The following is a 57671-nucleotide window of genomic DNA, read 5'->3' as shown; positions in this document are numbered from 1 at the left end:
CGAAAGAAGTTTGGGGGAACGACATCTTCACCACCCGCGACTATCGGGAGGTGCTGGCCCGGAAAGACGTGGATGCCGTACTGATTTGCGTACCCGACCACTGGCATGACAAAATCTCGATTGCCGCTCTCCAGGCGGGCAAGCACGTCTACTGCGAAAAACCCATGGTTCACCATATCGACGAAGGAAAAGCCGTGATTGATGCCCACAAAAAATCGGGAAAAGTCTTCCAGGTGGGTAGCCAGCGGGCGAGCAGCGCGGCTGTGCTGGAAGCGAAAAAACGGTACGAAGCGGGGGATATTGGTGAACTGACATCCGTAGAAACGTTTCTGGACCGGACGGATGCGCTGGGTGCCTGGCAGTACACGCTGCCACCAAATCTAAACCCGAAAGACGTGGACTGGGATCGCTTCCTGGGCGACGCACCCAAGCGACCCTTTCAGGCCGAACGCTTTTTCCGCTGGCGCAACTACAAAGAGTACGGAACGGGTGTGGCCGGAGATTTATTTGTCCACCTGCTTACGGGCGTACACACCATTACGGGCTCGCAGGGACCAACGCGGATATTCGCCCTGGGTGATTTGAATTACTGGAAAGATGGCCGGGATGCCTACGACCTGGTTACGGCGATCATGGATTATCCAAAGACCGATAAAAATCCGTCGTTTCAGTTTACAACGCGGGTCAATCTGGCCACGGGTGCCGGGGGCGACATTCATACGCGTCTGGTCGGGACGGAAGGTGTCATTGATATTGGCTGGAATTCATTTGTGCTGAACCGGCTCAAACGGCCCAACGCGCCCATGTACAGTACCGGTTACGATGCGTTGTTCACCTATCCGCAAGCCATGCAGGCCGAGTTCATTCGTCAGTATGACCAGAAATATCCGGCGGGGCAATTTACGCGGCAAGTGCAGAACGAACCCGCTGTAACGTTCAATACACCGGCTGGCTACGACGACCGGCTGGATCACATGATTGTGTTCTTTAATGCTATTCGGGAAAACAACCCATTGCTGGTGAAAGAAGACGCCGAGTTTGGCTTGCGGGCGGCTGCGCCTTCGCTGGCAGCGAATCTGAGCGCTGAGCAGAAAAAAGTAATAAACTGGGACCCTGTAGGCATGAAACTGATTAAAACCACCTGATTATGCAACAAATTGCCATGCTCGGGGGCGGCTTCATTGGTCGCTTCTACGCCGAATCACTTCACGGGCAACGGAGCCGCGACCGGGTCATTGCCATTTATGCCCGTCGGGAAGAAACCGCCCAAAAATTTGCTGCCGACTACGGTTGTGCCATCTGGTCAACGGATATGGAAGCCGTCATTGCCCACCCCGACGTAACGATGGTGTGCATTGCCTTGCCCAATAATCTCCATGCGGCAGCCGTGTTGCTGTGCGCCAAGCATAAGAAGAACGTCGTTTGCACCAAGCCCCTCGGGCGAACCGCCGATGAAGCCCTGCACATGATGCAGGCCGTGGAAGAAGCCGGTATTTTCGGGGGCTATCTGGAAGACTTATGTTATTCGCCCAAGTTTCTGAAAGCACTGGAAAGCGTTAAAAGTGGAGCACTGGGCCGAATTCTTTGGGCTAAATCCCGCGAAGCACACCCCGGTCCGCACTCCAACTGGTTCTGGGACAAAGAGCAGGCGGGTGGCGGCTGTATGCTCGATCTGGGTTGCCATTGCGTGGAAATTGCCCGTAGTTTTATCGGAAAAGATGTTCGGCCCGTTGAGGTAATGTGCTGGGCCGCCACGCAGGTAAAGCCCATCGATGCCGAAGACCACGCCATTGCGCTGGTAAAATACGAAAACGGGGCCATCGGACAGTTCGAGGTGAGTTGGGTATTTCGGGGTGGTATGGATCTACGCGATGAGGTTATGGGTACCGAAGGCACCATCTGGATCAACAATTTTCTGCGTACCGGCTTCGAAATGTACACATCCGGCAAGGGGGCAGATTACGTAGCCGAGAAGGCTGAATCCAACTCCGGCTGGCTCTTTCCGGTTGGTGACGAGGTAAACGACTTAGGCTATAATCACATGTTTACCGACATGTTCAAATCCTGCGAGGAAGGGCGGCAACCCGCCGAAACCTTCTACGATGGCTACGTAGTAAATGCCGTTCTGGATGCCGCGTATCACTCGGCCGAGTCGAAGCAGTGGGAACAGGTTAACTTACCCGTCTGGCGCGGAAAGGAAGGTTTGTCGCAGGAGAAAACATTGACCGACTACGACGCGGATCATTACCTAATCAAAGAAGAAATCACCCACGACGGACGCCACAAGTTGATTCTGAAAGATAAAGTGAGCGGGAAAATCGTGGAGAAAGATTTGCCTTTAACTAAACCTGAAACCACATGAACTTCATAGGAAAAGCGAACCAGCAAAACACATACGACGCCATCGTCATTGGCTCGGGCATTAGTGGCGGATGGGCCGCTAAAGAGTTAACGCAGAAAGGATTACGGACGCTTGTGCTGGAGCGTGGGCGGCCGGTCGAACATGTGAAAGATTACCCAACTACGATGTCAAGCCCGTGGGAAATGGCTCACCGGGGGCGCTACCCGCTGGATGTGCTCGAAAAAAGCCCCACGCAGGCCAAAGTAGGGTATGCATTCAATGAATATTCCGGGCAGTTTTTCATCCGGGATACCGATCATCCGTATCAGCAAACCAAACCGTTTGACTGGATTCGAGGGTATCAGGTGGGTGGCAAATCGCTGTCTTGGGCTCGCTGGACGCAACGCTGGGCACCGTTCAATTTTGAGGACAATCAGAAAGACGGTCACGGTGTGGATTGGCCCATTCGGTACCCGGATTTAGCGCCCTGGTATAGTTACGTTGAAAAGTTCGCGGGAATCAGTGGCAATAAAGACGGACTGTCGACGCTGCCTGATGGCGAATTTCTGCCGCCTTTCGAGATGAACTGCATCGAAAAAAGCGTTCGCGATGCCTGGAAAACAGCCTATACAGATCGCCATCTGATCATCAGCCGCACGGCCAATCTAAGCAAAGCGCAACCCGTTCATCTGGCATTGGGCCGCGCCGATTGTCAGTCGCGCAACTGGTGTGGCCGGGGTTGTTTGTATGGCGCGTATTTCAGTAGCAACTCGGCTACGTTGCCCGCAGCCGCCAAAACCGGCAAGCTGACCATTCGCCCGTTTTCGGTGGTTCATTCGATCATTTACGATGAGTCAAAAAATAAAGCAATGGGCGTTCGGATAATCGACACCAACACGAAAGAGATGACCGAGTATTACGCCCGCATCGTTTTTGTGAATGCCGCTACGCTCAATTCCACCTTGGTTCTGCTCAATTCCACGTCAAACCGATTTCCGAATGGACTGGGAAATGACAGTGGTGCACTGGGCCATTACCTGATGGATCATAATTACCGGGGACGGGTCGCTGGCGTTTACGAAGGCAAAGATCTGGATGACAAGTACTATTACGGTCGTCGGCCAACCGGCACCTATGTTCCGCGATTCCGCAACGTACTAAATGACAGCCAAAAAGACTTTGTTCGTGGCTATGCCTACGCCTGTGGGGGAGGCCGGGCCGGTTGGGAACGGGGCAATTCGGTAGCAGATTTCGGGGCTGATTACAAGGAAGCCCTGACGCATCCGGGCGAATGGTCGTTCAGCATGACCGCCATGGGCGAAATGCTGCCTCGTTACGAAAACCATGTCAAATTGAATCAGGCCAACAAAGATCAGTGGGGTATGCCAACCCTCGATATTGATTGTGCCTGGGGAGAAAATGAAGATAAAATGACCCAGGATGCTATTGCGCAGGCTAAAGCGATGATGGAAGCCGCTGGCATTCGGGTAACAGCCACCATTGATAATCATCAGGCACCGGGTTTAGCCATTCACGAGATGGGCACGGCGCGCATGGGGCTTGACCCGAAAACGTCGGTGCTGAACAAATGGAATCAGGTACATGCTGTTAAAAACGTGTTTGTAACGGACGGTGCCAGCATGGTGTCATCAGCCTGCCAGAATCCATCGCTGACGTACATGGCGCTAACAGCGCGAGCAGCCGATTATGCCGTTCGGCAACTGAAAATGGGTAATTTGTAGTAAACTGAAATGGAATCAATCTGGTATTGAGCGGGTAAACATTGCCTAATCGTTCTGTTTCAAGCAGCGAGTAGCCTGAATGAGCCAATGGTGTTAGTAGTTCCTGAAGATTTATTTGCCGAAAAGGCGGGAAAAAGCGGAACCGGGTCTGTTTAACAAATACCCGATGATGCCTACTAACGCTTAATCATTGATAATCAATGAAATTCCTGTTCTTTTTGGCTGGCCTGGCTGGTTTGGGGCAACTCGTTGATAAAAATATAACCAGTGTTCCTGTTCGTCAGCGTGTTTCCCTGCAAACGCTTGCTGATGCTTCTCCGTTTCCCATCGGCTTTGCCATTAGTCCGGCTAGAATCCTGAGTAACGCACCATACCGGCAAACGGTCATTCAGGAAGCCACTAGCATTACCGCCGATGTAGCTATGAAACCCAGTCGGATTAGTCCGCAGAAAGGCGTTTATAATTTCGATGTGGCTGATCAGTTAATCGAGTTTGCCCGTTCGCAAAAGAAAAGAGTTCACGGTCATACGCTCGTGTGGTATATCGACACCAGCCCAAACTGGCTCAAGCAAATTCGCGATTCTACCGAGCTGGAAACGACGCTACAAACCTACATCCAAACTGTTGGTACCCATTTCAAAGGCAAGGTAGCTTCCTGGGATGTAGTCAATGAAGCGGTTGACAATCAGGGCATCATTCGAAAAGATTCGCTCAATATGGTTGGTAAAACACTGTTCAATGTCGGGAAGGTTCTGGGCCATGACTACGTGGCCCGGATGTTTCAGTATGCGCACAAGGCCGATCCTGATGCCCGGTTATTTTACAACGATTACGGACAGGAAACGCGTCCCGCTAAACTGGCCGCGATTGTGAACATGGCCGCCGATTTCAAACGGCGGGGTGTTCCGATTCATGGGCTGGGCCTCCAAATGCACATCAGTATCAACACACCCAATGAAGGCATTGAAAAAGCTATCCAAAAGCTGGCCGAAACAGGGCTGCTGATTCATATTTCGGAGCTGGACATTGCCGTGAATCCTGGGAAGAAGAAAGACTTTTTAATGACGCAAGAACTGCTGGAGAAACAGTATCATAAGTACAAATTCGTGGTGAGTACCTACAAAAAACTAGTTCCGGCCAGCCAGCAGTTTGGTATCACACTATGGGGCGTCGATGATGGTACGTCCTGGATTCCGAGCTTTTGTCAGTGTGAAGATGCTGCTTTACCATTCGATGCAAACTTTGGGAAAAAGCGGGCGTATCAGGGGTTTTTGGATGGACTCAGGTGAGTGAAGTGAATTGGGTAATCGTTCGAAAAACAGCACCTGAAATCATCAAAAGGCGGATCGGTCGGTTGCGGTGCCTATGAAGCTCAATAACCGGTTTGCGCCCTCATACTGTACAATCGTGCATATTTTTTATGAAAAATCACAACGTATTGATCCCGGTGGTTGCCTTTTTGTTTAGTTGCCAGGCCTTTGCCCAGACCTACGATATTCGTGATTTTAGGGTTAAAACCGACAGTACTTTTCTGAACACAAAAGCCATTCAAGCGGCTATTAACCAGTGTTACAGCAAAGGTGGAGGTGAGGTACTGGTGCCTGCCGGAACGTATTACACCGGCACGATCTTCCTGAAATCAAACGTGTATCTGCACCTGTCGGCAGGGGCGGTTTTACAGGGAAGCTACAACCCGGCCAATTATCCTGAGCACAATATATTGTCTGCTAAAAAATTCGGCACGATCACGCATAACGGCCTGTATCTGGACTATATGAAAGCGCTGGTCATTGCTGATGGGGCAAACCATACCGGAATTATTGGGCTGGGTACATTGAAAGGCCCCGGCGAAGGGAAGGCGTTTCAACTGGGTCTCAACAAAGACGGTAAGCCTAAAAACATCTTTTTTATCGGCTGCCAGGATGTGCTGCTGGAAGGCATCAGCATCCTCAACTCGGCCCAGGTAACGGTGTCCATATCGGGTTGTGAGCGAGTCACCATCAATAAAATCTACCTCCGAAGCTGGGTAAACTGGAATTGCGACGGACTGGACATTGATGGGAAAGACGTTATCATTTCCAACTGTCGCATCGACTCGGAAGATGACGCCCTCTGCTTTAAAAGCGAATACCTCGATAAATTCTGCGAAAACATAACGGTCACTAACTGTGTGCTGTCGAGCATCTGCAATGGGATTAAATTCGGTACCGGCTCGCGTACGGGCTTCCGGAATATTACTGTCAGCAATTGTGTGATTAAAAAAGGGTCGGTAAATGGGTATCGGCACTGGCCCATGCCGCCGAACATCGTGTATACCCCCGAAGAAACGAGTGTCAATACTGGTATTGTCATTCTGGGTGTCGATGGAGGAGTCGTGGAGAATATCAATATCTCAGACATCATCATGACGGATGTTTTGAGCCCGATTTTTATCCGGGTAGGCAAGCGGTTTCTGAATCCGGATAAAAAGCCGTCGGTGATGCGGCACATCAATATCCAGAACATCAGGGCCGAAACCCGGAGTGTTATCCCAACCATTATTGCCGGTTTGGAAGAAAGTCCGGCCGAAGATATCCGGCTCGCCAATATTCGGATTACGGTGCCCAAGGGCGTTTCTACTGATTCACTCAAGACGTTTCCGGCGATCATTCGCGAAGATGTAAAAGGGTATCCGGAGAACAGGCTGACATTCGGGACAAAGCTGCCTGCAAGTGCTTTTTACATCAGACATGTAAACGGGTTAGTCCTTGATGACGTGACAGTTACGTACAACGAATCCGATGCCCGCCCCGCTTTTTATGTGGACGATGCGCGGGGCATAAAACTAAAAAACGTGTTCATCGGCGATAAGAAGATGGCGAAAACAGACGCGATGCTTGTACAGAAGAACAGCGAGCGGATTGAGGTATTGAATTGATAAATCCTGTCAGAAAAGAAGTAACGAGAATCGCTATGCTCAGAAAGGGAGCCGTCTGTTTATTATTCTTATGTTGCTGGACGGGAAATGCGTTCGGACAAAACAGAAATACCCTTTCTGAAAAGTACTACCAACTGATTGAAGCACCCACGGCACCGGATAAATGGGATGCGTGGCGCTCCGAATTACGTGCCTGGAAAGATTCGACCCTTAAATCTCTACATTACAAAGGCGAGAACTATCGTCAACCCAACTACAAATGGTCGTCGAGTGCTTATGCTACGTTTTTCCTAATGGCCAACGAAACGACCCTTTATGATAAAAACGGGACGTATGCTATCCGAAATTGCCTGAAAAAATACGAGGCTAACTACGGTGGTGTCGACGTAGTGGTTTTGTGGCCGACCTACCCACAACTGGGCTTCGATAACCGGACCCAATACTCGTTTTATCGAAATCTGCCGGGAGGTGTTGCGGGACTCAAACAGGTATGCAATGAGCTGCATCAACTCGGAAAAAAACTGATGATCGCCTACAATCCCTGGGACAACATTGCCAGGAATCAGGGTAAAACGGATGAAGACGAACTGCTTGATCTGCTAACCGAAACGGGTGCCGACGGGGTGTATCTGGATACGATTTCAAACATTGATGGCTTTTTTCAGAAAATGCAGAAGGCCAATGCCGGGGCGGTTTTTCAATCGGAAATTCCAATCCGGCCGGAAGTACTAAACCAGGTCCATCAATCGTGGCTGGAAGTGGGCTGGAATGAGAAATACAAAAACCTTGAGTTTGGCGAAGTGCCGGTACTGGTACGCAATCGGTGGTTGGAACAGCGGCACATGATCTACCGGCTTTCGCGCTTCAGCCACGAACAGTCGACATTGCTCCAAAATGCCTGGATCAACGGCTGCGGAATCGTGATCTGGGAAAATGTTTTCGGCACCGTTAACGAAGTCAATCCGCGAGATCGGTCGCTGTTGCGAGCCATGTTACCCATTCAACGGCGCTATACCCAATTTTTTACAGAAGGCACCTGGACACCCCTGTTCCCGATTCAGCTAAACCGCGTGTTCGCGAGTCGCTGGCAGCTGGGTAAAAGCACATTATGGACAATCGTGAACCGCCAGGAGCAATGGACAACGGGCAAACTTTTTGAGCAGGACGATGTACCTGGCGTTCGCTATTTCGACCTGATGGCGGGGAAAGAACTAAAACCAAGCCGCGCCAATGGAAAGGTGAGTTTGTACGCCGAGTATGGCCCCAAAGCCATCGGATGCATTCTGGCCGTTGACGAGTCGGAGCTAACCGACGACTTAATGGCCTTTCTGAAAAAGCAGGCTGAGATCCACAAACAAGCCGATTATAGCACAACGTTTTACCTGCCCAAACTCCGCCTAAAGCCGGTTTCGGCTACCCAACCATACGCAAAAGGCAAATTGCCTAAAGGCATGGTAAATATTCCAGTTGCGCCGGATTCGGTACGTATGCTGTTCAGTTTCCGGCAGCGGGAGTGCGGCTTTTATCCGATTGGTAACTTTGTAGACTATTCCTACAGCCAGGCTCGCAACGAAATAACAACCGGCGTTGTGACCGTAAAACTCAAGCCGTTTGCCATGGATGAAACCGTTGTGACGAATGCACAATTCGCGCAGTTTCTACAAGCCAGTCACTATCAACCGAGGCACCCCGAAAACTTCCTCAGGCATTGGGTAAATAACACTTCGCCCGCTGGTCAGGAAAATTATCCGGTGGTCTGGGTGGCGCTGGACGATGCCCGTGCCTACGCCAAATGGGCCGGAAAGCGACTACCTACCGAAGCCGAATGGCAATGGGCTGCCCAGAACGGACCCGCTCAGAGTCGATACCCCTGGGGTAATGCCTTCGATTCGACCGTAGTGAATACGGGTCAGTGGGCAGGCGCAACGGCCGTCAATCGCTTCGACAAAGGCCGGACAAAACAAGGGTTGTACGACATGAGCGGCAACGTATGGCAACTGACCGAAAGCGAGCGAACCGACGGTTACAACCGATTCTGCATTTTACGCGGAGGGGCCTGGTACGTGAATCGAGCCTCGGAGTGGTACGCCGATCAGGGCGCACAGGATACCAGCTTTGGTGCCAAATACCTGCTAACCTGGCCGGGCCTGGATCGCTGTGCCACGGTGGGTTTTCGATGCGTGGTGGATAGTCAATAAACGAAGCTGAGAGTATGAAAATTTTACGTATCTATTTGTGTATCAGTATAGCTTTGGTTACGCTATTCTTCGGAAATCAGGTTTTGGCCAGGCAGTATTTTGTCAACAGTGTTTCCGGCAACGATGCTAACTCCGGAATCGAACCAGGCAAGCCTTGGAAATCCCTTGCCCCTGTTCACGCAAAAAACTTTATGCCCGGCGACACCGTCAACTTTATAGGCGGGTTGAGTTGGGACACCGGACTGGTCATCAACGATAGTGGAACTCCTCAAAAGCCCATCGTTTTTCGGGCGATGGGAGAGGGGGCAAAACCCGCGTTCAGTCATCCGGGCAATATGGCAAAAGCTATCAACGTCACCGCTGCCTGGGTAATAGTGGACGGTTTTTTTGCCAAAGATGCCCACCTCGCCGGGATCTATCTGGCCAAAGGAGCCGACCACAATATCATCCGAAACTGTGAAATCGAAAACTGCGGGGGCGGTATTATGGTGCACAGTAGCTATAACCTCATTAGCCAGAACTACGCCCACGACCTGATTATGGTCAAAAACACGCAGGGCGGTGATGATGACTATGATGCCGTAGCGTATTGGGTATTTGCTCCCCATAACGAAATCGCCTACAATCGGGTAGTGCGGTGCCGGGCGAAAAGTTATGATTATGGGGCCGATGGTGGCTTTTTTGAGGTCTATACCAATGGTGACAGTACCTATTTACACCACAACTATGCCGAAGACTGTAACGGCTTTTTGGAGATAGGCGGTGGGTCAGCGCGCGACATTCTTGTGGCACATAATGTCTCCATAGAGAATGGCGAATGGACCTTTCATCTCACCGGAAAGTTCCGGGCTGACATTCATAATTTTCGGATGGAACAAAACACGATCATCTCCAGAAAAGGCACCATATGGAATAATCTATTAGGGATAGGGAAAGGCGATGATGCGGCCAATTCGCTGATTTTTAGCGATAATCTTGTCGTTTTGGGTGGAGAAGCCACCGAAAAAGTAGCGCGACACGGCAACTTTATCCACCACGACAATACCTATTTCCTGCTCGATGGTGCCCAGCTCGGTTTTGCAGCGGCTGATGGAGAACAAATCAATGTGTCTCGCTAACGAAAAACCTACTAAGTCCGCTTAATCACCAATGGCGCATAAGTGTCATTCGATTACATATCAACCTGAATGATAAGCTCAATAAGTCGTTAATCGTCATGAAAACAAGCATTCTATTAATACTCATCTTCTCCATAAATACGTTCGTTTCTGCCGCTATCTGGCATGTTTCCGGTACGGGAAATGATGCAAGTGATGGCAAAACACCTGAAACCGCCTTTCGAAATCTGCAAAAAGCCGCCGACCTGGTCCAACCCGGCGATGTGGTGCTGATTGGCAACGGTACATACACCAATGCCGATAAAGGCAATGGTAGCGCTGTACTTAATATCACACGCTCCGGTACATCTGCCGCCTGGATTACATGGAAAGCCCGCCCGGGGCATCATCCCGAAATTAGACCGGGCGGTTGGGCAGGTATTCAAATTTCGGGGTCATACAACGTCATAGATGGATTGAGCGTCATTGGCAACAATGATTCCATTGTATTGCTGAAAGCGCAGGAAGATGGTAAAAAACCGACGCCCAACCCTTATTATAACACAAACGGGATTTTCTTCAATGGTCGGGGTAAGAAAGCAGATGAAAAACCGCACCACCTGGTTATTCGCAATTGCATAGTTGGTAAGTGCGCGGGCGGTGGCATTGTGGGTATCGAAATCGACTATTTCACCGTTGAGGATAGTAAGGTTTTTGAAAATGCCTGGTTTATGCGCTATGGCGGCTCTGGCATAACAACGCTGAACAATTGGGCCTACGATGATGAGCCGGGTTACCATATCGTGATCCAGCGCAATTTTGTCTGGAATAATAAAACGCTGGTTGCCTGGGAGAAAATTGGTAAACTGAGCGACGGGAATGGTATTATTCTCGACGTAACCGACCAGGAACAGGGGCAGGGAGCTACCAATCCCAACGCCGATGTGGTCGTGAAGCCAGCCACGAGTCAAACGGCTGTTGCGGCAACTACTGTTGGGGCGCCAACAGCAACAGAAAAACCAAAGCGGCCTGAGTGGAAAGGGCGGGCACTGATTGCCAATAATGTGAGTTGTTTCAATGGTGGCTCGGGGATTCACACCTTCCGTACAAAGCACGTCGATATTATCAATAATACGACCTATTGGAATGGCGGGATTGTAGGGTATCAGGAACTGTTCCCAAATCGATCAGACGATGTGGTTATTCTGAATAACATCATTGTGCCCCGGCCGGGGGGCGCCGTAACCTCCAACAACCACAACACCAGCATTCGGTGGGATTATAATATGTATCCGACCGCTCAGACTGTTTTTGCCGGGGCTAACGATATTGTGGCTGACCCCAGCTTTATCAATATTGGACCGGATCCAACAAAAGGGAATTTCCGACTGGCTAAAAGTAGCCGTGCCGTCAATTCAGGAAGTAGTAATGTTCCACTGTCCACTGATATTCTGGGTAAGGTCCGCCCCAAAAATGCCGGACGGGATCGGGGGGCGTTTGAACAGTAAAAACAGATCAACTCATTCCGTACCTAAATTACTTATCGCTCGTGAAAAAAAACCTCCTTGCTTTCGTTATCCTCCTCAGCTTTGGTGTTGCCCAGGCGCAGAAAAAGGTTTTCCCGCAAACGCCCGGCATGGTGTCGTACACCTACCGGAACAGCTTTGCTAAAAACGTACCGGCCACGCTCGATACCATCAAGGCGTTGGAAATTACCGATATAGAGTTTTCCAACCTTTTTGGCAAAACAGCCGCCGAATTGCGTAAACTCCTTGATGAACGCGGCATGAAATGCTCCTCGTTTGGCGTGGGTTATCCTGATTTGCAAAACAAGCTGGGCGAGGTTGGTCAGAATGCCAAAACGCTGGGTGCGCAGTTTGTTCGGGTGGCATGGGTGCCGCACAAAGGGCCGTTTACGCTCGATCTGGCCAGGCAAACGGTGGCAGACTTTAACAACTTTGGGAAGCAGTTGAAAGACCAGTTTGGCCTTACATTCTGCTACCATAACCACGGATACGAGTTTGAGAAATACGAGGATGGCACGCTGTTCGATTACATCGTTCAACATACCGACCCGCAGTACGTTAGTTTCGAACTGGATATTCTCTGGACCTTTTTCCCCGGTGCCGACCCCGCTGCGCTGATCAAAAAATACCCCAAACGCTTTAAACTGATGCACCTAAAAGATCTGCGAAAAGGGGTTGTCGGCAATTTGTCGGGAGGAACGCCGGTAGAGAACGACGTAGCGCTGGGAACTGGTCAGCTCGATCTGCCCGCTATTTTGAAAGCTGCCCAAAAGTCGTCCATTGCCCATTTTTATATTGAAGACGAAAGCCCAAGCTATGCCACGCAGGTGCCGCAAACGATAGGGTATCTGAAAAATCTGAACAACTAACGTTCGACGACAACCCGAAGGTACCCATGTCGATAAAACTTTATGCGCCCCATTGGGGAAATACGTTGCCGTTTGAGCTATTCTGCCAGAACGTGAAAGATGCTGGCTACGATGGGGTCGAAATGGCATTACCCCTCGAAGCCGATGAAAGCCAGGAAATCGTGGCTACGCTTAAAGACTACGACCTCGAATTGATTGGCCAATACTGGCAATCATTTGAGAGTAATCTGGATGAACACAGCCGGAACTACGAAAAATACCTCCGTCATCTGATTGCGGCCCAGCCCGTTTTTATCAATTGCCAGACCGGTAAGGATTTCTTTACCTTCGAGCAGAATAGACACCTTTTCGAGCTGGCTGCCCGGATTTCGGAAGAAACGGGCGTCCGAATCATCCACGAAACCCACCGGGGGAAGTCACTCTTTGCTGCTCATATCGCCGAGGATTATTTCACCAGAATTCCCGATCTCCGCATTTGCCTGGATATTTCGCACTGGTGCAACGTCCATGAATCGCTGCTCGAAAACCAGACCGAAGCGGTGAATCTAGCTATTTCCCGCGCTGACCATATTCATAGTCGGGTAGGGCATCCCGAAGGGCCGCAGGTCAATGACCCCCGTGCGCCGGAATGGGAGCTTACCCTTAACACGCATCTGGCGTGGTGGGACAAAATCGTGGAAACGCATCGGGCAAACGGAACGCAACTGACTATTAACACTGAATTTGGCCCGGCCACCTATATGCCTGCAATGCCGTACACCCTGTTGCCAATCGGTAATCAATGGGAAATCAATGTGTTTATGATGAATCTCTTAAAGCAGCGCTACGCCTGAATTTTCTGACGGGTTTATCCTGTCGAAAAATCTCGGCGAGTCAACCCGTGAACGAATCCTGCTCAATGAAACGAACCTTACTTTTTATTACGCTCCCATTTTGCCTGATTCTGTCGAGTCGGATAAACGCTCAATCGCTACAAAGCTGCCGGGCTAGCCTACGTAACGATACGTTGGTGCTCGAAAACGACTTAATTGCCCGGCGATTCCGTTGGAACAATGGTCAATTGATCACACTAAACCTGACTGATAAAAAACGGAAACAGACCTTGGAATGGGTCAGCAAGGACCCGGACTGTGCCTTTCCCGGCCATACAAGCCCATCAGGCAAAGGTGAGTTGGTAACTAGGCAGATCCAGCAGCAGCCAAATCAGGCCGATCACCTGGAAGTTAGCGTAACCACCCGGCTCGGTACATTGGAGGTTCGACGGGTATTCCGCATTTATCCTAGTATCGCCACGCTAAGCTGCACGTTTTATCTGCGCGGCAAAGCCTCGCCCGAGTGGCAACAGGCAGCAGGTCAGTCGGCGGCCGGGCTGGATTTCAGGAACATCGAGTCACAGGCCGACCTGAACAAACGGACAGGTGCCTTACCTTCCATGGATAAGCTGGCACTGGCGGGCAATCACTGGCGAGTGCGGGCCATAGAATTTGCCGACATGACCGACCGCAACAATACGCTGGTTACCGAAGTGCCCTATAACCTCTACCGCCAGCCGGGTTTTCTGAAGGGAAATGTGCTCTGGCTGACAGATGGACTTTCCGGTTCGTCGTTGTTTATCCTGAAAGAATCACCCGTTTCCGTTATTCAACTGGCTAGTCCGGGTTTCGATTTTCTGGTGAAGAATGGCAGTGTTCAAACCGTGGGCGCTGGTATCCTACCAACAGACATATCAGAAAAGGACTGGGTGCGGGGCTATGGCTACACACTTGGGTTAGGGGGTTCGTCGGAACTGGACGGGTTGCTTACCTTCCGTAGCTACCAGGATGCCAACCGCCCCCGCCGGGCTGACCGCGACGAGATGATCATGATGAACACCTGGGGCGACCGTAACAAAGACACGAAAATTAAGGAGCAGTTTATTATTACCGAATTGCAGAAAGCGGCCCAGTTGGGCGTTTCCCGTTTTCAGATCGACGACGGCTGGGAACTTGGCAAGTCGATGAATTCAGCGACGCCGGGTGGCAGCAGTGAGGCAATCTGGAAAAATCCGAAGTACTGGACACCCGATCCTGAACGGTTTCCCAATGGCCTGAAACCCGTGATCGACGCAGCTAAAAAATTGAACATTGAGTTGGGTTTGTGGTTCAGTCCCAGTGTCGACAGTAGTTTCAACCATTGGGCTAAAGACGCGAAAACGCTCATTGGGCTATATACCCAATACGGTATTCGCACCTTTAAAATCGATCTCGTTCAGATCAACGACAAAACGGCCGAAGTTAACTTCCGCAAATTTCTCGATACCGTGCTGGCGGCTACCAACTACGAGGTGATCTTCAACATGGACGTCACGGCGGGCCGACGTAATGGGTATCACTTTATGAATGAATACGGCAACCTGTTTCTGGAAAACCGCTACACCGACTGGACCAACTACTATCCCTATTGGACGCTCCGCAACCTCTGGAATCTGTCGAAATATGTACCGCCCCAGAATCTTCAAATCGAGTTTCTGAACAAGTGGCGAAACGCCGATAAGTACCCCGTCGGCGACCGGTTTGCTCCGGCCAATTATTCGTTCGATTACCTGTTTGCCATTACCATGATGGCGCAGCCATTAGCTTGGTTCGAGGCTACGGGTTTGCCTGACGAAGCCTTCCAGACAACTAAACTCATCCAGAAGTACCGAATAAACCAGACGCAGATGCATGCGGGGCAGATCCTCCCCATTGGCGACGAACCCAGCGGGAAAGGCTGGACAGGCTTTCAATCAATTGTTACGGACAGGGAAGGCTTTCTGCTGATTTTTCGGGAGGATACGCCCGATGGGCAACAGGCGATTCATACTTGGTTGCCCGCTGGTAAACGAGTGAGCTTACAACCAGTGGCCGGAGCTGGGAAAGCGGCTGAGGGCATGATATCGAAGGAAGGCCGACTATCCATTACATTGCCAACGGCTAACAGTTTTGGGTTGTATCGGTATAAGGTGTTGAACTAAATCCTTCGTTGAATACCTTCACTCTTCCTGTAGTCGGCGGGCGAAACCCCCATTTGTTTTTTGAATAACCTCGAAAAGTAGAATGGATCATCAATGCCTAATTGAGAGGCTACCTCATTAATGCGCAGATCGCTGAAATGAAGTAACTGGCAAGCTTTCTGGATACGCAGGTGGTTGAAGTACTCAATGGGGGCATAACCGGTATCCTGCTTGAATCTGCGGGAGAAAAAGGACGTGGATAGATTGATAGATTGGGCAATATTGTCCAGTGTGATGGCTTTTGTCAGGTTTGCCTGCATGTACAGAATGGCCTTGTTGGTTGGCGTAGTGGTTCCACTGGCAACGATTTCCTTCTGAAAGTTTTCGGGCAGAATGAACGAGGCTAGAAAAAACGGAAGGGTTAAGTTGGCAAACAACAGATTCGAAGTGCTGTAACCTTTTAAAAACGTATCGAACATCCGGTCAAACAGGGCAATCCGCTCCTCTGAATAAGGAACTCTAATGGCTTGTGTCCCACCACTTGGTTCATTCATAATGGCACTTATTGATTCATGGCAAAGGGTGCCGCTAAAGTGGAACCAGTGAATTGTCCAGGGGTTTTCGGCATCAGCACCGTAGGAATGTGGCGTTCCGGGAGCAATAGCGAAAACTTCCCCCGCCTGTATAGCGAGCCGGACTTTCCCCAGTTGTAGCCAGCCCTGTCCATCGGTGCAATACAGAAGAATGACCTGCGAAATCCCTGTTGGGCGCTGGTAATAGTGGTACAGCGCTTTCGGGTAAAAACCCATCCGGGTAATGAACAGACTGCTGATCAACGGCATCGACAAACATTTGTCAACGGTTTCTTTAGGAATCTCAATGATTCGCTCCCCGGCAAATCCGCGGCTTTTACGGGTTAATGGGCTCATCTGATTGTGCTTAATCGCTAAAACAGCCTAAAGATAGAATAATCCATGTTTAGGCTAAAATACTTCATCTGTGTCTTCTTGGAAAAACCGAATTTTGTTAGCGTTAAATGCAATTAGATACCTCGGCATTGTAGACTCTTGCCAGGCATTTAAAGCTCTCTTTTATGAAGAAAATTCTTTATCCGTTTTGGCAGAATTATTGGATGCTGGCTTTGGTGTTAGTGATGTCTATCGCTACTTCTAGGGGCCAAGGGCAGAAACCGCCCTTGGCCAAATGGACCGATTCAGAGCTTGTCCTGACTAACGGTATCGTTCAGCGAACCATCAAACTGCCTGGGTCGGAGGGTCATTTTCTGACGACCGAATACAAACCCGTTGTTGGCGAATTCAGGTATTTTCAGAAATCGAACCCCGATTTTCAGTTTGAGATAAATGACAACGTGTATAGCGGCTCTGGCGACTGGAAGCTGGTGAAAACGGAGAAAATTACCGATGCCAAACAGGGTGATGGAGCTGCTGTGACCCTACAGAGCAACGACGGGAAAATCGAACTTACGGTTAACTTTTTACTGTATCCCAACTTACCCGTTATCCGCAAAAGCTTAACTGTTAAAAACCTGACCAGCGAACCGGTTCGGCTGGAATCGGTTGATGTCGAGAAGTTTATTGCGACACCTTACAACGCCACTACGTTTAGCTGGATTTGTCACGATTATGGTCGACGAAGGTCCATTGGCCCTTATAATGGGAACTTTCAGGATGCCTTGCTCACGGTTCACAACAGCGACTGGCAGCAGGGCATTGTCATTGGAAATGAGGCTGCCGGTGTTGTTAAACATACATCGGTCTTTTGGGATGAACCCGCCATTCTCAGCGGACTAACACACAAGGATGCACGCTTCCCGTTTCGGAAATACATCCCGGCAGGCGAGTCGTTCACAACCCCGCAGGTATTCACGATGGTGTACAACAACCACAAAGACCCCGACGAAATACTGAACACGGCTGTTCCGGATTTTGTGCGTAAACATATGGGTATCCGCCTGTCTGAACTCTCGCAGAAACCCACGTTCGTTTACAATACCTGGGTGCCTTTTCGCAAGAATATTAACGAAAAGCTGATTATGGAGCTGGCCAAAGCGGCTGCCGATGCCGGGATGAAAGAGTTTATCATCGACGATGGCTGGGCAGACAATTATGGCGACTGGATTATCGATACCAAAAAATTCCCCAATGGCCTGAAACCCGTTTTCGACTACATCAAATCGTTGGGCATGAAGCCAGGTTTGTGGGTTAGCGTGGGCAGTGCCTCCCCGGATAGCAAAGTCTACAAAGCTCACCCGGACTGGTTCGTGCTGGACGCCAACCAGCAACCCGCCAACCTCCACGAAGATGACCTGAAAATGCGCACGGCCTGTTTTGGCACCCCATGGCGGGGCTATATCAAGGATATACTGCTGAAAATAGCCCTTGAGTATGGACTGGAATACTTGAAACTGGACTTTACGGTGGTCACCAGCACGTACCGGTTTGGTAACAAGGTGACGGGTTGCTACGCTACCAACCACAAAGGGCATACCGATCATCATGAATCCTTATCCACCAATTACGAGGCCGTTTGGAAGCTGTTCGACGAGTTGCATGCCGCCAAGCCCACGCTGTTTATCGACTGTACGTTCGAAACGATGGGCGGATTGCAGTTGATTGATTACGCCATGCTAAAACATGCCGAAGGCAACTGGCTGTCTAATTTCTACGGCCCACCCGATGCCAATGTCGATCTGCGCGTCAGGAATATGGCCTGGTGGCGTTCCCCCGCCATACCTGCTACGGCGCTGGTGATAGGTAATCCCGAAATGCAGGATGCCGGTTGGGAAATGCACATTAAATCACTAGCCGGTGCCTTACCCATCATGCTGGGTGACCCCCGGAAATTGTCAGCACCTGATCTGAAAAAATACAGAGCCTATGCCGATTGGCTGCAAGGGATGGAAAACAAACACCAGATCATGAGTTACCGCCAGGATCTTGCGGGATTTGGCGAGCCGATGGACGGTATGTGGGACGGCTTCCAGCGAATCAATACCGAAACGAAAGCGGGCGGAATCGTTGGTATATTCCGGCATGGCGCAACGGAAGGAAAGCGAATGGTCACCGTCCGGCAGCTTGACCCCGCCAAACGGTATCGGGTTAAAGCAATGGATGGAAAGGTAGTGGCCTCCCTGAGTGGTCAGGACCTGCAAACGACCGGATTTCCGGTAACCCTAACCGGGAAGTACGTTGGAGAGCTTTTTGAGATTAGCGCAAATTGAGGTATTTGTGAGGTCAGTTTTGAGAACCCGACACCACGGACAGAAAACAGATCAAACAAAACCTTCATAACTCAATCAACATGACAAACGACTCATTAACACCCGATCAGATCCGGCAGTATAATCAGGATGGCTACCTGATTATCAGCGGTTTTCTGAATGCCGCCGAAGTTGAAAAACTCTACCATGTAGCCATTGACGATAGTGCGATCAGCAAACATGCTATCAATGTCAACGACAGCTCGGGGAAACGGAGCATACTGTCGCTCTGGTACAAACCCGGTGACGATGTATATGGCCTGCTCACCCGTAGCCAGCAACTCGTGGAGTCAGTAGATGCCTTGCTGGATAATCCCGCTTCGGGGGTTTGCCATTTTCACTCGAAACTCATGCAGAAAGAGCCGCGCGTGGGTGGTGCCTGGGAGTGGCATCAGGATTATGGCTACTGGTATAAAAACGAATTTCTGCTGCCCGATCAGATGATGTCTGTCATGGTCGCCATTACGGATGCGAATCAGGAAAACGGCTGTTTGCAGGTGATCAAAGAGTCGCACAAAATGGGTCGGGTCGAACACGGTTTCGCGGGCGAACAGGTGGGTGCTTCACAACGCTACGTCGACCTGGCGCTGAAAACGATGGAACGCGTTTTTGTGGAGTTGAAAGCGGGCGATGTCCTGTTTTTTCACAGCAACATCCTCCACCGCTCCGAGGCCAATTTGTCTGATAAACCCCGCTGGTCGATGATTTCGTGCTACAACCGGCAGTCGAATATCGGCTATAATGAATCGTCGTCTTCGTCGGCGAGTATCACGCCCATTGATGTGGTTCCGAACGAAGCACTGCTCTCTTGGGATGCCGCCGGACTGGTTGAAGAGGGCGCTGGATTTTTGAGCAAGGAAGCTGATGTGTCGTTGAAATGAGAAGGGTTATGAGGAAGAAATGTTACACAGAGATTCACGGAGAAAAAAAGAGATACGCAGAGTTCTATTTTTTCTCAATTCTCTGTGAATCTCTCTTATCTCTGCGAATATCTGTGTCATAGTTTTTTAATTACCACCTCATGGCCGTTATTATTCAGACCAAACCCAAAATCAGCGGGATCGACGTAGCCGTCAACCGAAGTTACGTCTACCTCATCAGTGCCATTGCGGCCTTAGGGGGTGTTTTGTTCGGTTTCGATCTGGTCATCATTTCCGGCACCGTCCCATTTTTTACGAAGCACTTTCAACTGAATGAGTTTCAGACAGGCTGGGCAGTGGGTTGTATCAACCTGGGTGCCGCCATTGGGGCACTGATTGGTGGTAAACTGAGCGATACGTTAGGCCGAAAAAAGCTCCTGATGGGCTGCGCTATACTGTTTGCCCTGACCGGTGCGGGCACGGGCTGGGCTGGGAGCTTTCCGCTGTTCGTAATGTTTCGGATGTTGAGTGGCGTGGCGGTGGGGGCTGCGGCTTTGGTATGCCCGATGTACGTAGCCGAGATTTCGCCCGCGCCCATGCGGGGGCGTATGGTGTCCTTTTATCAGCTTTCTATCGTGATTGGCATTCTGCTGGCGTATTTGTCCAATTACCTGCTCCTGGATAGTGGGGTGAATAACTGGCGGTGGATGTTCTCTTCTCAATCGTTGCCTTCGTTGCTGTTCTTTTTTGGTCTGTTCTTCGTTGCCGAAAGCCCGCGCTGGCTCATCCGTAAAAAGCGGTTGCCCGAAGCCGAAACCATTCTGGCGCGAATAGGCGGGGAGACGTACGCTATTGCCGAAGCCTACCAGATCAAGGCGAGTTTCGCGCAGGAAACCAAAGAGTCTGTCCGCGATCTGTTCCGGAAAGACTTGTGGCCCATCGTCTTCATTGGTATTGTGGTGGCCGTTTTTTCGCAGGCCGTGGGTCAGAACTCCTTGTTTTCCTATGCGCCCGAGTTGTTCCGACAGGCGGGTATGGCGCAGGATTCGGCCTTTTTACAGTCGATCATTATTGGCGTCATCAACTTCATTTTTACATTCATTGCCATTGGTACGATTGATAAAATTGGTAGAAAGAAACTACTGCAATACGGGTCGATTTTGCTCTGTCTGGACGCACTGGCATTATCCGCTGCTTTTTACTGGCAGTTGCCAGGCGCGTGGGTGCTCTTTTTTGTGCTGGGGTTCATCGCCATTTATTCGGCAACGCTGGGTCCCGTTACCTGGGTGGCACTCTCCGAAATCTTTCCGAATCGTATCCGGGGTAATGCAATGGCGCTGGCAACGCTGGCCCTGTGGGTTACAAACTTCTTCACCACGGCTTCCTTCCCGGTCATGAAGCACTACTGGGGATTACCGGTAACCTTTGGCTTTCACGCCTTTTTGTGTTTTGCTTACTTTTTGTTCGTTCGAACACGTATGCCAGAAACGAAAGGAAAATCCCTGGAAGAAATAGAAGTCGAACTAACCCAATCCTAATCCGCGCGTATGTCTCCTCAACTCACCCCTGCCGAACATATTCGCCTGTGGAATGATTTTCGCGAAGGAAGTCAGGATGCTTTTTCGCAGTTGTATGAGCGCTTCTCTGCCGATCTGTACCGGTATGGCTACAACCTGATTCGCAACAAGCCGCTAGTAGAAGACTGCCTGCATGAGTTGTTTTTGCACCTGCATGAAAACCGGGCCCGGCTTGGCCCCACCGATAACATCCGGTTCTACCTCTACCGGGCGTTACGGCGTCGGTTGCTGGACACCGTGGGCCGATTGAATAAGCTGGATTCGGACGAGTATTTGTTCGATAGCGGGGAGTTTTTGATTCAGCCTTACGAGCAGAGTTTGGTCGAGGAGCAGCTCATCGAACAGCAAAAACTGCTGGTGATTGCTCAGTTGAATAAATTACCCAAGCGGCAGAAAGAGATTCTGTACCTGGTGTACATGAAAGGGCTGAGTTACCAGCAGGCGGCTGAAGTAATGGACATAACGATGAAGAGTGTTTATAACACGGTGAACGTAGCGCTAACGACCTTGCGGGCTTATGTGCGCACATCGTTTGAGCAGGGGGGCGCGTTGTGGAGCCTGCCAGGGGCCATTCTAATCTACTTCGTAAAGATTTTATTGGGATAAAGCCGGGAAAAAATAAATTGTGGTCTGTTTAACGAGTACGACCATGACGCCTATCTGATGCCAACTCCTGATTTTACTGTAGAAGACTTTTGCAAAGACCCCAATTTTATTCGCTGGGTACTTAGCCCAACTGACGAATCGAATCAGTTTTGGCAATCGTTTATGACCGATTATCCGCATAAAGTGGCCGACGTTCGGCTAGCTGTCGACTATGTCAAAACGATTCGCTTTCGTGAAATCGACCCTTCCGCACAAGATCTTGCCCAGCTTAAAAAGCGGATCTGGAACGATATTGAAAAACCGGACCACCAGATCGCCACAGTTCAGATTTTACTCTGGTATCAACGGCCCTATTGGGCTGCGGCCGCCGTTGTGTTGCTTGTTGCATCAATTGGTTTTGCCTGGTGGACCTATCAGGCCAATTCAACCCTGACGTATCAGACGGCCTACGGAAAAATTCAGGAGATCAGGCTGGCGGATGGATCGGTGGTCACGCTCAATGCCAATTCCAGGCTTAAAGTAGCTGATAAAATGGCTGATCGACCCGTTCGGGAGGTATGGCTGGAAGGTGAAGCTTATTTCGACATTGCTAAACGGAAGGGCGCCAAGTTCATCGTTCACACGCCGGAAGCGCAGATCGAAGTATTGGGTACCGAGTTCAACGTCAACACCCGACGCGACGAAACCCATGTCGTTTTAGAGGAAGGTAAGGTCCAGTTAAGCACAGATAATCAGTCCATGGTCGTCATGAAACCGGGTGATATGGCTACGGTATCCCCGAAAAACCGGCAGATTAAACTGAAACGCGTGCAACCTGAACTCTACGATGCTTGGAAGGAATCGTACCTTATTCTGGATGGTAAAAGCCTCCCGGAAATTATCCGTAATCTGGAAGATGCCTTTGGTGTGAAAATCAAACTCGAAGATGCCCAATTAGCGGATAAAAGACTTACCGGGAAACTACGTACCGAAGTCGCCGAAGATTGTATCGACAATTTGTCCATCATCCTGGATGCTAATGTGAAAAAAGAGGGGGATACGTACGTGTTTAAGTAATCAATTAGATGCTTAGGGAATAGTTTTAAATCGGGTGCTATATAGTCAGAGAGTTGTAGAAAACACGCGGTTTTAACGCGCAAGTCTAAGAAAATTTGTCGCATCTGTTCCTCAATACCGTGGTGTCGGGTTCTTAAACCCGACACTTTTTTATTTTAGCCAAAAGTCATGGTTCAGGTCTTCTTCTCTCGATCTCAACGATAAGAAGATTTAAAAATTAACAGAAAATAATCATAGAAAAAACGGGAAAAGCGTTACCCTCGTCTGTTTGACTACCAACACAGACCAGTTAATCACACGATCCGGTTTCATCTATGAAAAGACGTATCCTCTTTTATACAACCTTGTGGTTATCCTGCTTTTTTGGGATTCAGGAGGGAATAGCCCAATTGACATTTGCCTCCGTACACAAGCTACAGGAGGGTACTAAAGTGCAGGACACTAGCATCAGTCTTATTGCGGTGCTTAAAAAATTAGAACTGACTTACCGAACCAATTTTGTTTACCAGAAAGAACTCCTGGAAAATAAAACCTTTACGGGAGCGGTCAATGAAAACGACAAGCTGGAGCAGGTTCTTGATCGGGTACTGACGCCCTCTAATCTGCGCTTTCGTAAACTCAAAGGAGGAGGTTATACCATACTGCCTCGCAAAACAGCCAAAAACGCACCGCCCGAAACCGAGCCGTTAAAGACGTCGGCAAACCAGCTAGCTGAGTCAGAAGCCGATAAAGCGTTGGCGATGAATACGCTGGCGTCGCGAGTGGATATGCAGGCGTTTTCAACGACCAAACCCGCCGAGATTGTCATCAAGGGAAAAGTGACGGACACCGAAAAAGGTGAACCGATTCCGGGTGCCAGTATCGTGCTCAAAGGGGCAACGAAGGGGACAAATACCGATGCAAATGGCCTGTATACCATTGCCGTACCCGATCAGAATGCAGTCCTAGTGGTCAGCTTCGTAGGCTATGATAAACAGGAAGTTATCGTTGGCAACCGGACGCAGATCAACATTGCGTTGAAGCCTGATATGAAAGAGCTCAACGAAGTGGTCGTTGTAGGATTTGGCACGCAGAAGAAAGCTACGGTGACGGGTGCCATTGCGGCCATCGGCACCAAAGATTTACTCCAGTCGCCGGTGGCCAACATCAGTAACTCGCTGGTGGGTCGGATGCCGGGTCTTTTTGCGGTACAAACCAGTGGCGAACCGGGTAACAACGCATCTACCCTCCGCATTCGGGGGGTCAGTACGTTTTCGGGTGCTTCAGATCCGCTTATTCTGGTGAATGGGGTGGAGGTGAGCAACTACAACAACATCGACCCGAACGAAATTGAAAACCTGACCATCCTGAAAGATGCATCGGCCACCGCGATTTATGGGATACGGGGTGCCAATGGCGTTTTACTGATTACCACCAAGCGGGGAAAAGTAGGAAAGCCTCAGTTGAGTTATACGGCAAACGTGGCCGTAACCAGCTTTACGAACCTGCGCAAAGGCATGAACAGTTACGATTATGCCCGTTTGTATAACGAATCCTTAAAAAATGATGCCTACGTATCGGGAGCGGTTTATTTACCCAAGTTTACGGATGCCGATCTGGCCCTGTACAAATCGGGCGAAGACCCCATCTTTCACCCCAATACAGATTGGTACTCCATGGTGTTAAAACCACAGGCGCTCCAGACCCAGCATAATATCAGCATCAACGGCGGCACCGAAAAGGTTCGCTATTTCGTGTCAGCAGGGTTCTTTAGTCAGGGCGGCCAGTTCAATCACACGGATCTGATAAAAGATTACGATGCCAACCGCAAATACAAACGGTATAATTTCCGGTCGAGTTTTGATTTTGATGTGACCAAGCGACTGAAAGCTTCCATCGACCTATCCTCGCAAACCGAAAACCTCACCGGGAGCAACAACCTGAACGGTACGGCAAATAATAGTAACCGGATCATCGAAGGTATCGCCAGAGCGAATCCCTTGACATCCCCCGGCTTTATTGGTGATAAGTTTGTTAACCTGGTGGGTGTAGGAACGGCCAACAACCCACTGGCTGACCTGTTCACGGGCTATAACCGGCAATTTAAAAACTACCTGCAAGGCTCCGTTCGGTTGGATTATACCCTCGATTTTATAACCCAGGGGTTGATGGCTACAGGCATTGTCAACTACCAGAACAACAATACAGAAACGCTCGGGAGTAACCGTACCCTTGTTACGTATAATGCTGTCCGTTTGCCTGATAACAGCGTAAATTTAGTGCCCCAGGCTATTGATAATCCGTTTGGTTTCACCCAAAGCATCGGTAAAACCCGCCGGACGTATGCGCAGTTTGGCTTCGATTACAAACGGGCTTTCGGCGACCATTACGTAACGGGCTTAGTCAACTATAACCAGACCAAGTACTTTGATCCGACACTGGCCTTTCTGGTTCCCAATAGTTACCAGGGAGTTGTTGGTCGGGCGACCTATGGCTACAAAGGGCGGTATCTGGCTGAATTTACGTTTGGCTATAATGGAACGGAAAACTTCGCTCCCGGCAATCGCTTCGGCTTTTTCCCCGCTTATTCGCTGGGCTGGGTCGCTTCCGATGAACCCTTCTTTCCCAAAAATGATGTACTTACTTATTTGAAAATCAGAGGCTCGTATGGCGAGGTTGGAAATGATAAAATTGGGGGTGACCGCTTTCTGTACCGCCCGTCTGCTTACGTTATTACAACGGCATCGGGTACGGGTGGCTACTACTTCGGCGAGGTGGGCAGCACGTCTACCCGCTATAATTACTCGACAGAAGGCAAGTTAGGTAACCCGAATGTAACGTGGGAGCGGGCGATTAAGCAAAACCTGGGTGTTGAGATGTCGTTCTGGAAAAGTAAAATCAGCTTAACGGCCGATATATTCAGCGAACAGCGGAACAACATTTTAGGTAATCTGGGCACGGTTCCCGTAACGGTAGGTGCTACCCTGCCAGCCTATAACCTGGGCCGCATGAAAAACCACGGTTTCGATGCCGATATTACCTACAATGACCACGTCGGAAATGTTAATTTCTGGATCAAAGGAAACTTTACGTTTGCCCGCAACAAGATTGAGTTTCAGGACGAAATCAAACGGCCATTCTCCTACCAGTATCGTACGGGACAGCGGTTCGGTCAGTTTTACGGCTTGGTCGCCGAGGGGCTCTACAATACCTGGGCCGAAGTGAATGATGCCAACCGGCCGGTTTCGTCCTGGAACAATAACCGCCTGCAACCCGGCGATATCAAATACAAGGATACCAATGGCGATGGGATCATCAATGATGATGATCAGGTACCGATTGGCTACTCCAATTTTCCCGAAAAAATCTTTGGCATCTCGTTCGGGGGTAATTATAAAGGCTTCGACCTGTCGGTCCTGTTTCAGGGGGCTGGGAATGTATCGCTGGCCTACAACCGGCGGCAAATCCGGGGCTTCTTTGAGAATTCCGGCGCGGCTGATTACCTGATCAATAGCTGGTCGGCTGATCGGTATGAGAAAGGGTTGCCCATCCAGTTCCCCCGCCTGACGCAGGGCGATGAGAACAACCACAACAACCGGGTCTCGACCTACTGGGTACGTGATGCCAGCTATGTGCGCCTGAAAAACGTAGAAATTGGCTATAACATCCCGAAAACGTTTCTGGCCAAAATTGGGCTGAGTGGCACTCGTGTGTATGCCAATGCCAGCAACCTAATCACCTGGAGCAAGATGTTTCCGGGTGTCGACCCGGAGCTTTCGGGCACCGTACCGGGGAGTACCGCTGGCGGCATTACTAACGAAGAACCCTACCCATTGACCCGTACCATTAATTTCGGGCTTAACCTTAAATTTTAACTCACCATGAACACATTTTTCAGGGCTATACTTTGTGGTGTCCTGTGTCTGGCAGTATCCGCATGCGATAAACCAATCAGTGAATTTTTAGATAAAGCACCGGGCGTCGATGTTACGGAAAGCACTATTTTTTCTTCCAGGCCTCAGCTAGAGACGTTTATTGCAGGTACCTATCGGATTGGCCTGCACTCGATTTTTACGTACAATGATGCGAACCTGATCCCTACGTCCCGAACCTTTTGCATCAATGCGCCCATTACGGATGAGGCCGAGTGCGAAGCTACATTCATGCATCCTGAGCAGTGGAATGCAGGTAACGTTACGTCGGCAACAACCCTGGTAGCCAATGAAGATTACCGGTATTTCATTCGCTGGACGGCCATTCGGGATTGCAACATCATTCTGGAATGGCTTAATGACGTACCGAACCTCGATGAAACTTACAAAAATCAGGTTATTGGCGAGGTGAAATTCATTCGGGCGCTGAACTACTCGGAAATGCTCAAACGCTATGGCGGGGTACCCATTATCGACAAGCGGTTTCTGCTGACCGACAATTTTCGGGTGAAGCGCAATACGATTGAGGAAGTTGTGAATTTCATCGTAAAAGACTGTGATGACGCCGTAGCCAAATTACCCGCCACATATACCTCCAACTTCCGGGGGCGGGTAACCAAAACGGCTGCCCAGATGCTGAAATCCCGCACGTTGCTCTATGCTGCCAGTCCGTTGTTCAACACAGCTACGCCCTACCTGAGCTTAGGAGCCGACAACAAACTTATCTGCTATGGAAACCAGGACAACAATCGCTGGCAACTTGCCGCCGATGCAGCCAAAGCCGTGCTTGACCTGGCACCTGCCGGTAATTTCGCGCTCATTACGGATAAAGGAGTTGATAAGAATTACAAATTCGCCTGGGAGCAAAACGATAATGCCGAAATCGTGCTGGCTGAAAAAACCTATCCCAGCCGGGCACGAACGCAATTTCCCTGGTATGGGCAGCAGCCCGTTTCGATTGTAGGTGCCTGGGGGGGCATATCGGTCATTCATAATTTCGTACGGAAGTACGAAAAAAAGGATGGGACTCCCCAAACCTGGCCGGGTGGCAATGATTTAATGCAGAAATATTCGGAACTGGACCCTCGGTTTGCCCAGACGGTAGGCTACAATGGCTCCTATTACGACAAAGACGCGCCACTGCTCGAAACATTTCAGGGGGGACGTCACGCGACTGACTGCGATGGTGGAGCCTGGCTCAAGAAGTTACTGCCCGATGCGTTGTCGGCTAGTGCTGGTGCCGTACCGAATGGTATTGTTTTCCGGCTTGCCGAAGCCTATCTGAACTATGCCGAAGCCCTCAATGAAGCGCAGGGGCCAGTGCCCGCAGCCTATGATGCCGTCAATACGATTCGGCAGCGGTCGGGTATGCCCAAACTGCCGACAGGGTTGACCAAAGAGCAGTTCAGAGATCGGGTACGTAACGAACGCGACATTGAACTGGCTTTTGAAGACCACCGGCTTTATGATATTCGACGTTGGAAAATCGCTGAGAATGACGGCGTTATGCAGGGCTTATTCTATGGGCTGAAAATTACGAAAATAACGGGCAGCACCGAGTTCAAATACGAGCCTTACGTGTTCGAGACCCGCACCTTTCTGCCCAGAATGTACCTGCATCCATTCCTGAATACCGAAGTGTATAAAGGTTACCTCGTCCAGAATCCGGGCTACTAATGTATCTGTCATAACACCTATGAATCCTAAAAACTACTATACAATTGGACTGCTCGTTGTGCTGGGAGTAGTGTGTAATCTGCCTGTTTGGGCGCAGGAGGCAGGCAAAGACTCGGTAACGAATGTTACGGCTTTGAGTCGGCAATCCTATTTCAATCGAAACGTCGACCGGCCCATCGGGTACGGGCGGCAACCCGCCTGGAAAATCACCAGCGCCCTGTCGACCGTTTCGGGAAGTGACCTGCAAAAAAACTTTACGACGAACCTGTCGAACACGCTCTATGGCCGGATTCCGGGCCTTACAGTACAGCAGGGCGGGGGCGAGCCGGGCAATGATTCCCCAACGCTCATTGGGCGGGGTATCAATACGTTTGGCAACGGAGGCCGCAACCTGCTGGTCATGGTCGATGGATTCGAGAGTTCGTATGAACAGCTCGTACCGGATGAAATAGAGTCGGTGTCGCTCTTGAAAGATGCGTCGGCAACGGCGATCTATGGCCTTCGGGGTGCCAATGGGGTGCTGTTAGTTACAACCAAACGGGGCAGCGACGGCCCGCTCGTCGTGAATTTCAGCACCCAGCAGGGCTTCCATACCGCGTCGAGTCTGCCTCAGTTTCTGGGTTCGTATGACTATGCCCGCCTGTATAACGAAGGGCTCGTCAACGATGGCAAAGCGCCCCGCTATACCGATGCCGATCTGGAAGCGTATCGGACCGGTAGTGACCCGTATTTCCACCCGAACGTAAACTGGTATGATGTGGTGTTGAAGAAAACGGCACCCATTTCCAACTACAACCTGAACTTTCGGGGAGGCAACAGCACGGTGCGTTACTTCGTCTTGCTGAATGCCATCAAGAGCAACGGGCTCTACCAGAACGTGGGGAGCATGGACCCCGAAAGTGTCAACTCGAAATACGCGCGGTTCAATTTCCGGTCGAACGTCGATATAAACCTGACCAAACGCCTGTCGGCTTCGCTGACGCTGGGTGGATCGGTGGAAGACAAAGCGAATCCGGCGGCAACCACAACCGGATCGGTCTTTACGTCACTGGCAACGCTGCCGCCCAACGCTTTCCCGGTCTATAACCCCGATGGTAGTTTTGGCGGCACCAGCGCCCTGTCGAACCCACTCGCTAACCTGCTGCAAACGGGTTCCTATGCTTCCAATGGCCGCACCCTCCAGTCGACCTTGAAACTAACCGAGCAACTGGACATGATTACGCCGGGCCTGACGATATCGGCGGCTGTGTCGTTCAATAATTTTTTCAGAAGCTACTCGAATAAAACCAAAACGTATGAGCGGGCATCGGCAACGAAAACGGCTACTGGCGATACGCTCTACAGCCGATTTGGTCAGAAATCCTCCCTGCTCGGCAATGAAGACAATTCAGACCAGTGGCGGAATGTAATTTTTCAGGGTTTTCTGAATTACAACCGTTCGTTTGGGAAACACGACGTGTCGGCGCTATTGATGTACAATTCGGATAGCTATACGAACACGAACAACACCACAACGGCCGTGTTGAGCCTGCCTTACAAGCATGTGGGTGTTGGCGGACGGGCTACCTATACCTACGCGAAGACCTACGTTGGGGAGCTTTCCTTCGGCTACATGGGGTCCGAGAATTTTCCGAAGGATCGGCGCTACGGGTTCTTTCCGGCGGCCTCGGCTGGCTGGATTGCATCCAATGAGCCATTCCTCAAAAATAGTTCTTCCATTACCTACCTGAAACTTCGCGGTTCGTATGGGCTGGCCGGTAACGACCAGATTGGCGGCAACCGGTTCATGTTTCAGCAACTGTATCCATACACCGCTGCCTATTACCTGGGCACGGCCAATACGCAGGTGTTTGGTTTAGCCGAAGGCGCAGCGGCCAATACGCAACTGAGCTGGGAAAAACAGAAAACACTGAATATTGGGCTGGAACTTACGCTGGCGAAACGCCTGGATGTGGGTATTGATCTGTTCCAGAATGATCGGTATGATATTCTGGTCGCGCCCAATCGCACGGTACCGCAATACACCGGCATAACCCTGCCACTGCTGAACCAGGGCAAAGTGACCAACAAAGGGTTTGAAGCCACGATTCGCTACAGTAGTAAATCGGCGAGCCAGTTCCAGTATTTTGTGGAAACCAGTGCCTGGTATGCCCAAAACACAATCGTGTACAATGCAGAAGCTATTCGGTTGTTCGATTATCAATACACGACAGGCCAGCCCATTGGTCAGCCGTTTGGTTTGGAAGCGCTCGGTTTCTTTAAAGATCAGGCTGATATTGCGGCCAGCCCCCGGCAAATATTTGCGCCTGTACAACCCGGCGATATTAAATATAGAGATCAGAATGGCGACGGCCTTATCAACCAGAACGATACGCGCCCGATAGGTAAAACATCCATACCAACGCTTACGGTCAACCTTCATTCGAAGTTTCAGTTCCGGGGGTTTGATCTGGAATTTCTGTTTCAGGGCGTAACCGGCAGGACTGCGTACTATGGGGGGACTCAGTTTCAGGCTTTTCAAAATAACGGACAGATTGGACCCATTGCTCTGGATCGCTGGACACCCACTACGGCTGCTACTGCTACTTATCCACGCCTGTCGGCCTCCAACAACCTCAACAACTATCAATACTCTAGTTTCTGGCAGCGCGATGGCAGCTTTATCAAGTTGCGTAGTCTCGAACTGGGCTATACTCTTCCTGGCCAGCTCGTTGAGAAAATCAAGCTAATTAACGCCAGGGTCTTTATTAACGGAACCAACCTGTTTTCTCTGGATCATTTACAGGGGTATATGGACCCTGAAGTGAGTGGAATTGGCTACCCGCCCCTGCGAACAGTTAGTGCGGGTGTCAGAGTTCAGTTTTAAGGAAGGCATTTAACAAGACAAACAACATGAAATCTATTCTTTCTATCCTTTGTGTGGCTTTGGTTGTCTGGCTGAGTGGCTGTGAGAATCTGGATCGGGAACTCATCACGGATATAACCCAGCAACAGCTTATCCGGTCTTACGATTATACGCTGAACCGGGTCAACTCGCTCTATACCAATGTGCCTGCGGGTTACTTGCAAATTGATGGCGCAATGACTGCGTCGGCGACCGATGAAGCCGAACATACGCTCGAAACATCGAATGTCCAGAAATTCAATAATGGCTCCTGGAATGCCATTGACAACCCCGAAAACCTATGGCCTAATTTTTACCTAGGCATTCGGAAAGTGAACCAGTTTCTGATCGCGACTGATAGTGTCAATTTGGATCAGTATCGGCTTGACCCGGCCCCCTCTGCCCAAACTATTTACCAAAGTCGGCTGAGTGGTATTAAACGGTGGAAATACGAAGCCCGGTTTCTAAGAGCCTATTTTTACTTCGAGCTGGTCAAACGTTATGGTGGTGTACCGATTGTCACTCAGATTTATTCCGTAGAAGATAATTTTCAGGCTACAAAGCGCAATACACTGGCCGAGTGTATGCAATACATTACGTCGGAGTGCGATTCGGCGGCCAAAAATCTGCCCGTTACCTATGCGGCTACCGATTTGGGACGTGCCACAAAGGGCGCTGCTCTGGCACTAAAAAGTAGGGCGTTGCTGTATGCCGCCAGCGATTTGTTCACCACGCCTAGCTGGTCGAGTGGCTATGGCAATCCGGAACTCATTTCGCTCACCGGCGACCGGGTCGCGCGTTGGAAAGCGGCCGCCGATGCCGCCAAAGCGGTGCTTGACCTGTCGGGTACGGGCTACGCTCTGAATACCAACTACCGAAATCTGTTCATTACCAATAGCTATACCTTACCGGAAATTATTTATTCCCGACGAAATTCAGCGTCTAACGAGTTCGAAAAAGCAAACTACCCCATTGGGTATGATCTGGGCAACAGTGGCACAACGCCCTCCCAAAATCTGGTCGATGCCTATGAGATGACCGACGGTACGAAATTTAACTGGAACAATCCCGTTCAGGCCGCTAATCCGTTAGCCAACCGAGACCCGCGCCTGGGGCTGAATATTATTCTGAACAATACGTCCTACAAAGGCCGGAATGTAGAAGCCTGGGCCGGTGGGCGTGATGGCAAGGGCATCGTAAATGCCACAAAAACCGGCTATTACCTGAAGAAGTACGTCAACGAAAACCTGAACTTGCTGCTCAACAATACCAGCGTATATTCCTGGAATATATTTCGGCTGGCTGAAATATATCTGAATTACGCCGAAGCCTTGAACGAAGCCTCGCCTGGCCATGCCGACATTAAAACCTACGTCGATAAAGTTCGTACCCGAACGGGAGTTGCTCTGCCGGGTCTGCCTGCCGGTTTATCGCAGGCCGAAATTCGGGAGCGGATTCGGAATGAACGCCGGGTTGAACTGGCGTTTGAAGATCACCGGGGCTGGGACGTTCGGCGCTGGCTACAGGGCCCGCAATACCTCGGGGCTCCCCTGATGGGTGTCGACATTACCAAAAACGCCGATGGGACATTCACCTACACACCCATTACGGTTGAGAATCGGGTTTTTGAACCAAAGATGTACCTCTATCCAATTCCACAGGGCGAACTGAATGCCTCGAAAGGGTTGATTCAGAACCCGGGTTGGTAAACATCAGGCACAAACAGGCTCCGGCTGTTTGTCTATGCATGTATTATTCAAACAGCCGGAGCCTGTTTGTGCCTAACGCACAACCCCATGATCTTTTTCTATACCACTCGATTTGCTCTCGTCTTCTTCGGGCTCAGTCTGTTGCTGAGTTCGTGCAAATACGAGGAACTTGCAAAGGCCGATTACCCGCAACAGATCATTTATATGCCGACGGCTAAAAACGGCCTGTTTACCATCAACAGTATTTCCACCTCGGGTACGTATCGGTTCACGGTCGACTTAACCGCTAAAAAACTAATTGTCCCCCTCGGCGTATTTCGGGGTGGCGTTTCGGCTGATGGTGATGTACCCGTAATCATTACGACCAACGCTGACACCGTGAGTAAGTTGATAAGCACCAGTGCATTGGTGGGAACGATGGCGTTACCCGCCGATAAATTTGTACTGCCGAACTCGATTACTATTCCGAACGGACAAGAGTCGGCTGTGTTTAACCTAACGATCGACCTAGACTATCTGCGCGCGAATCCGACGCAGAAACTGGCCGTTGCTGTTGGTATTGCGAGCGCACAAACAACTGTCAATCCATTGCTTAAAACCACGGTTATTTCCTTTGATCCCACCATTCTAACGCCCGTTCCCAATTTCACAACCAAGGCCGACGCTACGGTGCCCCAGAAAATTACGTTCGCCAACAGTTCGCTGAATGCCGTTAGTTATTCCTGGGATTTTGGCGATGGTTCGGCGGCTGTGGCAGACCCCGCCCCGATTTACACCTACACCAAAGCCGGTACGTATAGGGTTACGCTAACGGCAACGGGCATTACAGGCAGTGCTGATGCCGTTAAGAAAACGATGGTGCTGACCATTCCGTAAGCCCTGGTTCATTTTATCATAGGTTGGTTTTGTAAACGATTCCTCACTCGTTTGAGGGAGCATTTTCTTTCGCTAATGGCTCAACTTTTGAAACTAGCTCAGTATTCCTGCGAACGGGGCGATTTAACCGTTTTTGAACACATCCTGCCAGGCGCGATGAAACGAACTTTTTACATCACGAATGCGGGTGCTGAAATTCAGGCGCTTAAAATGACAAAGCCATAGATAGCTTCTAAAAAGCTTTGCTAAGTAAGATGACCGCCCATCGTTAGTATAAAGGGTATGCAGACTTTACCAATTAACCAAACAAGGTAAGAAGTTGGGATACACATGTACTGCCTGACATAAAAATCCTAGTTATGAAAACGGAGCTTCATCAAAACCGGAGAGATTTTCAGCGCCAGGCCAGCCTGCTCAGTGCGTCATTGCTGATAAGCCGGATCACGCGGGCAACGGGTAAGTCAGATCCGGTTATTCTGTTCACCTCGGGCTGGCAGGATGTGAACATTGTCGATATTGTCCATACGCCGGGCCTTATTGCGCTCCTGAAGAAACGACTGCCACAGGCTAAACTCATTTTGTGGAAACGTAGCCGCAGTGCCAACGCAGAAACCATGCTGAACCACTATTACCCGGATGTGCGCATCATTCACAGCCAGGTGAAAGACAACGTACCGCAGTCCGATGAGGTGAAGCAAGCGTTTCAGGAAGCTGATTTTTTCCTGCACGGCTCTGGTCCGCTGGTGGTAGCCGCCGATTATCTGGAAGCCTGGCATGCCCGGACCCATAAGCCTTTCGGCCTCTTTGGTGTCACCATTCAGGATGTATATCCTGCTCTGAAAACGCTGCTTTTGAACGCGTCGTTGATTTTTACCCGCGAAACGGCCTCTTTTGAGGTGTTGCGGAAAGCCGGACTTTCGGTTAGCCATATCGCCTTTGCGCCCGATGCCACCTTCGCGCTGACCATCCGGGACGATGAAAAAGCGAAGGCGTTTCTGGAGGCCAACGACCTCAAACCCCGGCAGTTTATCTGCGCCATTCCCCGGCTTAGGATGACGCCTTATTACAAGATCAATGCAAATTCGGGCTGGAGCGACGCCAAAATAAAGGAAGTCGATGCGCTGAATGATACATGGAAAAAAATCGACCATGCCAAACTCCGCGAGACCATAATTGCCTGGGTACGACAAACGGGCAATAAAGTGCTGGTGTGCCCCAAAATGACTTACCAGGTTGATATTATGGACGAGTTGCTAATTGATCCGCTGCCCGATGATGTTAAAGCGAAGGTCGTCCGGCATCTGTACTGGCTCCCCGACGAAGCTGCGGCTGTGTACGCCCAGACCCATACGGTGCTAAGTTTCGAGTGCCATTCGCCCATCATGGCGGCCGTTAACGGTACACCCTGTTTTTACCTTCGGCAGCCGCAGGACACGATTAAGGGGCAGATGTATTACGACTTAGGGTTGGTTGACTGGACGTTCGAGATCGAGCAGACGACGAGCCAGCAGATTACGGTTCGACTGATGCAGGTCACGAAAAATTACAAAGCCGCTAAGCAGAATGTCCAGAAAGCCCTGGACAATGTGAATGACCGCTATGACAAACAAAACATTTGGACTACTACGGAAAACCTGGCTGTAACCCAAAAGGCGGCTCAACCTGATTTTACCTGGACTCACTTTTTTTCCTTTCTCTATGTACGCCAACCGCGAACGCTATCGGCTCCATTTCTTCAGCCTGTTGTTGATGCTTTGTTGCACAACCGGCTTTGCCCAGAAACAAAAAGTATGGCTCGACGCCGACACTGGCAATGAAACCGATGATGTGTATGCCATTATTCGGTTACTGGCCGAACCGTCTGTTGAGGTAGTAGGCCTTAGTTCGGCTCATTTCAACAATGCCGACCTCGTTGCTTTCGAGAAATGGAATCAATATCCAACAAAAAATATCAACACGGTCGCAATCAGTCAGCAATTGAACGAAGAGATTTTGCGGCTTATGGGTGAAGAATCTATAGTTCATCCCCTAGGAGCCGACCGTCAGATTGGGCGAGCCTGGGGTGGACAGGAACCCCGGCCATCGGCAGCTACGGATCAACTCATTGGGGTAGTAAAATCCCTGAAGCCAGGCGAGAAACTGGACGTACTGTGCCTGGGTGCGCTGACTAATATTGCCTCCGCCATCCTGATAGACCCGACCATTCTCTCCCGTATCCGGTGTTATGCACTCGGTTCCAGCTACAATACTCAAACAGGAGTGTGGAGCAAAAATGATTTCAACATCCGAAATGACCTGAATGCGTTTGACTATTTGCTGAATAATCCCGGCTTGGATCTTACAATGATGCCCATCAACGTCGCTTCACCTTATCGGTTTGCCCGCGATACCATCTATACCCGAGTGAACGATAAAGTTCGTACACAGCACCTGCTGAAAAAACGCTGGCAAGAAACGAACCCCGACGACAAAGTTCGTACCCTCTGGGATCTGGCTTTGGTGGAAGCTTATTTATTGCCCCGCAACGCAACGATTCAGGACGTAACAACGCCCCCCGATAATATGAAGCGGCTCATAAAAGCGTATAGTAAGCTCGACGAAAAAGCGTTAACGGATGATTTCTGGCGCGTTATCGGGCAATTGAAAAATTGACCGGAAAGTCCTTGAGTACGAACGGTGCTCGCCCGCCTTTACGGAGTTAGTGGCCAGCAGTAAATACAAGGGCTTGGCTAAGTTAAGCGCCCAAGGGGCGAATTCTGTTGCAGAACCACGGCAATAAAGTGAGTTTTAGCAGTATTAAATTCAAAGAGATCAAGTAATTTTTCCGTAAAAACTCCATCCTATGAATCGTCGGACATTTGTTAAAAATACCGCACTAGCAACCGCTAGTACTACGATTTTGAACTTCCCTATCTACGGCAAAAACGCACCCAGCAACAAGGTTGTCGTAGCTGTCATGGGCGTTAACAGCCGGGGCGCTTATCACGCTAAATCGTTTTCCAAACTACCGAATGTGGAGGTCGCTTACCTATGTGATGTAGAAGAAAAAGCCATCAAAAATGGTCTTGATGCGGTAAAAGATGCCAACCGTCAGCCCACTATTATCCGGGATATTCGCGAGCTGGTAACGAAAAAAGACTTCGACGCCCTGCTCATTGCCGCCCCCGATCACTGGCACGCACCAGCAGCACTGATGGGCGTTGCCAATGGCAAGCATGTGTACGTAGAAAAACCCTGCGGTCAGAATCCCTACGAGAGCGAAATACTGATTCAGGCGCGTGACAAGTACGGTAAACTAATTCAGGTTGGGAGCCAGCGCCGGTCGTTTCCAACCCTCATCGAAGCGGTGAAGGAAGTGCGGGGCGGAGCCATCGGCAACCCGTATTTTGCCAAAGCCTGGTACACCAACTCCCGCAAATCCATTGGGATTGGCAAGAAAGTGGCCGTGCCCTCGACGCTGGATTTTAACCTCTGGCAGGGACCCGCTCCGCGCCAGGACTATCGCGACAACCTGGTGCATTACAATTGGCACTGGTTCTGGAACTGGGGAACGGGTGAAGCCTGCAACAATGGCAATCACGAGATCGACTGCTGCCGGTGGTTTATAGGGGTTGATTTCCCGTCGAAAGTAACGTCGTCGGGTGGGCGGTATGCCTTTAAAGATGACTGGCAGACGCCGGATACACAGGTCGCTACGTTTGAGTTCGACAACGGAAAAGCCATTACCTGGGAGGGGCGCAGTTGCAGTTCATTTCCCATTGAGGGCAGTGGCCGGGGCTTTATCATTTACGGTGACAAAGGAACGCTGGTCAATAAAGGTGGGGGTGATTACCAAATTTTTGATGAGAAGAACAAACTGGTGAAAGAGATCAAACCGAGCACCCAACTCGATCCCAACAACACCGTCAGCGCAACTGGCGACCTGGAATTGACACACTTCACTAACTTCGTGGAAACCATCCGGGAGAATACAAAACTAACGGCACCGATTGAAGAAGGACACAAAAGCGTGCTGCTCTGTCACCTGGCAAACATCGCGCAACGTACCGGCTCAACACTGCACTGTGACACCACCAATGGACACATCATAGACAACAAAGCCGCTACGCAACTGTGGAAGAGGGAGTACGAAAAAGGCTGGGAAATGAGAATGTCATAAAAAACTAGTTTTAATACTTATCTCTTATGACTAAAATCTGCTTTCTGCCACTGGTTTTCTCCCTGTTTATTTTTGAGTAGGAAAGCTTGCTCGCCCGTACCAGACCCGAAGGGTTTTGTTTATTCGTAACGGCTATCCGTATGGCAACGACCTCCCCGAATTACTCGCTCAGTTGATGGCGGGGAAAGGCATAAAGTTTGGTTACGCGTCGGTCACGGTAGGAGCGGCTACTTTGCAACTACGTCAGGACGGTAAGTCGCTGGCCTTGCTAATCAACTTATCGAGCGTAACGACTATAGGCATTGATGATGTTTAGGGAGAAAAAATCCTCAGGATTTGCCTAATTCGGGCGTAAGCCGAACTGTTGTCGGCTGGCGTCACCAGCCAATAGCACAAACCAAACTGATGGTGCAGATCATTCCGGGTAGTGTATCCGAAAAATGACAAACAGAACTATTGATTGACGAATCGTAAAATTATTTCTTACATGACACAGTGTTTAATTAAAGTTACGTTTGTTGCCTTATATCTGCTCGTAGCAAAAAAGGATGCTGTTTTTGCCCAGCAGATTGATACCTCGAAAGACCGGATAAAAACAAATTTCTCGATCTCCCTTACCCGATTAGGCACCGTAAAACCGCGTTCGACCAGCGAGATCGAATCCTCCAACTGGCTGATCGGCTGCGAGACGATGGATCGCAATTTTACCGATTATGATCAATTTAAAGAGTATCTGACCCCGTTGGGAATTAAGCGGTTGCGGATGCAGGCCGGTTGGGACAAGACTGAGAAAATAATGGGGCAGTACGACTGGGCCTGGCTCGATCACATCATCGACGACGCTCACAAACGAGGACTGAAACCCTGGCTACAAACTTCGTACGGCAATCATAATTATCCCAATGGGGGCGGGTCTAATTTAGGTGCTGGAGTACCTACTTCGAAAGAAGCCCTGGAAGCTTGGGACCGTTGGGTCGAGGCACTGGTGACGCGATATAAAAGCAAGGTGGTTGATTGGGAAATCTGGAATGAGCCCAATTTTGGCGACAATCAGGAAAATACACCAGAAAAAGCGGCTGCATTGAATATTCGAACCATCGACATCATTAAGCGTATCCAGCCCGAAGCGAAGGTGTCGGGGCTGGCATTAGGGCACATTGGTCTAGAGTATGCTGACCGGTTTTTCAAGGTACTGGCCGGGAAAAAGAAGATCAACCTGTTCAACAATTTTACCTACCATGACTATACCTACAACCCGGATTCGCATTATGGGAAAGTGATGCAGTTGCGGGCTGTCCTGGATAAATACGCCCCCAACATTCCGTTGCGTCAAGGTGAAAATGGGGCTCCATCAAGCCCCGGCTTTGGTCGTGGTGCGTTGGGCGACTACGAATGGTCGGAGTTGACACAGGCCAAATGGGATACCCGTCGGATGCTGGGCGATCTGGGTCACGACATTGAAACGAGTGTGTTCGGTATTATCGAAATGGCGTATACCAACGGGCCAATTAATCGGCTCAATTACAAGGGCATTATCAAGTCTGATTCAACGAAACGGGCGATACGACCCAAAATCGCCTACTACGCTATTCAGAACGTAACCGCCATTTTCGACCATTCGCTGCAACGCATCAAAAAGCTGGAGCATACCTTTAACCGGGCTTTCGTCCCTGAAAACAAGGCCGAAATGACCTACTCGCCGGGTACCGACCGGAGCCTGGCGGTATATGGCTACCAGCACAAAGACACGAAAAAACAAATACTGACGATCTGGGCGAACGACTTCATTCCCGTTGAGTCGAACGCAACTCGTAACCTGTCGTTCTCGTTCACCAATGCCAACATCGACACGCCAGTTTATGTGGATATCATAACGGGCGGAGTCTACGAAATTTCGGCTAGTCAGTGGAAAAAAACGGGTACCATTTACACCTTCACCGATATTCCGATCTACGACGCGCCCATTCTGATTGCCGATAAAAGCCTGGTGAAGTTTCAGTAACCTTGAAATCAGGGGTTTATCGGGTTGGCCAGCCACAACAAGATTTTAAATAGGGCTGTTATTGGCATCCAGAGAATCAATGGAAGCAGGTAGTAAAAAGCCGTTTTGGAGTACTGGGAAAAGAGCCAGCCCAACAATACCGCCGTCAGAATGCCATTTATATCCATGAATGTCATGATCGCCGGATTACCCTTAGATACATTGGCAATGGGCAGAAACATGACGTTGGTCAATAAGATGGACAGGTAGAAAATCATGGCTCCTCGGATGTCGAACTCGGTTCGTTTTAGCCAGATATGCCCGGCTGCTAAACCCATGGTGGGGTAGAGAATTAGCCAGACCACCCAAAACATCCACTGGGGTGGATAAATGCCTGGCAAGTTGTAGGTATTATCGAATGGAAACAGCGAAAAGCTGAGATAGGCTGTCAGCATGCCGACAACCAACGTACCAATTGAAAAGAAAGCCAGCACATACTCAGGTTTGCTGCCGGTATCTGACATAGTCGGGGAACTGTCGTGTGCCTGATTAAATGATGTCGTTTTCATGTAAATAATGCCGCCCCTATAGCCAGGTGACAGGACAAAAGTAGCTGGTCTACCTAGGCCAGTAGTAGGACAGAGTGGGGCGATAGACGCACAATTTATGCCTTCTGCCGGTATTCGGTCGGGTTTAGGCCGGTATGTTTTTTGAAGAAACGGGCAAAATAGGACAGGTCGTCAAAGCTGAGTCGGTAGGCAATCTCCGAAATGGATAATCCCGGTTGACCCAGAAGCACCTTCGCTTCCAGAAGTAGCATCTCGGCAATCAATATGCTGGTAGGCTTACCCGTGGTTTCTTTGACACATTTATTGAGGTGGTTCGGCGTTACGGCCAGCAAGTCGGCGTAGTCGTTTACGCTGCGTTTGCTCAGGATGTGACGGGTCAGTAACTGCCGGAAGTGGGCCGTTAGCCGGGCCGATGACGATAGCTGGCGAGTCTGCTCCCGATGACCATAGTACTGTTGCACATCCAGCAAAAACGCATAGAACAACGAACTAATGTACGCCTGGCTGTCTGTTCGCTGGCTTTTGAGTGCCTGTTCGATTCGGGCTAACTGCGCCAGCCAGTCCGATTCAGTGTCCGTATCAAGGGGCAAAACCGGGCTGGCATCGGGCTGAAAAAAACTAAGCTCGGCTAATGCATGTGGATTTTTGAGCATAGCCAATACGAACTCGGCGTCGAACAGCCCATAAAACCCGGTTGCATCGGCACTACAGCTCTCCGTCGAGACAATATCGCCTGCCCGATAAGCCGAAAACATGCCGGGCCACGAAAGGCCGGGACCAATCGTATACGACTCTAACCCATATGTCCGCCGAATGGACCCATTGGTCAGGAGCATAAAATCGTAATGAAAACTCCGGCTGGCTGGAATCGGGAAGGCAATCTGACGGGCAAAATCCTCAATTCGCATCAGGATGAAAAAACGGTTGGCCGGAAAACGGCTATCGGCCGATGCGTGTAAGTTCCGTGCCTGCTCACGAGCTTCGCTGGCGACAAATTGATCGACAAACGTATCCGGGTCAATGATCGGTATAGCGGGCTGGTTCATAGCCTATTGGTGGTTGTTACGCTAGCTGATAAACAAAACTAGGCCGGATTTGTCCCAATACGTTCCGTATTTGTCCTACCGGCCATTAGTCGTGCGGGTTGACCTTTGTGATACAATCAGTTCATATCCCTGGTCGAATCAACCAGTGGATTAACCTGAATGACACAATCGGATGAAAAAATACATACCTACATGGCTGTTACTGCTTGGGTTAGGAACGACCGCAACCCTGTATAGCCTGACCTTGACTGAATATCCTCTTAGGGGCTCAACTAACTTATCAATACAGGCTCGTCAAGTCAGACCTATAGACCAGTCTTTACTTCAGCAGGGCGAGCGGCTTGTGCTGATGAATTGTGCCCATTGCCACAGCAATGAGGAGGGGCGGTTGACCGGGCATCTCATAAAGGGTGTATCTTCTTCGTTAGGCCGGATCGTATAAGCCAATTTGACCAACGACACCCTGCAGGGCATTGGGCGATGGTCGGATACCCAGCTCAGTACCTTACTGCGTACAGGGATTGATACCAATGGCCACAAAGCGCACTTTATTATGCCCCGCTACCCACTGCTAGCCGATGCTGATTTGCGGGCAATTGTCACGTTTCTTCGCTCAAACGAGTATGCGGTTCAGGCCACGCCTTACGTCGGTCCGGCTCATAAGCCGTCGATTCTGTCCAACTTTATCGCTACCTTATTTATAAAACGACTACCCGAACCAATGTTCCCCATTCCAATGCCCGATACAACAAAGCCAGTGCTATATGGCCGTTATTTAGTCTACAGCCGCTATCAATGTTTTGCCTGTCACTCGGCCAATGTCGAAAAAGTGAATTTGCTCGAACCTGAGCGGACAAAAGGCTATTTAGAGGGTAGCAGTAAGTTTGCCGATGCCGATGGGAACCCCGTGTATTCGGCCAACTTAACTGCCGACTCAGCAACCGGATTAGGACGCTACACAGAAGCCGAATTTCGTGAGGTGATGCTGCTGGGTAAAAACGCAACGGGCAGATTGTTCGCTCACCTATGAGGCCTTACCCGCTGCTGAACGGCGGCGAGTTGACAGCGATTTCCCACTACTTACAATCGGTTTCGGCTGTGAATCCGTCGAAGCGTTAATGACAGAACTAAAGCCTGTTTATAATGTCTTTTCCTAAAATCAACTGGACGTTTAAATGAACGATTTCTATGTTGGCTAATATTTATGCGATTCATTTATTGATAGTATATTACAAGTTCATTTAATAGAGTTTCCTAACCTTTTATTGGACGAAAGAGCTAAGTGAAGCAGGATAGGGAGCCTACTTAATAATATTAGGACTTTCGCTTAAAGGGAAATTGCTTGAATTCTGGGGCTAGCCAACTCATTGATCAGATAGTCTCTAAAAAGCGAAGTTCGAAGCCCATAAATGGTTTGTCCAGTTTGTTTGGCTTTCACTTTCAGCGCAACCCAAGCTTGATAGCAACAAGCCAAGTGATTTCGCTGGGAACGGGCTTTTCGACACTGGCATTTCTCGGCGCCCGTCAGTTGCTTGAAACCTCGATGGAAATCTTCGATCTGCCACCGATTGTCATTGGCTAGGTCAGCCACAAATAGGTTTACAGATACGTCTAAGCCATTGGACCCAGTCAATGTCGCCGTTTTGGGCAACTATCTTGAACAGTTTGACCATAAAAGGTACTTCCTTCAACTTGACGAGTAAGCCACTAACCAGCGTCTTCTCATCAAAAATCAACGTGGCCAAATGCTGATAGCCTGTGTCTCGGTCGACACTCACTAAACGGTTGCTCTTCAGTGTGGTGAAGAAAGTCCAACCGTTTCGGTGAATGAGTTTAAGATTGGTAATCGAGGCATACCAACTATCAAAAAGTGTTCGTCTGGCTTTGAGCTGTTTGTGGGTAACGAGCCGCATAAACATTTCTTCAAAATGGTCATTCTTGGTTTTCCCATCGGTGTCAGGATGGTAGATGCGGTAGTCAATGGGCCAGAAATCACCATCATTACCCGTCGAATGAACAAAGTTGACTAAGCCAATCCCCTTGACGGTACCATGCTCATTACCAGAGTATTGCTTTTTGACTAAATCAATAAAGAACGAATAGCGTTTGTCCTGTACACTGTCATCCACGATGATCGAAGCGGTCTGTGAATCCTCGATATGGACCTTGACAATGGCCCATAGATCAGCGGGCTTAAAGCGTTCTGCTCGCAAGAAATCACTGACCACGTCGTGACTCAGGTCGGGTTTATGATCAGCCATGTTAGTACAGGTGTAATTAAACGGAGTACTCAATAAATACTCGATGTACTCATTTTTAGCAATCATTCTACTAATTTACCATTTTAAAAAGGCTGAGCGAAAGTCCTAAATATATAAGGTAAAACAAACACTTCAAAATAGATGTAAGAATCCTTCAAAGAGATTTTGAACTACATTATGTAGCTTACTTCAATAATCCCTTCATAGCGGTTTTAATGATTGTAAAACGTAATGAGTCGCATACGGTGTCGACTTATCGAGAGCTGGGTTACACAATTACGCCGGTCAAACGGGTGGATTACGAGCATTTATTGAGTCAGTGGGATGATCTGTTGCGGCTGGCCGTATCCATTAAGCTGGGCTATGTTAAGACATCGACTATTCTCAAACGGCTTAACCGCACAGGCGGCCCTGTCATACGCCCGCCAGCATCCGTTGTATAAAGCCCTGAAAGACTTGGGACGACTTTACAAGACGGAGTACATCCTGCGCTATATTGATCAGCCCGAGATACGGGAATCGGTCGAAGGCATGCTGACTAAAGTAGAACATTCCAACAAGTTCAGCAGTGCCGTCACGTTGGGTAATAATCAGGCGTTCGGCTGGCAGACCCAGCAGGAAGGACAAATTGCTGATGGCTGTAAACGGCTCATTATGAACGCTATTAACTTCTATAACCTGTTATACTTAACCGAGAAGATATGTGGGTGTGCCACAGAGCCCGAACGGGAAGATTTGCTGAAAACTACCCTACAATCCTCGACGCACACTTGGCATCATATCAATCTGGCCGGTGAATACGACTTCTCAGAATTGGTCTTGCCAGATGTGGTATTTGACTTGGAAGCCTTGATGCAGTTTACCCTGCCTGGCAACATACGTCGCCGATAGCATGGGTTTGGGAATACCATGAGGATTTATGTACGATTCTGCAAGGAGACCCAGTTATGCAAGAACAATTCCGTAAACGTTTACGGAATTCAACTAAAACTTAGTGTTTCGGTAAAGCAGACTCCCGGATGATGGGAATCGGGTCTAAAATAATCTTCATCGTATCCGTACGACCTGTTTCCATCATCGTATGGAGCAGCGTAAACGATTCTTCACCCATTGGTACGGTCTGTTGGTCAATGGTCGTCAAAGCGGGGGAGGTATGGGCACTGAACAATTCGTTGCTGAAGCCAAAGAGCCCAAACTGACCGGGTACGGTAATGGATTGTTCTTTTAATTCCTTAAGTACACCTAAAGCCGTAAAGTCTTCGACGGTAAAAATCGCATCGGGAGCCGATTCAAGGCTCAGTAAATGGCGAGTCCCGGCTTTGCCCGCTTCAATGGAGATGTTTCCCTGGTAAACCAGAGCTGGATCGAAGGGAATTTGATTTGCCTGAAGCGCAGAGACATAGCCTTTTAGCCGCTCATTGAACGCTTTGATATATTGAGGGCCAGAGATATGGCCAATCCGCCGATACCCTTGTTTAATCAGGTGTTCAGTCGCAAAGTAAGCCCCCTGGTAATCATCGATTACCACGCAGGGGATACCCAGATCATCATTGACCCGGTCAAAAAAGACAATGGGAATGTTCCTCTTTTTAGCATCCAAAAAATGAGTATAGTCACTCGTTTCCTTGGATAACGACGCGATTATACCATCGACCCGGGCACCAATGAAGGTCTTAATACCCTGAACTTCATAGTCATAGGATTCATTGGATTGATAGATCAGGACGGCATACCCATTTTTACTGGCCAAGTTTGAAATCCCGTGAATAACCGAGCCAAAGAAGGGGTGCTCCGCCGTGGGAATCATAACCCCGATCACATGCGTCTTGCCTGAGCGTAGGGAGGAAGCAATTTGATTTTGGGTATAGTCCAGCCGCTTGGCCGCTTCCTGAACCGTTTTTTTTGTTTTAGCACTGATTTCAGGATGATTACTTAACGCGCGCGACACCGTAGCGGCTGTTATATTCAGCTCTTTGGCAATGTCGTTAATGGTCGTTCTACGCTTCAATGGCTTTGGCCGGTTTCGTTAAGGGAAGTAAACCCAACCCCTGATTTACTGACTTCTATTCGAAAACACCCGATTCCTGGGGATAAGGCCTATTTTGACTATAAATACACTTCATAAAGACATCGCCTAATAGGGATAGATTTTTTTCAGAACAAGTAGTTTCCAATTATAATTAGCTTTCGTAAACGATTACGGAAATTGGAAAAATCGATTCCCTTCATCTGTGGTCAACGGATTAATCCTATCGTTTATCCACTCAAATCGGTGTGAACCAGACAGACGTACCCCAATAAATGCCATCGGCACTTATGAAAAAACAGTCAATCTTCCTCTCGATACTTTTGCTGATAGGTATAGCTGTTCGAGGTTTGTCAGCTGCTCCAGAACCGCGGCAACGGCTGCTGATGGATTACGGCTGGAAATTTATGCAGGCTGACATAAACGATGCGGATACGCCAGCGTTTGATGACCGGAAATGGCGAACCCTAAATCTACCCCACGATTGGAGCATCGAAGGGGAATTTAAAGAGGATGCCCCCACAAAAGGGAATGGCGGTTATCTGCCCACGGGTATCGGCTGGTACCGGAAGCATTTTAGCCTCTCGTCCATTCCGAAAGCACAAACTATATGGATTGAGTTCGATGGCGTATATATGAACAGCGATGTCTGGATTAACGGACACCATCTGGGTAAACATCCTTATGGCTACACCAGCTTTCACTATGCGCTCACCCCGTTCCTCAAAAAAGGCGACAACATCATAGCCGTTCGGGTAGACAATTCCGTCCAGCCCAACAGCCGATGGTATTCAGGTTCTGGTATTTACCGGCACGTGTGGCTGAACCTGGCCGGTCCGGTGCACGTGGCCCAATGGGGGACCTATATTACTACGCCCTCGGTAGAGGCTACGTCGGCAACGGTGGGGGTTCGCACCTCACTGGAAAATAATTTACCAACGACAAAAAATGTTGTCCTGCGTTCGGTGATTACCGATGCGATGGGAAAACAAATTGCCACGCTCGACACGCCGGTTTCCCTATCGGCGGCTGGTAAAACGGATGTAGAACAAACCCTGCTGGTAGCGTCTCCAGCCCTTTGGTCGATCGAAACCCCATCGCTCTATACGCTGCACACCGTTATCTTGGAAGGCACCAAACTACGGGATAGCACCAACTCCCCCTTTGGCATTCGGAAACTTGAGTACGATCGGGTTAAAGGCTTTTTCTTGAACGGTAAGCATGTGAAAATGAATGGCGTATGCCTGCACCACGATGGGGGTGCCCTGGGGGCTGCCGTTCCTGAACAGGCATGGGTAAGGCGACTGCGGTTATTGAAAGAGATGGGGTGTAATGCCATACGCACCGCTCACAACCCACCGGCCCCGGAATTTCTCGACCTGTGCGACAAAATGGGCTTCTTAGTCATGGATGAAGCCTTTGATGAGTGGGAAGTTATGAAAGGGCAAGTGGATAGAAGCTACCATTTGCAGTTTGCCGAGTGGTCGCAACGAGATCTGCTTTCCATGATTCACCGGGATCGTAATCACCCATCCATTGTCATCTGGAGTGCTGGCAATGAAGTGCCGGATCAAACGGTGGACAGGGGCCAGGAAGTGCTTAAACAATTGATCGAAACCCTACACCGGGAAGATCCCACCCGGCCGGTTACCGTCGCGAATGATAAAATAGCGGCAGGGGATGGCCCGGCAAAGTTGCCTTTTCTGGACCTGGAAGATATCGTCGGATACAATTACGTGGATCGGTGGAATAACCGCCGTGAATTGTATTACAGTGCTGATCGGTATGAACACCCGAACTGGAAAGTAATAGGCACGGAACATACGGCTGTTCGGGGGACGCGTGGAATATATAATCTTTCCGGCAGTAGACCGGGCGCTCCTGACTACCGAACGGGTATGATAGCCGCCGAGCAATTATGGAAATTCACGGCTATAAACGACTACGTTATCGGCGATTTCATGTGGGCGGGTATCGACTTCCTGGGCGAGGCACAATGGCCGAATAAGAACTCGGGGGCGGGTGTTATCGACCTGAGTGGGTTTCCCAAAGACGGGTACTACTTTTATCAAAGTCAATGGACCCAAAAGCCGATGGTTCACGGATTCCCGCATTGGAACTGGGCGGGTAACGAAGGCAAGGTTATACCCATCATTGCCTACACAAATTGTGAGAGCGTTGAGCTTTTTTTGAACGATAAATCCTTCGGCAAAAAATCGACGGTCTTCCCCCAACAGGGACACACAAAAATCTGGAACAAATACGACCGGCCGTTTATAAGCGCTACTACATCCGATTTACACCTGTCGTGGGATGTTCCCTATGAGCCGGGCACGTTGACATTCGTCGGTACGAAAGACGGCCAGGTTATCACCGAAGAAATCCGAACCACATCGAAGCCTACTGCCATCCGCTTATCGGTTGACCGAAACGATATTAACGCGGATGCCTGGGATATCGCCAACGTGAACGTGGAGGTTGTCGATGCCAATGGACTTCCTGTTCCGGATGCGGATAACCTGATTGAGTTTACCGTGGAGGGGGAGGGAATCCTACTGGCAACCGATAATGGCAACCCGCAGGATAGAACAACCATGAAGAGTAAACAGCGCAAGGCGTTCGGTGGACTGGCACTGGCCATTATTCAGTCGATAGACAAACCCGGCGCTATTCGAATCAGGGCTGTTTCTCAACAGCTTAACCCGGCTGATTTGCAAATTTCCTCGCATAAACCGGCCAATGCTCCAGCCAGAGCAGAACAGTTGCGGTGAACCATCCACTGCGTACGTATCGACTTCACTTACTCTATATGCGTACACTAAATACATCATAGGTTTGAGCGAAACGGGTGAGATTCTGCTCCACCTATTTTCTTTGTAGTATACAAACATTACCACTTCGCTTATAATGGATCCAATCGAAAACCATCCGTCAAGAAGAGACTTCTTAAAGATTGCCACAGGTGCTCTGGCCGGAGTAACCCTGACCAATACGCTGGTCCAGGCCGCACTGTTTGACTCGAATAGCGCTGGATATTCCTTGCCGTTGGGCGTTTGTACCTCCTATGACAAAGCTCCTTTGTTGAAAAGCCTGGGGTATTCCTTTGTCGAGGAAAGTGTGGGACGGTTTCTGATTCCGGACGCAGGCGATGAACAGTATGAGAAAAATCGGCTCGCGCTCCAGACAGAAAAATTTCCGATTCTGTCTTACATCTATTTTTTTCCAGGCAGCTTAAAGTCGGTGGGGCCGGATATCCATCATGAGGCTATTTTAAAGCGGGCCGATCTGGCCCTCCGGCGAGCGAAGGAATGCGGCTCAAAAAAAATCGTGTTTGGGAGTGGCGGTTCGCGGGCTATACCCGATGGCTTCGACCGGGCCAAAGCAAAAACCCAGCACATTGAGTTGTGCCAGAAGATGGCTCCTTTAGCCGAAAAGTACGGCGTTACTCTGGCCGTTGAACCCCTCAATCGGAGCGAGACGAACTTTATCAATAGCCTGGCCGAAGGGGTAGAGATTATTCAGGCGGTCAATAACCCCTGGTTGAGGCTACAGTGTGATATCTACCATATGCTCAAAGACAACGAGAGCCCGGAGGAGATTGTCACGTATGGCCAATACATCACCCACTGTCATATTGCGGAAAAACAAAAACGGACAGCACCCGGTGTCATGGGGGATGATTTCAGACCCTATTTCCGGGCCTTGAAGAAAATAAAGTACACGGGAGGCTTGTCGCTGGAATGCAACTGGACCGATTTTGACAGCGAAATAGCGCGTGGTATTGAGGTGGTTAAGCAACAATTGGCTGCCGTTTGAGGCCGTCGAAACAAAGTAGTATTCCTCATAAACATACTTCACGTACAGGCATCTCATGAACACGAAATCAGTTAACCGGCTCTTCTTTATACTAGGCCTATTTTTAGTGGTCCGGTCAGTAGTCGCTCAAGACAGTAATGTTATTGATAAGGCCGGGAAACCCCTTCAGGGGAATGGGCTAAAAAATCGTTCCTTATTGTACGTGGGCGAATGGGATACACGCAACCCTGATTCCCAGAAAATGTCGCCTATTCGGAAGGGAAAAGTAGTTTGGCAGCATACGATACCCCTACACCCTTCGCCCGTTGTCAATCAGGAATTTGATGATATTACCCTGCTGCCGAACGGCAATATTGTGTATGCTCAAATGTCTGGTGCGGGAATTATTACCCCTGACAAAAAGCTAATCTGGAAATTCGATTGTCCTCCCGGCTCAGAGACCCATTCCTGCCAGCCGATTGGCAAGGATAGTGTATTGATGGTTCTGAATGCCAACCCGGCTAAAGTGCTGATTATTAATACAGCCACCAGTAAAACGCTGAAAGAAATTCGAATCCCCACAAGCACCACCAGTACGCATGGTCAGTTTCGCCATGTACGGATGACCAAAACAGGAACCATCCTGGTGCCGCTACTTTCAGAAGGCCGCGTGGTAGAGTATACGCTGGACGGGAAAGAAGTATGGTCGGTCGAGGCAAAATCCCCCTGGTCGGCTATCCGGCTGGATAATGGCAATACCCTAATCTCGGGCGATTGGTCGGGCTATACTCGTGAGGTCGATCCTTCGGGCAAAACGGTATGGGACTTGACCCAGGCTGATGTACCCTTTAAACTGTATAATACCCAAACTGCCAATCGACTGGCTAATGGCAACACGATTATTTGTAATTGGGTGGGTGGAAAAAAAAATGGAGGAATGGGCCGGTACTATTCAGGCGTTTGAAGTAACTCCCGCTAAGAAAGTGGTCTGGGCCCTTTCGGCCTGGGACAATCCAGACCTTGGTCCCTGCACGGCCATCCAGCTCGTGGACAAAACGGGTCAGCCTGATAAAAATGATGTTCATCGATAAACGTGTCTTTTTCTGAAATCAACAGACCTTTACAGCCATTTCCTATCTCCTATCTAGTATGCAGAAAGCTACCTATGCCTCTATACTGCTGATATTACTGGCTCTTAGTACGAACTCTATAACTTTTGCCCAGCCAGTCCGTCAAACGAATTCATTCAATGATGGGTGGACGTTTCACAAAGGTGATGTGCCCAATGGCGACAAATCAACCGTCAATGAGGCCGACTGGAAACCCGTAGATCTGCCCCACGACTGGAGTATTGAAGGCCCATTTGATAAGCAGTGGGCCAGCGCAACGGGGTATCTTCCCGGCGGTATTGGCTGGTACAGGAAGACATTTGAGTTGCCCTCCAGTATGCGGTCAAAGACTATCTTTCTGTATTTTGATGGCGTCTACAAGAATAGTGAGGTCTGGATAAACGGGCATTATCTAGGCAAACGACCGAATGGGTTTACGCCCTTTCAATACGAGATTACGCCTTACCTGGCCAAAACAGGCAAAAATAGCCTGGCAGTCAAAGTAGACCATACCCAATTTGCGGATTCCAGGTGGTATACCGGTTCGGGCATTTACCGCAATGTATATCTGGTAGCCACCGATCCGGTCCATATTGATCTGTGGGGTGTTCGCTTCGTTACGCCAGAGGTAACACCTCAACGGGCCACGGCGACGGTTACTGTATCCGTGGACAATCAGTCCGTGACCCCGAAACCTATCCTGGTAAAAGCGCAGTTGATCAATTCGAAAGGTAAACCGGTCGCCAATGCCCAGCAACCCGTATCGATTCCGGCTGGCGGCAAAGCCGATGCCACTCTGTCATTTACCGTAACGAATCCATTGCTTTGGTCAATCGAGCATCCCGATTTATATAAGCTGATGGTCACGGTAAATGCTAATGGGAAGCCACTCGATAATCAGACCGAAACGGTTGGCTTTCGCTCCTTTCGATTTGATAAGGACAAAGGCTTTTTCCTCAACGGGAAAAACATGAAGTTGAAAGGGGTTTGCATTCATGATGATGCGGGCGCGTTAGGCGTTGCCGTACCGGAGGAAGTTTGGGTTCGCCGGTTAAAAATACTGAAAGAAGTTGGTTGCAATTCCCTTCGGATGAGCCATAACCCCCATGCCGACTACCTCTATCACCTGGCCGATAAAATGGGTTTTCTGGTCATGGACGAAGCCTTTGACGAATGGGAAGAAGGCAAAAACAAATGGATAAAAGGCTGGAACGTCGGCAAGCCGGGCAACGACGGCTCTTTCTCGGATTTTAAGGAGTGGGCCAATCGGGACGTAGCGGATATGGTCTTACGCAACCGCAACCGCCCGTCGATCATTTTTTGGAGCATCGGCAATGAGATCGACTATCCCAATGATCCCTATACCCACGAAGTGCTCAATACGGGCCGGAATCCACAGATCTATGGGAAAGGCTACACAGCTGGTCATCCGGCAGCCAGTCGGTTAAGCGAGTTGGCGAAGCAATTAGTAGCCGTCGTGAAGCAATACGATACTACCCGACCCGTAACAGCCGCCCTGGCCGGGGTGGTCATGTCAAACGAGGTTGGCTTTCCGGAGGCACTGGATGTTGTTGGCTATAACTACCAGGAATACCGCTACCCCGAGGATCATAAAAAGTACCCGAACCGGGTAATGTATGGCAGTGAAAACGGGATGGCTTACAGTGCCTGGGCTGCAGTAGCCGATAACGACTATATCTCGGGTCAGTATTTATGGACCGGCATCGATTACTTAGGCGAAGCCCGTAGCTGGCCATCGAAAGGCAATCAGGCGGGTTTAATTGACCTGGCGGGTTTTCACAAACCGGAATTTTACTTCCGGAAAAGCCTTTGGACGGACGCCCTGATGATTTATATCGGTACGGCTCCAATACCTACTACATCTCCGTCTGCCAATCAGGTCAACAACCGACGAAACCTGGCAGAATCCTGGACGTATAAAGTAGGCGATAGCATACGGGTAAGCTGTTTTACCAATTGTGATGAAGCTGAATTACTACTGAATGGCAAGTCATTAGGTAAAAAGCAACTGACAGATGCTCCCGAACGGATAATGACCTGGACGGTTGTCTATCAGCCTGGCGATTTGTCGGTAAAAGGCTATAAGAACGGAAAGGAATCCGCGCAGTACACGTTAAAAACAGCCGGTGAAGCGTATTCAATTGGGGCAAAGGCGGATCGTATTTCGTTTGATAAAACCAAAAAACAGCTAAGCCATATCGAGATAAACGTACTGGATAAGAACGGGGTCCCGGTCTATACGGCGGACAGTGAAATCTCGGTAAAGGTGGAAGGCCCGGCAAAGCTGATCGGTCTGGAGAGCGGCAGCACCACCAGCCACGAAGATTACAAGGCAGATAAACGGAAAGTGTTTAAGGGTCGGTTACTGGCATATATACAGTCCCAACAAAAGGCAGGCACTATAACAGTTACGCTAACGGCATCGGGTCTACAATCGAAAGTGATCCGATTTCAATAAGCAAGGTATATATCAATTGAGTGTAGAAAAGCGAATGCAAGACCTTACCCGTCCTATTGATGAGTGATTCCTTCCCTTTTCTATCCGTGCTACCCACCCATCCCCGACAATTTGCTGAGATTGTTAAGGTATTTGATTAGTATCCTCGACGGAATGCAATCGGACTAACACCCCTGTTTCAAAAAACCGAACTATTGGGTCTGCAGAGTCAGAAAGTCTTAACGGTGACCAACGGCGGTCAGGATACCTTCAGCGGAGTGCTTTACGTTGATTTCCGATAATAGCCCGGATTATTCCTAAACTCTACTTTTTCTGTTGTACGATGAATGCAAAATACGGTTCCATTCTCATGCTGCTCCTGGCAAGTTCAACGTTATTGAATGCTCAGAAAAGCAAAAGTTACGATCTGAAATCGCCCGATGGCAACATCAGTCTGCACCTTGAAGCGGCCGATAAACTGCAATGGTCGGTCATGCACAAGGGGCAGTCTATCATTATTCCCTCCGCGATTTCTCTGCAACTCGAAAGCGGGGAAGTACTGGGCGATAAGGCCCGGATCGTCTCCGCGCCCATGCAAAAAGCCAATGCCACCATTCAGGCCATCAATTATAAGAAAACATCCATTCCCGACCAGTATAATCAGCTTACGTTGAACTGCAAGGGCGATTATGGCGTCATTTTTCGAGTGTATAATGATGCTGTAGCCTACCGGTTTTTTACCAGGAGGAAGGGGGAACTGGTCATCAAGGCCGAAGAGGCTATGATCAATTTTACCGATGACCATAAAGCCTTCATTCCCATTCAATGGGACTACCGGGGAGGCCAGAATTTTAACTCCTCGTTTGAAGCGCTGTATCACGAAATCAAGCTGTCGCAGTTTCCCAAAGATTCGCTGGCCTTTTTACCGCTACTGGTCGATGTAGGCCAGAACAAAAAAGTGGTACTGCTGGAAGCTGACCTGGAAGATTACCCCGGTATGTATGTGGATTTGAATCAAACCGGGAAAGGCTTCAAAGGGGTGTACGCACCTTACCCCCTGGAAGCCCAATTAGGTGGCTCCGGCGGCATGAATCTAATTCCCTCTAAACGGGCCGATTACATTGCCAAAACGACCGGCACCCGCAGCTTCCCCTGGCGTGCCCTTGCCATTAGTGAGCAGGATAAAGACTTGCTCAACAACGATATCGTGCAGAAATTGGCCGCACCCTCCCGGATTGCGGATGTGTCCTGGATTGAAGCTGGGCAGGCCGCCTGGGATTGGTGGAGTAGCCGGACCATTTCGCACGTCGATTTTAAAGCGGGCAACAACACCCAAACCTATAAATACTACATTGACTTTGCCGCGGCCAACCACGTAAAATACATCGTGATCGACGCCGGTTGGTCGGATCGGATGGATCTTCTGAAGATTAATCCCGCCCTGAATCTTCAGGAAATTGTGGACTATGGCAAGCTGAAAAACGTGGGGGTTGTGATCTGGGCTTACTGGTATGCCGTTAGTCAGGGTATGGATAAAGCGTTCCCGGTCTACGCCAAAATGGGTGTCAAAGGCTTTAAAATTGATTTCATCGACCGGGATGACCAGGTCGTGGTCAAATCACTCTACGACATCGCCAAGCTGGCGGCTGACAACAAACTGCTGGTCGATTACCACGGTGCTTTCAAACCTACCGGATTGCAGCGAACGTATCCTAACGTGATTGGCTATGAAGGCGTGAAGGGCCTGGAAAATTTCAAGTGGGCAAATGAGGATCAGCCCCGTTACACGGTGAGTATTCCCTTTATCCGCATGATGGCGGGGCCGATGGATTACACCTCGGGCGCGTTTCGGAATGTGAATCAAGCCAATTTTCGACCCATTAATAATTTGCCCATGGCCAAGGGGACGCGTTGTAATCAACTGGCTCAGTTTGTGGTGTTTGAAGCCCCTTTCCAGATGCTGTCTGATAACCCGACAACCTACATCAAGGAGCAGGAATGCACAGACTTTATGACTAAAATCCCCGCTACGTTCGATGAAACGGTGGCGCTGGATGGCAAAGTAGCTGAATACGTAGCATTAGCCCGTCGGAAGGGGGATACCTGGTTTGTAGGCGCTATGACCAACTGGACCCCTCGTGAGTTGACCCTTGACTTTTCCTTCCTGCCAAGCGGAAATTACGAAGCGGAGGTCTTTAAAGATGGGCTGAATGCCGACCGGGATGGCACCGATTATAAAAAGGAAGTGCTGACCATTTCGTCAGGTGCCAAAGTGCCCGTTCAACTATCCGGGGGTGGTGGCTGGGTAGCCCGGATCAAAAAAGTAAATTAATCACTCATCAATAGGATGGGTAGACTACTCATTACGTTTTTTCCTGACTAAACTAGTCTGAATCATGCGGACAACAAGCTTTTTTCTCCTTACAGCAGCGGTTTGTCTTTCCATTAGCTTCATCGCTATCAAACCGATTGGCGTCTTCCAGAACAGTCTGGACATTGGCAAGCCTAAACTCGCTGGCTCATCAACGTATAACGAAGTGAGGAAGGAATATAAACTGAGCGGTTCTGGATATAACATCTGGTTTGCCCGGGATGAATTTCAGTTTCTGTTCAAAAAAATAAGCGGTGATTTTACTGTAACGGCCGATTTTGAGTTTGTGGGATCCGGTACGGACCCGCATCGGAAAGTGGGCTGGATGGTTCGTGAATCACTGACCGATGATGCCGCTCATATCAGTGCCGTGGCGCATGGTGATGGCTTGACCGTACTCCAGTGGCGGGTCAAAAAAGGCATGGCGATGCGCGATCCGGAAGACGAAATTTTTAGTTCAGAAAAGAACGTTCAAACGATCCAGGTAGAGCGCAAGGGCGATGAGTATACCATGCGGGTGGCTAAAAAAGGGGAAGCCTTACAGACCGTTGGTTCGCACAAGATGCCTACCTTATCGGCACCACTATATGTAGGCTTGTATATCTGTTCGCATAATCCGGAAAAAGTGGAAGAAGCCATCGTCAGGAACGTTCAACTCGTTCAGGCTAAACCCTGACCTAATTTAGTACGGCTGTTGCTACAGCGAGCACCGGTTTACTATAGTTAGTTGGATAAACCCATTCATTCTCCAGGAATAATTACCTAGTTTGTCGTTAATCGTCACAAATTATCACAACCGGCCATGAAAGTCCTACCAATCAGTCTTATTCTTTTCAGTTTCGTAGTGACCGCCATCCCTTCCACCGCTCAGCTGCCCAGAAAGCCCGAAAGCAATCGGTTTACCAAGGTCGTGCTGGCCCAGCGGCTGGAAGAACCTATGCAGTTTCAAGTTCTCAAGGATGGGCGGGTGCTGTATGCGGAACGGAAAGGGAAAATTAAAGTCTTCGATCCCAAATCAGCCGAGCTCGAAACGATTGGCACCTTTGCCGTCAGTACCAAATATGTCAATAAAGCCGGCGAAGTGACCGAAGGCGAAGATGGCATGCAGGGCGTGATTCTGGATCCGGATTTCGAAACGAATCACTGGATCTACCTCTACTATTCACTAGCTGGACAGGAAGCCAAAAATGTACTGGTCCGCTATGAATGGCAGGGAAAGCAATTACTGGAAAGTTCCCGAAAAGTGCTGCTCGAAGTAGCGGTCCAACGGGAAGAATGCTGCCATGTGGGCGGGGGTATGGTCTTTGATGCGGCTGAAAACCTTTACCTGACGACGGGCGATAATACCTTCTCCCGGGCTTCCGATGGGTTTAGCCCGTTGGATGTCCGGCCGGGGCAGTCCGCCCGCGACTCGCAGAAGTCCTCCCCCAATACGAATGATTTACGCGGAAAGATTCTACGGATTCACCCAGAAGAGGATGGCACGTATTCGATTCCCTCCGGCAACCTTTTCCCGGCTGGAACGCCCAAGACCAGACCCGAGATCTATACCATGGGCAACCGTAATCCCTGGCGGCCCACCATCGACTCCAAAACGGGATGGATTTATTGGGGTGAGGTCGGGCCGGATGGTTCCCGGGATGATTTGGAAAAACGAGGCCCGCAGTCGTACGATGAGTTTAATCGGGCCAAAGAGCCGGGTAACTATGGGTGGCCCTACTTTGTGGCCAACAACAAAGCCTATCGACACTATGATTTTGAGACGAAAGTATCCGGCGATTTTTTTGATGCGGCTCACC

43 protein-coding genes and 1 pseudogene (1 of these 44 running past the window's edge) are annotated in these 57671 nt (G+C 49.7%); 39 read left to right on the top strand and 5 right to left on the bottom strand.

The features are described 5' to 3' along the window. From ACFS25_RS13275 to ACFS25_RS13225, 11 genes are all read left to right on the top strand, one after another. Nucleotides 1–1145, top strand: partial view of a Gfo/Idh/MocA family protein gene (locus tag ACFS25_RS13275; RefSeq protein WP_381501379.1) — the 3' portion only. It extends 274 nt beyond the left edge of the window; the window shows 1145 of its 1419 coding nt (coding positions 275–1419); its start codon lies off the left edge, out of view; its stop codon occupies nucleotides 1143–1145. Between the two features lie 2 nt (nucleotides 1146–1147). After that, nucleotides 1148–2362 carry a Gfo/Idh/MocA family protein gene (locus ACFS25_RS13270; protein WP_381501375.1) on the top strand — a complete coding sequence of 405 codons (1215 nt, stop codon included), beginning with the start codon at nucleotides 1148–1150 and terminating at the stop codon, nucleotides 2360–2362. Then, nucleotides 2359–4083: a GMC oxidoreductase gene (locus tag ACFS25_RS13265; protein ID WP_381501372.1), complete on the top strand. Its 1725-nt coding sequence runs from the start codon at nucleotides 2359–2361 to the stop codon at nucleotides 4081–4083. Before ACFS25_RS13270 ends, ACFS25_RS13265 begins: the two co-directional genes overlap by 4 nt. Before the next feature lie 200 nt (nucleotides 4084–4283). Next, nucleotides 4284–5372, top strand: a complete 1089-nt coding sequence (locus ACFS25_RS13260) for an endo-1,4-beta-xylanase (protein ID WP_381501368.1) — start codon at nucleotides 4284–4286, stop codon at nucleotides 5370–5372. Between the two features lie 131 nt (nucleotides 5373–5503). After that, entirely contained in the window at nucleotides 5504–7000 is a 1497-nt protein-coding gene (locus tag ACFS25_RS13255) for a glycoside hydrolase family 28 protein (RefSeq protein WP_381501365.1), read from the top strand. Nucleotides 7001–7035: 35 nt separating this feature from the next. Further along, complete coding sequence (locus ACFS25_RS13250) at nucleotides 7036–9198, top strand: formylglycine-generating enzyme family protein (RefSeq protein ID WP_381501362.1); 2163 nt, start codon at nucleotides 7036–7038, stop codon at nucleotides 9196–9198. Between the two features lie 14 nt (nucleotides 9199–9212). After that, complete coding sequence (locus ACFS25_RS13245) at nucleotides 9213–10316, top strand: right-handed parallel beta-helix repeat-containing protein (RefSeq protein ID WP_381501359.1); 1104 nt, start codon at nucleotides 9213–9215, stop codon at nucleotides 10314–10316. A gap of 98 nt (nucleotides 10317–10414) precedes the next feature. Continuing rightward, nucleotides 10415–11803: a choice-of-anchor Q domain-containing protein gene (locus tag ACFS25_RS13240; protein ID WP_381501356.1), complete on the top strand. Its 1389-nt coding sequence runs from the start codon at nucleotides 10415–10417 to the stop codon at nucleotides 11801–11803. A 41-nt stretch (nucleotides 11804–11844) separates the two neighbouring features. Further along, on the top strand, nucleotides 11845–12690 hold the full coding sequence (locus ACFS25_RS13235) for a sugar phosphate isomerase/epimerase family protein (RefSeq protein ID WP_381501353.1): 846 nt from the start codon (nucleotides 11845–11847) through the stop codon (nucleotides 12688–12690). A 26-nt stretch (nucleotides 12691–12716) separates the two neighbouring features. Continuing rightward, nucleotides 12717–13523 (top strand): sugar phosphate isomerase/epimerase family protein, encoded by an 807-nt coding sequence (locus ACFS25_RS13230; protein ID WP_381501350.1) that lies wholly within the window; start codon nucleotides 12717–12719, stop codon nucleotides 13521–13523. A 65-nt stretch (nucleotides 13524–13588) separates the two neighbouring features. Beyond that, on the top strand, nucleotides 13589–15682 hold the full coding sequence (locus ACFS25_RS13225; RefSeq protein WP_381501347.1) for an alpha-galactosidase: 2094 nt from the start codon (nucleotides 13589–13591) through the stop codon (nucleotides 15680–15682). On the opposite strand, the gene ACFS25_RS13220 is transcribed toward ACFS25_RS13225, so the two are convergent. Continuing rightward, a complete protein-coding gene (locus ACFS25_RS13220) occupies nucleotides 15679–16590 on the bottom strand; it encodes an AraC family transcriptional regulator (RefSeq protein WP_381501344.1) in 912 nt (303 codons plus the stop codon). The two genes, ACFS25_RS13225 and ACFS25_RS13220, sit on opposite strands and share 4 nt — an antisense overlap. A 164-nt stretch (nucleotides 16591–16754) precedes the next feature. Here ACFS25_RS13220 and ACFS25_RS13215 point away from each other — a divergent pair, with 164 nt between their 5' ends. The 16 genes from ACFS25_RS13215 (at nucleotide 16755) to ACFS25_RS13140 (ending at nucleotide 40258) form a co-directional block, all read left to right on the top strand. Continuing rightward, nucleotides 16755–18902, top strand: coding sequence for a glycoside hydrolase family 36 protein (locus ACFS25_RS13215; protein WP_381501342.1), 2148 nt, complete (start codon nucleotides 16755–16757; stop codon nucleotides 18900–18902). Nucleotides 18903–18982: 80 nt separating this feature from the next. Further along, nucleotides 18983–19822, top strand: a complete 840-nt coding sequence (locus ACFS25_RS13210) for a phytanoyl-CoA dioxygenase family protein (protein WP_381501340.1) — start codon at nucleotides 18983–18985, stop codon at nucleotides 19820–19822. A 140-nt stretch (nucleotides 19823–19962) separates the two neighbouring features. Then, a complete protein-coding gene (locus ACFS25_RS13205) occupies nucleotides 19963–21339 on the top strand; it encodes a sugar porter family MFS transporter (RefSeq protein WP_381501336.1) in 1377 nt (458 codons plus the stop codon). A gap of 9 nt (nucleotides 21340–21348) precedes the next feature. Next, entirely contained in the window at nucleotides 21349–21984 is a 636-nt protein-coding gene (locus tag ACFS25_RS13200) for an RNA polymerase sigma factor (RefSeq protein ID WP_381501332.1), read from the top strand. A gap of 57 nt (nucleotides 21985–22041) precedes the next feature. Next, nucleotides 22042–23040, top strand: coding sequence for a FecR family protein (locus ACFS25_RS13195; RefSeq protein WP_381501329.1), 999 nt, complete (start codon nucleotides 22042–22044; stop codon nucleotides 23038–23040). Between the two features lie 314 nt (nucleotides 23041–23354). Beyond that, entirely contained in the window at nucleotides 23355–26894 is a 3540-nt protein-coding gene (locus tag ACFS25_RS13190; protein WP_381501326.1) for a SusC/RagA family TonB-linked outer membrane protein, read from the top strand. A gap of 6 nt (nucleotides 26895–26900) precedes the next feature. Further along, nucleotides 26901–28628 carry a RagB/SusD family nutrient uptake outer membrane protein gene (locus tag ACFS25_RS13185; protein ID WP_381501323.1) on the top strand — a complete coding sequence of 576 codons (1728 nt, stop codon included), beginning with the start codon at nucleotides 26901–26903 and terminating at the stop codon, nucleotides 28626–28628. Between the two features lie 19 nt (nucleotides 28629–28647). Then, nucleotides 28648–31494: a SusC/RagA family TonB-linked outer membrane protein gene (locus ACFS25_RS13180; protein ID WP_381501320.1), complete on the top strand. Its 2847-nt coding sequence runs from the start codon at nucleotides 28648–28650 to the stop codon at nucleotides 31492–31494. A 26-nt stretch (nucleotides 31495–31520) separates the two neighbouring features. Then, complete coding sequence (locus tag ACFS25_RS13175; protein ID WP_381501318.1) at nucleotides 31521–33221, top strand: RagB/SusD family nutrient uptake outer membrane protein; 1701 nt, start codon at nucleotides 31521–31523, stop codon at nucleotides 33219–33221. Between the two features lie 87 nt (nucleotides 33222–33308). Continuing rightward, nucleotides 33309–34097, top strand: coding sequence for a PKD domain-containing protein (locus ACFS25_RS13170; protein ID WP_381501315.1), 789 nt, complete (start codon nucleotides 33309–33311; stop codon nucleotides 34095–34097). Between the two features lie 75 nt (nucleotides 34098–34172). After that, entirely contained in the window at nucleotides 34173–34322 is a 150-nt protein-coding gene (locus ACFS25_RS13165; protein ID WP_381501313.1) for a cupin domain-containing protein, read from the top strand. Between the two features lie 134 nt (nucleotides 34323–34456). Beyond that, nucleotides 34457–35914 carry a polysaccharide pyruvyl transferase family protein gene (locus ACFS25_RS13160; RefSeq protein ID WP_381501310.1) on the top strand — a complete coding sequence of 486 codons (1458 nt, stop codon included), beginning with the start codon at nucleotides 34457–34459 and terminating at the stop codon, nucleotides 35912–35914. Then, the gene (locus ACFS25_RS13155; protein WP_381501308.1) at nucleotides 35796–36749 is read left to right on the top strand and encodes a nucleoside hydrolase; all 954 of its coding nucleotides are present in this window, start codon (nucleotides 35796–35798) and stop codon (nucleotides 36747–36749) included. Before ACFS25_RS13160 ends, ACFS25_RS13155 begins: the two co-directional genes overlap by 119 nt. A 190-nt stretch (nucleotides 36750–36939) precedes the next feature. Further along, nucleotides 36940–38256, top strand: a complete 1317-nt coding sequence (locus ACFS25_RS13150) for a Gfo/Idh/MocA family protein (RefSeq protein WP_381501305.1) — start codon at nucleotides 36940–36942, stop codon at nucleotides 38254–38256. A 115-nt stretch (nucleotides 38257–38371) separates the two neighbouring features. Continuing rightward, nucleotides 38372–38572, top strand: coding sequence for a hypothetical protein (locus tag ACFS25_RS13145; RefSeq protein WP_381501302.1), 201 nt, complete (start codon nucleotides 38372–38374; stop codon nucleotides 38570–38572). A gap of 171 nt (nucleotides 38573–38743) precedes the next feature. Continuing rightward, complete coding sequence (locus ACFS25_RS13140; protein ID WP_381501299.1) at nucleotides 38744–40258, top strand: GH39 family glycosyl hydrolase; 1515 nt, start codon at nucleotides 38744–38746, stop codon at nucleotides 40256–40258. An 8-nt stretch (nucleotides 40259–40266) separates the two neighbouring features. Here the strand turns inward: ACFS25_RS13140 and ACFS25_RS13135 are convergent, their stop codons facing one another. Together ACFS25_RS13135 and ACFS25_RS13130 are read right to left on the bottom strand one after the other, a co-directional pair. Beyond that, complete coding sequence (locus ACFS25_RS13135; protein WP_381501296.1) at nucleotides 40267–40806, bottom strand: TspO/MBR family protein; 540 nt, start codon at nucleotides 40804–40806, stop codon at nucleotides 40267–40269. Nucleotides 40807–40901: 95 nt separating this feature from the next. After that, nucleotides 40902–41852 (bottom strand): helix-turn-helix domain-containing protein, encoded by a 951-nt coding sequence (locus ACFS25_RS13130; protein WP_381501293.1) that lies wholly within the window; start codon nucleotides 41850–41852, stop codon nucleotides 40902–40904. 172 nt (nucleotides 41853–42024) lie between these two features. Between ACFS25_RS13130 and ACFS25_RS13125 the strand changes: the two genes are divergently transcribed. Together ACFS25_RS13125 and ACFS25_RS13120 are read left to right on the top strand one after the other, a co-directional pair. After that, a complete protein-coding gene (locus tag ACFS25_RS13125; RefSeq protein WP_381501290.1) occupies nucleotides 42025–42294 on the top strand; it encodes a hypothetical protein in 270 nt (89 codons plus the stop codon). 6 nt (nucleotides 42295–42300) lie between these two features. Next, nucleotides 42301–42882, top strand: a complete 582-nt coding sequence (locus ACFS25_RS13120) for a hypothetical protein (RefSeq protein WP_381501287.1) — start codon at nucleotides 42301–42303, stop codon at nucleotides 42880–42882. Between the two features lie 297 nt (nucleotides 42883–43179). Here the strand turns inward: ACFS25_RS13120 and ACFS25_RS13110 are convergent. Further along, nucleotides 43180–44179, bottom strand: a pseudogene (locus ACFS25_RS13110) (IS701 family transposase). A 149-nt stretch (nucleotides 44180–44328) separates the two neighbouring features. Here ACFS25_RS13110 and ACFS25_RS13105 point away from each other — a divergent pair. Continuing rightward, nucleotides 44329–44556: a Tn3 family transposase gene (locus ACFS25_RS13105; RefSeq protein ID WP_381501278.1), complete on the top strand. Its 228-nt coding sequence runs from the start codon at nucleotides 44329–44331 to the stop codon at nucleotides 44554–44556. Beyond that, nucleotides 44477–45004 (top strand): Tn3 family transposase, encoded by a 528-nt coding sequence (locus ACFS25_RS13100; RefSeq protein ID WP_381501275.1) that lies wholly within the window; start codon nucleotides 44477–44479, stop codon nucleotides 45002–45004. The genes ACFS25_RS13105 and ACFS25_RS13100 overlap by 80 nt, the downstream gene beginning before the upstream one ends. Nucleotides 45005–45104: 100 nt before the next feature. Here the strand turns inward: ACFS25_RS13100 and ACFS25_RS13095 are convergent, their stop codons facing one another. After that, complete coding sequence (locus tag ACFS25_RS13095; protein ID WP_381501272.1) at nucleotides 45105–46121, bottom strand: LacI family DNA-binding transcriptional regulator; 1017 nt, start codon at nucleotides 46119–46121, stop codon at nucleotides 45105–45107. A gap of 308 nt (nucleotides 46122–46429) precedes the next feature. Between ACFS25_RS13095 and ACFS25_RS13090 the strand changes: the two genes are divergently transcribed. From ACFS25_RS13090 to ACFS25_RS13055, 8 genes are all read left to right on the top strand, one after another. Beyond that, nucleotides 46430–48910, top strand: coding sequence for a glycoside hydrolase family 2 TIM barrel-domain containing protein (locus ACFS25_RS13090; RefSeq protein WP_381501269.1), 2481 nt, complete (start codon nucleotides 46430–46432; stop codon nucleotides 48908–48910). Nucleotides 48911–49046: 136 nt separating this feature from the next. Continuing rightward, the gene (locus ACFS25_RS13085) at nucleotides 49047–49955 is read left to right on the top strand and encodes a TIM barrel protein (protein WP_381501267.1); all 909 of its coding nucleotides are present in this window, start codon (nucleotides 49047–49049) and stop codon (nucleotides 49953–49955) included. 55 nt (nucleotides 49956–50010) lie between these two features. Next, nucleotides 50011–50898: a beta-propeller domain-containing protein gene (locus ACFS25_RS13080; protein ID WP_381501263.1), complete on the top strand. Its 888-nt coding sequence runs from the start codon at nucleotides 50011–50013 to the stop codon at nucleotides 50896–50898. Further along, nucleotides 50864–51025 (top strand): hypothetical protein, encoded by a 162-nt coding sequence (locus tag ACFS25_RS13075; protein ID WP_381501261.1) that lies wholly within the window; start codon nucleotides 50864–50866, stop codon nucleotides 51023–51025. Before ACFS25_RS13080 ends, ACFS25_RS13075 begins: the two co-directional genes overlap by 35 nt. 58 nt (nucleotides 51026–51083) lie before the next feature. Further along, nucleotides 51084–53522, top strand: a complete 2439-nt coding sequence (locus ACFS25_RS13070) for a sugar-binding domain-containing protein (protein WP_381501259.1) — start codon at nucleotides 51084–51086, stop codon at nucleotides 53520–53522. A gap of 322 nt (nucleotides 53523–53844) precedes the next feature. Further along, a complete protein-coding gene (locus tag ACFS25_RS13065) occupies nucleotides 53845–55833 on the top strand; it encodes a glycoside hydrolase family 97 protein (protein WP_381501257.1) in 1989 nt (662 codons plus the stop codon). Between the two features lie 64 nt (nucleotides 55834–55897). Further along, nucleotides 55898–56548 (top strand): hypothetical protein, encoded by a 651-nt coding sequence (locus ACFS25_RS13060; RefSeq protein WP_381501255.1) that lies wholly within the window; start codon nucleotides 55898–55900, stop codon nucleotides 56546–56548. Nucleotides 56549–56674: 126 nt separating this feature from the next. After that, on the top strand, nucleotides 56675–57671 hold a 997-nt coding region (locus tag ACFS25_RS13055), incomplete at its 3' end, for a PQQ-dependent sugar dehydrogenase (protein WP_381501253.1).

This window comes from Spirosoma flavum (genome assembly GCF_042686045.1).
Taxonomy (GTDB): domain Bacteria; phylum Bacteroidota; class Bacteroidia; order Cytophagales; family Spirosomataceae; genus Spirosoma; species Spirosoma flavum.
Note: the sequence above shows the minus strand (reverse complement) of the source record. Positions and strands in the feature narration are given on the sequence as shown.

Excerpts from the sequence above, each read along its gene's own strand:
- ACFS25_RS13240 (WP_381501356.1), top strand. The coding sequence starts at position 10,415 with ATGAAAACAAGCATTCTATTAATACTCATCTTCTCCATAAATACGTTC.
- ACFS25_RS13150 (WP_381501305.1), top strand. The coding sequence starts at position 36,940 with ATGAATCGTCGGACATTTGTTAAAAATACCGCACTAGCAACCGCTAGT.
- ACFS25_RS13225 (WP_381501347.1), top strand. The coding sequence starts at position 13,589 with ATGAAACGAACCTTACTTTTTATTACGCTCCCATTTTGCCTGATTCTG.
- ACFS25_RS13155 (WP_381501308.1), top strand. The coding sequence starts at position 35,796 with ATGTACGCCAACCGCGAACGCTATCGGCTCCATTTCTTCAGCCTGTTG.
- ACFS25_RS13185 (WP_381501323.1), top strand. The coding sequence starts at position 26,901 with ATGAACACATTTTTCAGGGCTATACTTTGTGGTGTCCTGTGTCTGGCA.
- ACFS25_RS13100 (WP_381501275.1), top strand. The coding sequence starts at position 44,477 with ATGTTAAGACATCGACTATTCTCAAACGGCTTAACCGCACAGGCGGCC.
- ACFS25_RS13255 (WP_381501365.1), top strand. The coding sequence starts at position 5,504 with ATGAAAAATCACAACGTATTGATCCCGGTGGTTGCCTTTTTGTTTAGT.
- ACFS25_RS13090 (WP_381501269.1), top strand. The coding sequence starts at position 46,430 with ATGAAAAAACAGTCAATCTTCCTCTCGATACTTTTGCTGATAGGTATA.
- ACFS25_RS13175 (WP_381501318.1), top strand. The coding sequence starts at position 31,521 with ATGAAATCTATTCTTTCTATCCTTTGTGTGGCTTTGGTTGTCTGGCTG.
- ACFS25_RS13140 (WP_381501299.1), top strand. The coding sequence starts at position 38,744 with ATGACACAGTGTTTAATTAAAGTTACGTTTGTTGCCTTATATCTGCTC.
- ACFS25_RS13210 (WP_381501340.1), top strand. The coding sequence starts at position 18,983 with ATGACAAACGACTCATTAACACCCGATCAGATCCGGCAGTATAATCAG.
- ACFS25_RS13130 (WP_381501293.1), bottom strand. The coding sequence starts at position 41,852 with ATGAACCAGCCCGCTATACCGATCATTGACCCGGATACGTTTGTCGAT.
- ACFS25_RS13160 (WP_381501310.1), top strand. The coding sequence starts at position 34,457 with ATGAAAACGGAGCTTCATCAAAACCGGAGAGATTTTCAGCGCCAGGCC.
- ACFS25_RS13195 (WP_381501329.1), top strand. The coding sequence starts at position 22,042 with ATGCCAACTCCTGATTTTACTGTAGAAGACTTTTGCAAAGACCCCAAT.
- ACFS25_RS13270 (WP_381501375.1), top strand. The coding sequence starts at position 1,148 with ATGCAACAAATTGCCATGCTCGGGGGCGGCTTCATTGGTCGCTTCTAC.
- ACFS25_RS13125 (WP_381501290.1), top strand. The coding sequence starts at position 42,025 with ATGAAAAAATACATACCTACATGGCTGTTACTGCTTGGGTTAGGAACG.
- ACFS25_RS13230 (WP_381501350.1), top strand. The coding sequence starts at position 12,717 with ATGTCGATAAAACTTTATGCGCCCCATTGGGGAAATACGTTGCCGTTT.
- ACFS25_RS13180 (WP_381501320.1), top strand. The coding sequence starts at position 28,648 with ATGAATCCTAAAAACTACTATACAATTGGACTGCTCGTTGTGCTGGGA.
- ACFS25_RS13265 (WP_381501372.1), top strand. The coding sequence starts at position 2,359 with ATGAACTTCATAGGAAAAGCGAACCAGCAAAACACATACGACGCCATC.
- ACFS25_RS13190 (WP_381501326.1), top strand. The coding sequence starts at position 23,355 with ATGAAAAGACGTATCCTCTTTTATACAACCTTGTGGTTATCCTGCTTT.
- ACFS25_RS13250 (WP_381501362.1), top strand. The coding sequence starts at position 7,036 with ATGCTCAGAAAGGGAGCCGTCTGTTTATTATTCTTATGTTGCTGGACG.
- ACFS25_RS13075 (WP_381501261.1), top strand. The coding sequence starts at position 50,864 with ATGGAGGAATGGGCCGGTACTATTCAGGCGTTTGAAGTAACTCCCGCT.
- ACFS25_RS13060 (WP_381501255.1), top strand. The coding sequence starts at position 55,898 with ATGCGGACAACAAGCTTTTTTCTCCTTACAGCAGCGGTTTGTCTTTCC.
- ACFS25_RS13205 (WP_381501336.1), top strand. The coding sequence starts at position 19,963 with ATGGCCGTTATTATTCAGACCAAACCCAAAATCAGCGGGATCGACGTA.
- ACFS25_RS13135 (WP_381501296.1), bottom strand. The coding sequence starts at position 40,806 with ATGAAAACGACATCATTTAATCAGGCACACGACAGTTCCCCGACTATG.
- ACFS25_RS13070 (WP_381501259.1), top strand. The coding sequence starts at position 51,084 with ATGCAGAAAGCTACCTATGCCTCTATACTGCTGATATTACTGGCTCTT.
- ACFS25_RS13215 (WP_381501342.1), top strand. The coding sequence starts at position 16,755 with ATGAAGAAAATTCTTTATCCGTTTTGGCAGAATTATTGGATGCTGGCT.
- ACFS25_RS13245 (WP_381501359.1), top strand. The coding sequence starts at position 9,213 with ATGAAAATTTTACGTATCTATTTGTGTATCAGTATAGCTTTGGTTACG.
- ACFS25_RS13170 (WP_381501315.1), top strand. The coding sequence starts at position 33,309 with ATGATCTTTTTCTATACCACTCGATTTGCTCTCGTCTTCTTCGGGCTC.
- ACFS25_RS13260 (WP_381501368.1), top strand. The coding sequence starts at position 4,284 with ATGAAATTCCTGTTCTTTTTGGCTGGCCTGGCTGGTTTGGGGCAACTC.
- ACFS25_RS13165 (WP_381501313.1), top strand. The coding sequence starts at position 34,173 with ATGGCTCAACTTTTGAAACTAGCTCAGTATTCCTGCGAACGGGGCGAT.
- ACFS25_RS13085 (WP_381501267.1), top strand. The coding sequence starts at position 49,047 with ATGGATCCAATCGAAAACCATCCGTCAAGAAGAGACTTCTTAAAGATT.
- ACFS25_RS13200 (WP_381501332.1), top strand. The coding sequence starts at position 21,349 with ATGTCTCCTCAACTCACCCCTGCCGAACATATTCGCCTGTGGAATGAT.
- ACFS25_RS13105 (WP_381501278.1), top strand. The coding sequence starts at position 44,329 with ATGATTGTAAAACGTAATGAGTCGCATACGGTGTCGACTTATCGAGAG.
- ACFS25_RS13220 (WP_381501344.1), bottom strand. The coding sequence starts at position 16,590 with ATGAGCCCATTAACCCGTAAAAGCCGCGGATTTGCCGGGGAGCGAATC.
- ACFS25_RS13065 (WP_381501257.1), top strand. The coding sequence starts at position 53,845 with ATGAATGCAAAATACGGTTCCATTCTCATGCTGCTCCTGGCAAGTTCA.
- ACFS25_RS13080 (WP_381501263.1), top strand. The coding sequence starts at position 50,011 with ATGAACACGAAATCAGTTAACCGGCTCTTCTTTATACTAGGCCTATTT.